Raw genomic sequence first — 46479 nt, 5'->3', positions numbered from 1 at the left:
TACCCGTGAACGTGCAAGGGAGGCTCACCGCCGCCTCCCTTGCAACCCAGGCTCCCGGCGGGAAAATCGTCGCTGCGCGATTCATTCGTCTTATGCCGTCTGCCTGTCGGGTCGGGGCCGAGCCTGCATCCCTGCAGGCCATCCCCTCTGCCCGCATCCCTGCGGGCAGACCCGGTCAGCCGTCAACGCCTCATCGATTTTCAGCCGGACATGGGTCATCGCTTCAACGCTCTGACTTCCAGTAAAATCTGTTTTGCTGTTCAGATATATTCAAATAAAAATACAGATGGTCAGGTGTGGCTGGTCCGGCTGAAAATTGCCGACGTGTTTCCGTAAGGCCGGGAGAACCCGCAGGGATGCGGGTTCAGGGCGCGCTTTGCAAGGACGCTTCATCGCGCCCGGCCCGAAAGCCTGAAGGAATAAGCGGAGGGAACCACGAAGTGGCAATTTTCCGTGCCGGGAGCCGGGATTGTAAAGGGCGTGGCGGAGAACGCCCTTTACACGTTCACAGGAATCGATGTCTCAGAGAAACGATGAACATAAGGTGAACGGAACCCTTTCTCTGAGAGCGCATATTCATAACGTCTACCACACTGGCGATAGTTTCTGAAACTAAGGCGTTCACTGATAAGTATTACCCATCAGCGGGCCAAATAATTAACACATCAAACATTTACCATCATTTCATTCACAGCTATTCTTAATTTGATTGCTTTAAAAACAAGTAATTGAATGCAGAACGAGGCAAAAATGGATTGGTATTTAAACGTATTAAAGAATTACTTTGGTTTTGGTGGTCGCGCGCGTCGTAAAGAATACTGGATGTTTGTGCTGGTCAACATCATCTTCACGTTCGTGCTGGGTATCCTGGACAGAATGCTTGGCTGGGAACGCGCCGGAGGGGAGGGCATCTTAACGACGATTTATGGGGTTCTGGTGTTTATCCCCTGGTGGGCGGTACAGTTCCGGCGTTTGCATGACACCGATCGTTCAGCCTGGTGGCTGCTGGTGCTGCTGATCCCGATCGTTGGCTGGTTGATTATCATCATTTTCAACTGCCAAAACGGGACACAGGGGAGCAACCGCTTCGGGCCCGATCCCAAACAGTTATCCTGACGTAGCATATGTAGATGCCTGATGGCGCTACGCTTATCAGGCCTGCAACATACTCCGTCCTCCAGGCCGGATAAGGTGCAATTGCACCGTATCCGGCGTAACAGTCCGGCTATTTTCCCGCAAACAGTTTCGGGATTTCCCGCAGACACCAGGATTTCGCCTCGCCCATACTGTCTCGCCGCCAGGCCATAATGATATCAATTTCACTTGTCGACTCTGGGCTTACTACCCGCAACCGACCAGCCGCAATATCCTCTTCCACCAGCGGGTACGGCATCGTCGCCACGCCCAGTCCGGCTAACAGCGCCTGACGTTTATCTTCTATCGAACTTACCGTCAGACGAGGTTGTTTATCCAGCAGTTGTACGGTCAACACCGGACGTTCACGCGCGGTATCCGCCACCGCGATACCACGGTATTTCACGCGGGTGACTTCTGATAACGGTTCCGGCTCCTGATGAATAGGATGATCCGGTGCCGCCACATACACATTCATCAGCGAGTACAGCTTGCGCGAGTTGATTTCTGAAGATGAGCGAAAATGCATATCCGGCGCAATCACAATATCCGCTCGCCCTTGCTCCAGACGCTCCCACGCCCCGGCCAGAACTTCGGTGATAACGGAAAGCTGGGTATTGGCCTTCCCGGCAAGCCTGTCGATCAGCGGGAAAAACGCCGCCGTCGGCACCAACGCTTCGGTCACGATAGTCAGATGCGTTTCCCACCCACGCGCCAGCGCTTCGGCATCGGTAGTCAGCTTATCCGCAGCTTCCAGCAGAACGCGTCCACGCTCCAGCAGCATACGCCCGACGTTGGTGAATTTTGTGCGGTGACCTGAACGGTCAAACAACACGACGTCCAGCTCTTCCTCCAGCTTCTGCATGGTATAGCTGAGGGCTGAAGGAACCCGCCCCAGTTCATCTGCCGCGGCGGCAAAGCTACCGCGTCTGTCTATTGCGTCCATGACGCGTAACGCTTCAAGCGTTAAAGCCCTTTCTTTGGCCATCTCGTTCTCATTCAGGAAATTTGAACATACCGGGCAGAATATCTGGCTAACAATGCAGCGTCTAGCCATTTAACATAAAAGGAAGTAAAGAGAGGTCAAGAACTATGATTACTACCCGTACAGCCAAACAATGCGGACAGGCAGACTACGGCTGGCTGCAGGCCCGTTATACCTTCTCCTTTGGACACTATTTTGATCCTAAACTGCTGGGTTATGCCTCGCTGCGTGTTCTGAACCAGGAAGTTCTGGCACCGGGGGCCTCTTTCCAGCCACGTACCTATCCGAAAGTGGATATCGTCAACCTGATCCTCGAAGGGGAAGCTGAGTACCGCGACAGCGAAGGCAACCATATCCAGGCCAAAGCAGGAGAAGTGCTATTGCTCGCGACACAACCCGGGATCAGCTATAGCGAACACAATATCAGTAAAGATAAGCCGTTAACCAGAATGCAGCTCTGGCTGGATGCCTGCCCGCAGCGCGAAAATGCCTGCGTGCAGAAAGCCACGCTGAGTGCCGGTAAGCATCAGCTGCTGGCCTCGCCGGACGGTGAGCAAGGCAGCCTGCATCTGCGCCAACAGGTTTGGGTGCATCATGTTGAGCTGCAACAAGGCGAATCGCTCAGTTTTCAGTTACATGGGCCTCGCGCTTATCTGCAGTCGATCCACGGCAGATTCCATGCGGTGACGGCTGGCGCCGAAAAAGAAGCCCTCACCTGCGGCGATGGCGCATTTATTCGTGACGAAACTAACATAACGTTAGTCGCCGATACCCCGCTGCGTGCTTTGCTGATAGATTTGCCCGTATAGTCATGGAAAACAATGGAGTACGGCTATTGAGCAAGAAAAAAACAAAAAAACGCCAGCCGCAGGCTGAACCGCAAAAACAGGATACGGCGACTTTCGGTTATGAAGAAATGCTGACAGAACTGGAAGCGATTGTGGCCGATGCCGAGCTACGGCTCGAAGATGAAGAAGCCGCCTGAAAGGCGGCTAAGCGTGATGCCGAGTGGCGGCTGCGCCTTACCCGGCCTACAGATTAATGCGCTTTACTGGCCATGATCTCAATGATCTGCTTGTCGGTTTCCTGCATTGAACGACACGCCAGCGCGCACAGATTAGTGATAGATTGCTCCACGTTATGCGCCACAATCCCTTCGTTACCCGTTACGGCAGTATCGTCCAGTGCCATCAGCACCGCTTTCCACGCCGCAGATGCGCTGGTTGAAACTTTCATCGCGCAGCTGTTTGAGGCGCCATCGCAAATCATTCCGCTCACGTCGCCAATCATGCTGCTGATCGCCATCGCGATGGTGTTGTAGCGCCCATCGACAATCCATGCCATACCCGCCGCAGCGCCCATCGCCGCCGTGGTTGCCGCGCATAGCGCGGACAAACGTGGAAGCTGATGATGGATGTAGATTGCGCTCAGGTGAGACAGCATCAGCGCACGCGCCAGTTTTTCCTCATCCGCGCCAAAGTGCTCAGCAACTACCATCACCGGAACGGTGGCGGTAATACCTTGATTACCGGAGCCGGAATTGCTCATCGCCGGTAGCGTCGCCCCCCCCATTCGCGCATCCGATGCCGCACTGGTACGGATCAGAATAGCAGTAGACAGATCGTTTGCCAGCAGGCCACGCGCGCACTGCTTCTCAAGCGTAGTCCCGATGTGCAGGCCCCAGTTGCCGCGCAGCCCTTCCTGAGACAGCGCCCCGTTCAGTTTTGCCGCATCGAGAATAAAGCGGATTGACGCAAACGGCACCGCATTCACAAACGCCAGAATCTCTTCCAGCGAGGTGTGAGACAGGACCGCCAGCGGTGATTCCTGCTCCTCTTCCTGAGTGCTCTCTTCTGTGGCGAACACCACGCCTTTGTTGGTTTCAATGCGCACAACGTTGGTATGGCCGCCAACAATGGTCACGCACGCCCATCCTTCAGCGCTGTACACTTTCGCGCGGGAAAAGAGAATATCTTCGCAAGGCTCCTGCAGCATCACCGTAACCTTCCCGGCGCTCAGCATCGCTTTGGCCTGCGCCACCGCCTCAGCCGAAGCGTCTTTCAGCACTTCCAGCCCGGCTTTGGCGTTACCGCCGATCGCGCCCAGCGCGGCGGCAATCGGTAACCCCACCATGCCAGTCCCCGGAACGGTCACTCCCAGGCCATTTTTCATCAGGTTTGGCGAGACCCACGCATCAATGCGTTCAACCGCGCCTTCCAGCTCAGAGGAGGCGACGGCCGCCGCCAGAGCCAGAGAGATAGGTTCCGTGCAGCCCAGCGCGGGCTTCACTTCTTCCTGCACTGCGCGAATAAAACTATCCCATAATGGATTCAATGTAGTCTCAAACATAACAACAACCTTTGCTCAGATAACTCAGGAAAATGCCAGGAACGGAGAAACGCACAGCAGCAGGCCCGTGATAATAATCAGATACAGAGAGGCGCCTTTGTATTTGTGCAGTGCTGGAACTTTGTAGACCAGCCACGCCGGGATCAGACAACCCACCATGCCGAAGATTGGGCTACAAATAGAGGTGAAGCTCAGTACCGGCGCATTGAGCACAATTGCGCTCCAGGCCAGTAAGATGGCGAAAACCATAATGCCGCGCTGCACCAGGGTTTCATTGATTTTCTCGGCTGGCATTTTACGGCGCAGCACGTTCATCACGATCCCCTGAGTGGCTTCACGAAAGCCTAAATAGACGCCGAAGAAGGCGGTCATTACGGCAAAGATGTTCAGGATAACGCTGACGATTTTCACCCAGCCAGCGCCATCGCCGCTGATAAACTGCGCGGCAATCGCCAGTGCGGAAATGTTCTGCTCATAGGCTTTAACCGCTTCGTCATGACCCATCGCCAGCGTGAAGGAAACGGCGTAGAAAAAGACCGTAACGAACAGAATACCAAACGCGATGTTCATAGCGCGCAGCGCTTTATGACGCGCCACCTCAATGGATTTTTCGCGAGAACGATATGAGATAACCATTGGGCTTAGAGTCTGAATAAACAGGATCGAGGTCAGCGTAAACGGCAGCGTGATAATCGCGTTTTTGATCAGCAGCGCCATCGGCGGCAGCGAACCTACGTTATATAAATGCCACATCCCTACCATCGACACGCCAAGCGCCGCTACCACCAGCAGCTTGGTCAGTACCATACCGGTAGAGATTTTAAACAGCAGTTTTTCGCCGCGCGACGAGATGGCCACCAGGATACAAATCAGCACCAGGCCATAGAACGGGCTGTCGGACAGTAAGCCTTCAGTCACGCCAAACGTGTGCAGATAGGAGGCGCTGTCGTTAGTGATGGCGGTGGAATAGACGAACATCCAGATGACCAGCATCACAAAATACAATGCCCCCAACAGGATGCCCCAGTTTTTACCCAGGTAGCCGCTGATCACGCTCGGGTAGTCTTTACATTCCGGAGATTCAGCCAGCGTATTGATAAACAGACGCTGGAACAGATACATGGCAGGGTAGCCAATAATGGAGGAGAGTAAGAATACCCACAGCCCCATCAGCCCTACCTGGACGGGAAGAAAAACAATCCCCGCGCCGATTGCCATACCGATACTCATAATGACCCAGCCGGTGTCCGTGCTGTCGAATTTAATGGCTTCGCGCCATTCGCTTTCGGTCATTCCCGCCCGACGCGCCGGAGCAGATGCGTCGAGTATTACGCTGCTATTCGTTGCCGTTTCCATAATTTCCCGCTCAATGTGTAGGTAGAGGTTTTTTATTTTTTTCGTACTGCTTAATGCGATGCGCAGTACATAAGATGCAGGTGAGCTATTGGAGTAATGAATAAATGATACGCGCAGGATCAGAGAAAAACTTCACAAACAAACCCCTGTAATTTCTAAAAGTTAAGAAATAATTTCTCTTTTAATGCCATTAAATGTATTAAATTTCTGTTTTTGAAGCAGATCACAACAAAAAATGCGCGATAAAGTGCTAATGCTGATCAGTTAACACCTCACCTTCTGCGTTTTTTGTTAAAACAGCAAAACAGATTTAACTGGAAGTCAGAGCGTTGAAGCGATGACCCCGGTCCGGCTGAAAATCGATGAGGCGTTGACGGCTGACCGGGACTGCCCGCAGGGATGCGGGCAGAGGGGACGGCCTGCAGGGATGCAGGCTCGGCCCCGACCCGACAGGCAGACGGAATAAGACGAATAGCTCGCGCAGCGACGATTTTCCCGCCGGGAGCCTGGGATGCAAGGGAGGCGGCGGTGAGCCTCCCTTGCACGTTCACGGGTAACTGCGTTTCAGAAAAATGACAGCGCTGAGGTGAACGGAACCCTGAGTAAGAATCACATGTTCTCCATACATGCTTAACTGAGCGAAATTACACTAAAGTGCACCTTTTCTATCATGCCAAATTGAAGGATTCATTGCCGGATGGCGGCGCTTACGCCTTATCCGGCCTACAAACACACCCTTTCATCTCAGGTACAAACCACTTTAATCGCCAGGCCACCGCGCGAAGTTTCACGGTACTTGTCATTCATATCTTTGCCCGTTTCGTACATGGTCTCGATCACCTTATCGAGCGAAACGCGTGGCTCAGACGTCCGACGTAGCGCCATACGCGCGGCGTTAACGGCTTTTACCGCGTTGATCGCGTTGCGTTCGATGCACGGTATTTGCACCTGTCCGGCTACCGGGTCGCAGGTCAGCCCCAGGTTATGCTCCATGGCGATTTCCGCCGCAATGCATACCTGCGCAGGGCTACCGCCAAGCAACTCTGTCAGCCCGGCTGCCGCCATGGAACAGGCTACGCCAATCTCTCCCTGACAGCCCACTTCGGCACCAGAAATAGAGGCATTCATCTTATACAGCGCGCCTATCGCCCCAGCCGCCAGCAAATATCGGGCAATCGAGTTCGCATTCACCGGGCGGCGGAATTTATCGTAATAGGCCAATACAGCGGGAATAATTCCGCAAGCGCCGTTGGTTGGCGCGGTAACAACCCGACACCCGGCGGCATTTTCTTCACTCACGGCCAGCGCGAACATGTTGATCCAGTCGATAACGTTCATCGGGTCGCTGGACAGGTTGTCGCTGGAAACCAGCAGTCGCCGCAGCGCCACGGCGCGACGCGGGACGTTAAGCGGGCCCGGCAGGACGCCTTCGGTGTTCATGCCGCGCTCAATCCCGGCGTGCATGACGTCCCAGATGGCGGCAAAACCAGCATCGATTTCCTCTTTGCTGCGCATCGCCAGTTCGTTTTGCATCATCAGGCCAGAAACAGACAACCCGTTGCGCTCGCACAGCTTCAGCAGTTCGCTGGCGGAATGAAAGTTGTAGGGCACGGGTGTTTCAATGTCATGCGCCTGACCAAATTGCTCCTCTTCAACGATAAAACCACCGCCGATGGAGTAATAGGTTTTACTTAGCAGTGTCTCGTTGCCGTGCCATGCGGTAATACGCATACCATTTTCATGGCGCGGCAGCGTTTCGCTATGAAAGAGAATATTTTCGTCTGGCGAGAAATCGACAATATGCGTGCCCTCAGCAACCGGCAAACGTCCGGTACGGGCCACTTCCTGAGTAAAACCAGCGATTGAATCTATATTAACGTTTTGCGGACTGTTACCGGCCAGTCCCATCATGATGGCGACGTCTGTCGCATGACCTTTGCCGGTCAGAGAGAGCGATCCATAAAGATCGACCACGATATGCGTGGTCCTGAAGAGTTCCCCGCTGCTGACCAACAGATCGATAAAGCTTTTACCTGCGTTCATTGGCCCCACGGTATGGGAGCTGGAAGGTCCAATGCCAATCTTGAAAATATCGAATGCGCTAATCATATCCACACCCTCGGATTGCCGTTCAGTGAAGACCAGGTTTCACACTCATTAAGGATCGGGGCGATCCTGCGATCGCCCCGCAAGGGATTACAGCGTATCGCCACGCACGGCGATGGCTTCAATCTCCAGCTTCACATCCTTTGGTAAGCGGGCGACCTGTACGCAGCTGCGCGTAGGGTAGATTGCCTTGTGCTCATCAAAAAACTGCTGGTACACCTGGTTAATGGTGGCGAAGTCGTTCAGATCGGAAACAAAAACGGTGGTTTTGACGATATCGCTCACCTTCAAACCGGCGGACTCGACGATCGCTTTCACGTTTTCCAGACTTTGACGCGCCTGATCGGCCACGTGCTCTGCCACTTCACCGGTCTGTGGACACACCGGAATCTGACCTGAGGTCAACACCATACTGCCCAGATCCACACCCTGTACGTAAGGTCCAATCGCCCCTGGCGCACATTCGGTTGCAATAACTTTTCTCATAACCCCTCCGGCGTTACAGCGCCTGGGTGAAAGTACGTGAAATAACGTCCTGCTGCTGTTCGCGGGTCAGCGCGTTGAAGCGCACCGCATAACCAGACACGCGGATCGTCAGGTTCGGATAGTTTTCCGGGTGCTCAATGGCATCCATCAACATTTCACGGTTCATAACGTTAACGTTCAGATGCTGCCCACCTTCCACATGCGCTTCATGGTGGAAGTAACCATCCAGCAGCCCGAGCAGGTTGGTTTTACGCACGCTATCCTCTTTGCCCAGCGCAGCCGGCACAATGGAGAAGGTGTACGAAATACCGTCTTTGGCATAGGTAAACGGCAGTTTGGCGACCGAGGTTAACGACGCCACCGCACCTTTGCGATCGCGGCCGTGCATCGGGTTTGCCCCTGGCGCAAACGGCGTACCTGCGCGACGTCCATCCGGCGTGTTACCGGTTTTCTGGCCGTACACCACGTTGGAGGTGATGGTCAGAATGGACTGCGTCGGCACCGCATTACGGTAGGTCGGCAACACCTTAATTTTCTTCATAAAGCGTTCGACCAGGTCGCAGGCAATACTGTCTACGCGCTCGTCGTTGTTGCCGTATTGCGGATAGTCGCCTTCGATTTCAAAATCAACCGCCAGACCGTTTTCATCACGAATCGGTTTCACGCGGGCGTATTTGATAGCCGACAGTGAATCCGCCGCTACGGACAGCCCCGCCATACCACAGGCCATCGTGCGATAAACATCACGATCGTGCAGCGCCATCAGCGAAGCTTCGTAGCTGTACTTGTCGTGCATGTAGTGGATGATGTTCAGCGCGCTGATGTACTGCACGGCCAGCCAGTCCATAAAGTGGTCCAGGCTCTCCATCACCGTGTCGTAATCCAGCACTTCATCCATTAGCGGCGCCGTTTTCGGCCCGACCTGGATTTTCAGCTTCTCATCCACACCGCCGTTGATTGCGTACAGCAACGTTTTGGCGAGGTTGGCGCGCGCGCCAAAGAACTGCATTTGCTTGCCGATAACCATCGGGCTTACGCAGCAGGCAATGGCATAGTCATCGCTGTTAAAGTCAGTACGCATCAGATCATCGTTTTCGTACTGTAAAGACGAGGTGATGATGGACACCTGAGCGGCATATTTTTTGAAGGCAATCGGTAGCTGCTCGGACCACAGTACCGTCAGGTTCGGCTCAGGCGCCGGCCCCATGGTGTGCAGCGTATGCAGGTAGCGGAACGAGTTTTTGGTCACCAGCGTACGGCCATCCAGCCCCATACCGCCGATAACTTCGGTTGCCCAGATAGGGTCGCCTGAGAACAGGGTGTCGAATTCCGGCGTACGCAGGAAGCGCACCATACGGATCTTCATAATGAAGTGATCGATCAGTTCCTGCGCCTGCTGTTCGTTTAAAATTCCCGCTTTGAAGTCGCGCTCAATGTAGATGTCGAGGAACGATGCGGTACGGCCCAGCGACATGGCGCCGCCGTTCTGCGATTTCACCGCAGCCAGATAAGCAAAGTACACCCACTGTACCGCTTCCTGCGCATTTCGCGCCGGACGGGAGATATCGCAGCCATACTTCGCCGCCATTTCCTGCATTTGCAGCAGAGCGCGACGGTGTTCAGATAGCTCTTCACGCAGACGAATCGTGGCTTCAAGATTCTGCCCCCACTCCAGATTCGACTGAAGATCGGCAAACTGCAGTTCACGCTCACGCACCAGATAGCGGATACCGTACAGCGCGACGCGACGGTAGTCACCGATGATACGGCCACGACCATAGCCGTCCGGCAGACCGGTCAGTACGCCGGATTTACGGCAACGCAGCATATCCGGGGAATAAGCATCGAATACCCCCTGGTTGTGGGTCTTACGCAGGTCAGTAAACAGGTATTCAAAATTAGCGTCCATCTCACGACCATAAGCCTCAAAAGAGCTTTTGATCATGTTGATGCCGCCAAACGGATGCAGGGCGCGCTTGAGCGGCGCATCCGTTTGCAGACCGACGATTTTTTCCAGTTCTTGTTCAATATAACCGGCGTCATGCGCGGTTATCGTAGTGGCAATATTGGTATCGAAATCAACCGGCGCATGGGTCGAGTTTTCAATACGGATGCCCGCCATAACTTTTTCCCACAACGCCGTGGTTGCTGGCGTTGCTTCGGCGAGGAAAGATTCATCCCCTTCATAAGGCGTGTAGTTGTGCTGAATAAAATCACGGACATTAATTTCTTCTTTCCAGTCCGTACCTTTAAAGCCTTTCCAGGCTTCGGCATACAGCATATCGCTGGTATCGATATTTACCTTCATGAAAAATAATCTCTCTGCTGAAAATTAATTATGCAAATGCTACTGGGATATTAATTTTGCCTAACGCAATGGCATCACGAGCAATCATTTTCTCTTCATTTGTCGGAATAACCGCACAAATAACACGAGCATCCTTATTAGAGATAATTCTTTCGCCATGGGAATTTGGCAGACTATTCATCTCGCTATCGATATTTACACCTAAAACGGCCAAATGCTCGATAACCAAACGGCGAATTAATACTGAGTTCTCACCGATTCCGCCGGTGAAAATAATGCCATCAAGACGATGCAGCGATGCGGCATGTCCGGCGATATGACGCGCAATCCGATGCACAAACGTTTTAATCGCCAGCTGCGCGCGCTCATGCCCTTCGTGCCAGGCTTTTTCTAACGTACGTAAGTCAGAGGACAGACCGGAAATACCCAGCAACCCGGACTCTTTATTCACTACGCGCTCAAGGTCGCCGAGCGTCTGGTTGGTTTCAGCGGCAATCCACGCCATCGCGCCGAAATCTACGTCGCCGCTGCGTGTGCCCATCATCAGCCCTTCCAGCGGCGTCATGCCCATCGAGGTATCAACGCTCTGCCCGTTACGTACCGCACAGATAGACGCGCCGTTGCCCAGATGCGCCACAACCAGACCAGAATCATCATTCTGCAGATCCAGAAGTTCATGCGCCCGTTGCGAAACATAGCGATGCGACGTGCCGTGGAAACCGTAACGACGAACGCCTAACTCCTCAAAATATTTCCACGGTAAACCGTACAGATAGGCTTCTGGGGCCATCGTCTGGTGGAAGCTGGTATCAAATACCGCGACCTGCTGCACGCCAGGGAAAAGGTGCTGAGCAGATTCAATCCCGCTCAGGTTCGCATAATTATGTAGCGGTGCTAATGGCGATACCCGGCGAATATTGTCGATAACTTCCTCAGTAATAATTGCTGATTCGGTAAAGATATTTCCGCCGTGGGCAATGCGGTGGCCAATTAAGGCCACGCTGTCCATTAAATTACGTTTTTCCAGTTCAACGGCAATCGCTTTTAATGCGTCTTCGTAGCTGTGGTGAGCCAGCTTAGCTGGCTCTCCTCCATTAATTGCTATGAACGCATTTTCAGAGTTAATACCGTCTGCAATTCCCGCCATTAAAACTTCACAGTTTGCTGCATCGAGCACTGAGAATTTAATGGAAGATGAACCACAGTTAATAACCAGTACTACCGGAAACTCATTCATTTCACTACTCCGCTCATCCTGAGCTTAAGGATTAAAACAGTTTGTAGACAATGTTCAGGATGGTCAGCAGACCAATCACGGTAACAAATACGTTATCCAGACGGCCACGGTATTTCGCCAGTGATGGCGCTTTACGGATGGCATACATCGGCAGCAGGCAGAGCAGAGAGGCAATAATCGGCGCGCCCATTGCTTCAATCAGGTCCAGGATGTTCGGGTTGGCGTATGCCACAACCCAGGTGGAACCCATGATGAAGATCATGCTGATGGTGTTGAGCTTGCCCATGGATACTTTGGTTTTATCGCCTTTGTAACCAAACTTCAGCACCAGACCGTTCAGACCTTCCAGCGTCCCCAGATAGTGGCCGAAGAAAGATTTGAAGATTGCAACCAGGGCGATGATTGAAGCACCGTATTCCAGAATGGTGGCGAAGGTAGACTTCGTACCGGACAGTGAAGCGAAGTGGTTCGCCAGGTAAGACAGCACTGGAATGTTTTGCGCTTTCGCATCCGCCATGTTTGCCGGAGAGAGCGTGAACAGGCAGCTAAAGGCGAAGAACATTACCACCGCAACCATCAGCATACTGGCGCGGGAGATGATTTTAGAACATTTCTGCTCGGTGAATTCGCGACCGTAATCTTTCTCATATTCTTCGCGTTTAGAGACGACGAAGGAAGAAACGATTGGCGAGAAGTTGAAAGAGAACACCATGATGGAAATACCCAGCCATACGGTAACCAGGATGCCGTCATGGCCAGTCAGGGCGATATTGCTGATATCAACCTGATCGATAACCGCAGAGTTCCAGTAAGGAATCAGTGACAGAGAGATAAGCACCAGGCTGGCAATGAACGGCCATACCAGGTAGCTCATCACTTTAACCATCAGATCTTTACCAAACCAGATGACGAATGCCATCAGCAGCAATAGAAACAGCGCCACGAAGCCACGGTTCAGCGCGGGCATCTGCAGCTGGTTTTCCCAGAAGGTCATAAAGGTGTTGGTAATGGTGACGCCATAAATCCACAGCAGCGGACAAATCGCAAAGAAGTAGAGGAACGTGATTACCACGCCGCCCGTTTTACCAAAGTGCTCTTCAACCGTTTCTGTGATGTTACCGGAAGGGTTAGAACCGGAAAGACACAGGCGTGCCAGCGCACGGTGGCAATAGAAAGCGATGGGGTATGCTAACACCAGCATGATCAGAATGGGGATCAGTCCGCCAAAACCTGCGCGGATAGGGAAGAACAGCACCCCTGCGCCGATGGCTGTACCAAATAAACCCAGTGTCCAGGTGGTGTCCGATTTGCGCCAGGACGACTGCTTTGTCTGGCTGGATACAATGCTATCAGTAGTACTCATATCCTATCCTCAACGAAGTATATTAAGCGTCAACTAAACCAGTAATTTGAGATACACGAGAAAGATCGATATTACCGCCAGAAATAATGCTGACTGTTTTTCTGTTCTGGATATAGCTATCTAATTTCCCGCTTAATAATGCTGCGCATGCCAGCGCACCGGCACCTTCAGTCACAACTTTATTTCGCTGAATTAATGCCACCATGCTGTTGCGAATTTCATCTTCGCTGACCAGGACAATGTCATCTACCAACTCACGAACGATTTCATACGTTAAAGTACCCGGGCGGGAGACGTCACAACCATCCGCCAGGGTGCCGGTCGTTCGGTGCGTGGTTATTTCTCCAGCGCGGAAAGAAGCCGCCATGCCGTGAACGTTTTCAGACTGTACGCCAATAATTTTAATGGTCGGGTTAATAGATTTAATTGCCACTGCAATACCTGCAATCAGTCCGCCGCCGCCAATTGGCACAATCACGTTATCGACATCGTACAGATCTTCGAGAATTTCCAGACCAATAGTGCCCTGACCGGCAATGACTTTCGGGTCATCATATGGCGGAATAAAGATACGGCCTTCCGTTTCCACAATCTCGCTAACCTTCGCGATGGTATCGTTGAAGTTGTCGCCGTGCAGCACAACTTCCGCGGAATAATCGCAGGTTGCCGCCACTTTAGACTTCGGTGCGCCTTTCGGCATCACCACTTTGCCGTCAATTCCGAGCATGGCGCAGGAGAGAGAAACCCCTTGCGCATGGTTCCCTGCAGAGCAAGCCACCACGCCTTTACATCTTTCAGCTTCGGTTAATGAACTGAGCTTGTTAAAAGCGCCACGGATTTTAAATGAACCGGTACGCTGCATGTTTTCAAACTTGAGGAAAATTTCCCCTTTGCAACGTTCACTAAAATAGTTAGAGCGAGGCATTCCCGTTTTATATATTTTCCCCGCCAGTCTTTTTTTCGCTTCGAGGATATCTTCAATTGCAACTGGGAGATCGTATGTAATGTGCATTAGAACCTCTTACCTGGGTATTAAAGTAAATAGATAGCCGTAACCATTGTCAGATATAGACAGATGGCGTTGAGTCCGTGTTAAAACAAATTCAATCTTTAATCAACTTCAACTAATTGCCTTCGTCTTCGACAATTATATGATGAATATTCCTTGGCTAATTCCACCAAAATAGATGCTGCTTTTTTAATTCGATAATTTTTCGACCACACGGCGGCATAACGCGCGACGGGTAACGTCTCTTGTACCGGGATAGTAATAAACTGGTTTGAGCCAAACGGTGTGGTCATGTCACAGGGAATTACTGTTAAGAAATCAGCATTGAGAACAAGATTATAAATGGTGACGACGGAGTCAGTATTAACGATGTTTTCACTGCTGATGCCATTATTTTGTAACGTAGTTAGAAGTTCGCGGTAGTATCCCATATTCGTTTGTGGCAACACCCACTGTTCGTTTTTCAACGCGCTCAGCGAGGTGATGCCGGTGCATGTTCGGGACTTGCTGGCGACCAGTATAAAGTCTGACTCAAAGAGCGGCTCAACATGGAGATCCTGTAGTTTCATCTCATCACTCAGCGTACCGATAGCGAAGTCGAGGCGCCCGTCACGAAGCGCGGGTAAGAACGAGGAGAGCTGCGCTTCGTACATGGAAACCTGCGCCTTCGGAAACACCTCTTTAAATTTTTTAATCATGCCGGACATAATGGTGAAGGCGATCAGTGAAGGAAAGCCAAACGACACATCAACCACTGCGTTACTCGTCATGCTGTTCATCTCATCAACCATGTTTTTCATTTCACGAGTAATGGATTCAGACCATGAGAGCATCACCTGACCTGCCTGAGTCAAGGTAACGCCGGTATTTTTACGCACCACTAACTCAATACCAAAATAAGCCTCAACATCATTAATGATTTTGCTGACCGCCGGTTGAGTTAAACCTAATTCTTTTGCAGCAGAACCGATAGAACCACTTCTAATGACTTCCTGAAAGACCACTAAGTGCTGTGTTTTAGGGAGAGAAATAGTATTCATATCGTCCTGCTCTAATAACTTTGTTGACGGCAGGAAGTTTACCAAATTAAGCAAACGAGGATATGTGCGACCACTCACAAATCCCCTTCCCTTACATTTTGTAAGATTATTATTAAATTGATAACTCCTTATTAATCATATAGATAGAAAATATCGATCTCACTTAACCCTGACTTTAATCAAAAAAAGATGGGGGGATAACGATTTTTTATGGCTATAACGACATCATTTTTGTTGTTATTTCTTCGAACCACGAAAGGCTATATTTCAATCAATTACAGAGTAATTATCGGTAAAAATGGCGCTTAAATTTAATAAGTAATTTATCAAATATAATTATATTTTATCGTTTATGGTGTTTAAATAACGCCATGCATCACATTTTTTTGCCTTGTTTGTTTGTAAAGAAACATTGCATTTATCAATATTTAAAACAATTAAAACAAATAATCACCATTAGCAACATTATATTAACACTGATTTTGCGCATTTTGTCAGCAACTAATTTTGTGATGGCGATCGATTGCGCGTGATTATTCTCGGTAAAAACGTATCGCGTAGCGTTTTGTGTTGCACATCACAAAACAAGAATTATCCCGAGAGACATTTCCTCTTATAAAAGAAGTCAGGAATATTAATAAGAACGAAATAAAGATTAGATGAATGGAAAATAAATGCCAGATTCGTGGTAAACCAGGCGCAGCGCCATCAGGCATGACAATCTACTCATACAGCAAAAACCCCGCCGAAGCGGGGTTTTATAAAGAGTGAAGCTGACCGATAAGCCGGGTTCTGTCGTGGACAGTCATTCATCTAGGCCAGCAATCGCTCACTGGCTCAAGCAGCCTACCCGGGTTCAGTACGGGCCGTACCTTGTGAACCCCTATTTGGCCTTGCTCCGGGTGGAGTTTACCGTGCCACGGACTGTTACCAGCCGCGCGGTGCGCTCTTACCGCACCCTTTCACCCTTACCTGATCCCACTTACGTGGGCCATCGGCGGTTTGCTCTCTGTTGCACTGGTCGTGGGTTTCCCCCCCAGGCGTTACCTGGCACCCTGCCCTATGGAGCCCGGACTTTCCTCCCCTCCGCCCGTCTCCCCCGAAGAGGACGACGACGAAGCGGCGACTGTCTGGTCAGCTTCGGCGCGCAGTATAGAGGGTTTGCGGGGCAATGTCACCCCGCACTGCGCATTCCTATCGCCAGCGTGGCGGCAATGTTCCTTGAAGCACGATAAATATTATCAAATGCCCCACGGAACGCCTCTTCCAGTGTGCTGATACTGGTCAATACGCTAAACACCGCGTCGATACCATATTGATGCACCACCGCCACATCATGCGTCAGGCTGCCGCCAATACCAATCACTGGCTTGTGGTACTTCTTCGCGACATTCGCCACACCTACCGGCACTTTGCCGTGAATACTCTGGCTGTCGATCCGCCCCTCGCCAGTCACTACCAGCGTGCAATCGTGAATATGTTCTTCCAGATTAAGCGCCTGAGTCACAATCTCTATCCCACTGCGCAGATCCGCGCCTAAAAAAGCCATTAACGCTGCGCCCATCCCACCAGCCGCACCGGCGCCGGGAACGTCCTTCACGTCGACCCGCAGCGATTTTTTAATGATGTCAGCATAGTGAGACAGATTACGGTCCAGTTCGAGAATACGTTCTTCCGTTGCCCCTTTCTGCGGGCCAAAGATACGTGAAGCGCCAGTGTCGCCGGTGAGTGGATTGGTCACATCACAGGCTACGCGAATTGAACAGGTTTTTAAGCGAGGATCCAGGCCCGAGATATCGATGGCGTTCAGACTCATCAGGCTACCACCGCCGTAGCCAATGTCAGTCCCGTTGGCATCACAGAGTTTCGCCCCCAGCGCCTGCGCCATACCTGCGCCGCCGTCGTTGGTCGCGCTACCGCCAATGCCGATAATGATGCTTTGTGCGCCGCTGTTCAGCGCCTGCAAAATCAACTCCCCGGTACCGCGCGACGTAGTGACTAACGGATTGCGCTTTTCAGGAGGAACCAGCGCCAGACCACTGGCTGCCGCCATTTCGATAAACGCGGTTTTACCGTCCCCGGACATGCCCCAGCAGGCATTCACTTTTTCGCCCAGCGGCCCCGTCACCCACGCGGAATGTTCACTCCCCTGCGTGGCGGCAATCATGGCTTCGACCGTTCCTTCGCCGCCGTCGGCAACCGGTACAGACACATATTGCGCATCGGGGAAAATTTCCCGAAATCCTTTTTCTATTGCCTGAGCCACCTCGGTGGCAGAAAGGCTTTCTTTATAAGAGTCTGGGGCAATTACGATTTTCATAGTTATGTAGCCTGAAAGTGCCGCGCAAGGCAAGAAATACAGGGCGCGCATCCGCGCCCTTCTTGTTAGCGAGTGACTTCCACTTTCGCCAGTTTTTCGTAGTAGCAGGCGAGCGCGCTATGATCGGCGGTGCCCAACCCATCTGCGCGTAGCGCCTGCATCATCTCCATGACAGCAGCCGTCAGCGGCAACTGAGCGCCAACGCCATGCGAGGTATCCAGCGCATTGGCCAGATCTTTAATATGCAGGTCAATGCGGAAACCCGGTTTGAAGTTGCGGTCCATCACCATCGGCGCTTTCGCATCCAGTACGGTGCTGCCCGCCAGCCCGCCACGAATGGCCTGATACACCAGATCCGGATTCACGCCCGCTTTAGTCGCCAGCGTCAGTGCTTCAGACATCGCCGCAATGTTCAGCGCCACAATCACCTGATTAGCCAGTTTGGTCACGTTGCCTGCGCCAATCTCGCCGGTATGCACCACGGAACCCGCCATCGCTTTCAGCAGATCGTAGTACTTGTCGAAAATCGCTTTATCGCCGCCGACCATCACTGACAACGTACCGTCAATCGCTTTTGGCTCGCCGCCGCTGACCGGCGCATCCAGCATATCCACACCTTTCGCTTTCAGCGCCTCGCTGATTTCACGGCTGGCTAGCGGTGCGATGGAACTCATATCGATCAGTACCGTCCCCGGTTTCGCCCCTTCAATGATGCCGCCTTCGCCCAGCGCCACCTCTTTCACGTGCGGAGAGTTCGGCAGCATGGTGATGATCACATCACATTGCTCGGCAATGTCTTTCGCCGTGGCGGCGGTTTCTGCGCCTGCGGCAATCACGTCCGCAATGGATTCCGGGTTACGGTCAGCAACCACCAGCGAGTAACCTGCCTTGAGGAGGTTTTTACTCATTGGTTTACCCATGATACCGAGGCCAATAAAACCAACTTTCATTGTCATGTCTTTATCTCTCTCTACTGTCGATGGTGGTTATTTCTTAAAAGAATCAGCCAGTTTCTGCGTGGCTGAACGGAACACGCCAAGGTCGCTGCCGACGGCAACAAACGTCGCGCCCCACTCCAGATAACGCCGCGCATCCGCCTCTACCGGGGCCAGAATGCCGCTGGGTTTGCCGTGGGCTTTCGCGCGGGCGAAAATGTGCTGGATAGCTTTCTGCACATCGGGATGGGACGCATTGCCGAGGTGGCCTAACGCCGCAGCCAGATCGCTGGGGCCGACGAAGATACCGTCAACGCCTTCGGTCGCCGCGATTGCATCAACGTTATCAACGCCCTGCTGACTTTCGATCTGCACGATGATGGTGATGTTCTTATTCGACTGCGCAAAATAGTCCGGCACGGTGCCAAACATATTGGCGCGGTGGGATACGGACACGCCGCGAATACCTTCCGGTGGATAGCGAGTTGACGCCACCGCGCTCACCGCCTCTTCTTCGGTCTCAACAAACGGGATCAGGAAGTTGTAAAACCCGATATCCAGCAGACGCTTAATAATCACCGGCTCGTTGGTCGGCACCCGTACCACCGGCGCGCTGGCGCTACCTTTAAGCGCCATCAATTGCGGGATAAACGTCGAGATATCGTTCGGCGCATGTTCGCCGTCCAGCACCAGCCAGTCGAAACCCGCCAGACCTAAAACTTCAGTGCTGATTGGACTGGCTAATGCAGACCAGCAGCCAATCTGAATCTGCTGCGCCGCGAGGGCCGCTTTAAACTTATTCGGGAAAATCGTGTTATTCATCGCCTATACCTTTGTTTATTTCTGCAATTCCATACGTTTAATGTCACCGACAATAAACAGGTAGCAAACCATTGCCATCAGCGCTGAGCACCCTACAAACATCAGCGCGGCATTAAATGAGTGCAACTCGCTCACCAGATACCCAATCACCAACGGAGTAACAATGGAGGCCACGTTGCCAAATACGTTAAATACGCCACCACACAGGCCGACAATCTCTTTCGGCGCGGTATCGGAAATCACCGGCCAGCCCAACGCCCCGAAGCCTTTGCCGAAGAACGCCAGCGCCATCAGCGCGACTACCAGAGCGGTGTTATCGGTGTAGTTACACAGAATAATGGTCGATGCGAGCAGCATGCCGAGCACAATCGGCAGCTTACGCGCCAGGGTGATGCTGGAGCCACGTTTAATCAGATAATCAGAGAACACCCCACCCAGCACGCCGCCAATGAATCCACATAGCGCCGGAATAGACGCCACCAGACCAACTTTGAGGATCGACATACCTTTTTCCTGTACCAGGTAAATCGGGAACCAGGTAAGGAAAAACCAGGTAATTGTGTTAATAAAATACTGTCCGAAGAACACGCCAAGCATCATACGGTTGGTCAGCAACTGCTTGATATAATGCAGCTTAGGACCACCTGACTTCACATCTCCCGGCTTCTTATGGTCCATATCTACGACCGCACCGTTTTCAGAGATAAACTTCAGCTCTTCTTGCGACATACGCGGGTGATCGGTTGGGTTATGAATAAACTTTACCCATAGCCCGGTGAGCACAAAACCAATCGCCCCCATCACGGTAAAGACGTGCTCCCAGCCCCAGGCGAAGGTCAGCCAGCCCAGCAGCGGCGAAAACAGCGCCAGGGAAAAATACTGTGCGGAGTTAAAAATCGCGGATGCCGTACCGCGCTCTTTGGTCGGGAACCAGGCCGCCACGATACGGGCGTTGGCCGGGAAGGAAGGCGCTTCCGAGAAGCCCAACATAAAGCGCATGATGAACATTGAAATACCTGCCCAGGCCAGCGGGAACATGTCCACAAAGCCCTGCAGGAAGGTAAACAGCGACCAGAAGAACAGGCTCCAGGTATAGACTTTCTTCGAGCCGAACTTATCGAGCAGCCAGCCGCCGGGGATTTGCATCAGCAGGTAAGCCCAACCGAAGGCGGAAAAAATATACCCCATTGAGATGGCGCTGAGGTGCAACTCTTTCGCCACTTCCGTGCCGGCAATTGACAGCGTCGCACGGTCCGCATAGTTAACGGCAGTTACAATAAAAATTATCAGTAATATTAAATAGCGGGTATGTGTACCTTTCTTTTTCTCGACAATTGTATCCAGAATCATTCTATTTACCTCGGGCACATAAAAATGTTTTTATTATTATTTGTTAGCTATCCCTGGTGATAAATTACCGATAATAAAAACACATAATAATTTATCAGACGTTATGAAACCGTGATTTAGTATAATCAGCAGCGCAACGTTAATCATTGTGCAAAGGCTCATTTATCGCGCGTTATTAAAATAATATCTTGGGCATATGCACACACCCATGGGCGCTGATGCACACATTTACTGATTAGTCCCCTTGGTGGTACGGTCCTGCTGAGTTTAAGTGATCATGATCACATTCTTAATTTTAAACTCCTGACATTCTTATTTCACGATACCGAATATTTATTACTGATAATTGGATTCAAAATATAAATATCCACACTATTATTACCACCTTGCTGGAGAATACTGGACAATGGCCGACATCGAAATCAGACAAGAATCGCCCTCGGCGTTTTATATTAAAGTTCACGCAACAGATAATGTGGCGATTATTGTCAATGACAATGGTCTGAAAGCCGGAACGCGTTTCCCGGATGGGCTGGAGCTGATTGAACATATTCCCCAGGGTCATAAAGTGGCGCTATGCGATATTCCTGTTCACGGCGAAATTGTGCGGTATGGCGAAGTGATAGGCTATGCCGTACGCGATATCCCGCGCGGTAGCTGGATTGATGAATCCATGGTTGAGCTGCCCAAGGCCCCGCCGCTGGAGACGCTGCCGCTGGCGACCAAAGTACCGGAGCCGCTACCGCCTCTTGAGGGTTATACCTTTGAAGGCTATCGCAATGCAGACGGCAGCGTTGGCACCAAGAATCTGCTCGGCATCTCCACCAGCGTACACTGCGTAGCGGGCGTGGTGGATTATGTGGTGAAAATCATTGAGCGCGATCTGCTCCCCAAATACCCGAATGTCGATGGCGTGGTGGGGCTTAATCACCTGTACGGCTGCGGGGTGGCGATTAACGCTCCGGCCGCCATTGTGCCGATTCGCACCATCCATAATATTGCGCTGAACCCCAACTTTGGCGGTGAAGTGATGGTTATTGGCCTCGGCTGCGAAAAACTGCAACCAGAGCGACTGCTGGAAGGGACTCATGATGTAAAAAGTATCCCGGTCGACAGCGCCAGCATCGTCAGCTTACAGGATGAAAAGCACGTCGGCTTTCAATCAATGGTTGCTGATATTTTGCAAGTGGCAGAACGCCATCTGGCAAAGCTCAACCAACGCCAACGTGAAACCTGCCCGGCATCAGAACTGGTGGTCGGTATGCAGTGCGGCGGTAGCGATGCCTTTTCCGGCGTCACGGCCAACCCGGCGGTCGGTTATGCCTCCGACCTGTTAGTACGCTGCGGCGCGACCGTGATGTTCTCGGAAGTGACCGAAGTGCGCGATGCTATCCATCTTCTTACCCCGCGCGCGATTAACGAAGAAGTAGGTAAGCGCCTGCTCGAAGAGATGGCCTGGTACGATAACTACCTGGATATGGGCAAGACTGACCGCAGCGCCAACCCTTCACCGGGCAACAAGAAAGGCGGTCTGGCAAACGTGGTGGAAAAAGCGCTGGGCTCAATCGCCAAATCAGGCAAGAGCGCCATCGTCGAAGTATTGTCGCCGGGCCAGCGCCCAACCAAACGAGGACTGATTTACGCCGCGACCCCCGCCAGCGATTTTGTCTGCGGTACACAGCAGGTTGCTTCCGGGATCACCGTGCAGGTATTCACCACCGGTCGCGGTACGCCGTACGGTCTGATGGCGGTGCCGGTGATAAAAATGGCGACGCGTACTGAGCTGGCCAATCGTTGGTTTGACCTGATGGACATCAACGCCGGTACCATCGCCACCGGAGAAGAAACCATTGAAGACGTGGGTCTGAAATTGTTCGAGTTTATTCTCGAGGTCGCCAGCGGGCGTAAGAAAACCTTCTCGGATCAGTGGGGACTGCATAATCAACTGGCGGTGTTTAACCCAGCGCCTGTGACCTGATTGCTGAAAGTGAAATTCGATTACAGGTCGGGGAGTTCGAAAACTTTCCGACCTTTTTGTCAAATACTCACCAAAACAACCTCAATCCCATGCTTACGTAAGCCTTCCAGACTCTCCTCTGGAATATTTTCATCAACAATAATCATATCGATCCGCTGGGTATCAATGATCTTATGCAGACTGGAGCGATTAAACTTCGTCGAGTCGGTAACAACGATTATGCGCTCCGCGACTTCACTCATCCGGCGATTGAGACGCGCTTCATCCTCATTGTGTGTACTAACACCACGCTCTAAGTCGATAGCATCAACGCCAAGAAACAGCATGTCGAAGTGATAATTTTGTAGCGATTGCTCAGCCTGATCGCCATAAAAGGATTGCGACTGACGACGCAAATGACCGCCGGTCATCAGCAGCTCAACCCCTTCGGCTTCCAGTAACGCATTAGCGACATTCATACCATTAGTCATTGCAATCACATTGGTATGCTGGCGCATCAGGCGGGCAATTTCATACGTCGTGGTGCCGGAATCAAGGATCACGCGGTGCCCCGGTTTAATCAACTCTGCGGCGGCTCTGGCAATACTGCGTTTTACCGCCGTATTGAGCGAACTTTTGTCTTCAACAGAAGGCTCAACACCAGGCGTAGTGCTATCGCAAATCAGCGCCCCACCATAGGCGCGTACCGCAATCCCCTGTTTTTCCAGAAAAGCGAGGTCGTTACGAATCGTGACCGTGGAGACGCCATAAAATAAGGAAAGATCGTTAACCTGAACGCTTCCCTGCTGCCGTAACCGCTGGATGATCTGCTCGCGCCTTTCGCTGGTGCCGATAACGCGCTTGTCTGCAGAAGACTCGGTGTTACTCATAAGAAATCCTTTAGTTGTCTCTTTCGTTTTATTTCGTTTTGTCTATTAACGCCTTTCTTTTACGCGAATGCAAGCCCCACAAGCAGGGAAGAGTCGAACGGATTCACGCTGAAATCTTTCATTGCGTTTCTTTTGTGAAACAGATCGGAAAACCATTATCTTTCGTTTTATTTTTAAATCACCATGATGCAGTATTAAATGAAACAAAACGAAAGATTGATGTCGCAGTTATCTGACCTGGAGAGGAAAGTGAAACATCTAACTAAAATAGTCGAGCAACATAAACGGGGGAAGGCAAACGGGATTTATGCCGTTTGTTCCGCGCATCCAATCGTACTGGAAGCCGCAATACGCTACGCCCATGCCAATCATACACCGCTATTGATCGAAGCAACTTCTAATCAGGTTGACCAGTTTGGCGGCTATACGGGTATGACACCAGCCGATTTTCGCAGTTTTGTCTGCGGTTTAGCCGACTCGCTTAATTTTTCTCAGGATATGCTGATTCTCGGTGGAGACCACCTTGGACCAAACCGTTGGCAACATCTGCCAGCAGAACAAGCAATGGCCAACGCTGACGATCTGATCAAGAGTTATGTCGCCGCTGGCTTTAAAAAGATCCACCTTGATTGCAGCATGTCTTGTGCTAACGACCCGGTTCCACTCACGGATGAAATCGTCGCTGAGCGCGCCGCGCGCCTGGCAAAAGTTGCCGAAGAAACCTGTATTGCGCATTTTGGTGAATCTGACCTGGTCTATGTAATTGGCACAGAAGTCCCGGTTCCTGGCGGCGCTCACGAAGCATTAACCGAACTGGCGGTAACAACGCCGGATGCGGCACGCGCAACGCTGCAGGCCCACTATCACGCCTTTGAAAAGCGCGGACTGGAAGGTATCTGGCCGCGTATCATCGCCCTGGTGGTGCAACCCGGCGTCGAATTCGACCACACCCACATCATTGATTACCAACCGCAGAAAGCCGTGTCACTCAGCAAAATGGTGGAAGACTACGACACGCTGATTTTTGAAGCGCATTCTACCGATTACCAAACGCCTCAGTCCTTGCGCCAGTTGGTTAAAGATCATTTCGCGATCCTGAAAGTCGGCCCGGCGCTGACCTTTGCCCTGCGCGAAGCGTTATTTTCATTAGCCGCTATTGAAGAGGAATTACTGCCCGCAAAAGCCAGCTCAGGCCTGCGACATGTCCTGGAAAGCGTGATGCTTGATCGACCAGAGTACTGGCAGAGCCACTATCACGGCGATGGAAACGCGCGCCGTTTGGCCCGCGGATATAGCTACTCAGATCGGGTTCGTTACTACTGGCCGGACAGCCAGATTGATGAGGCATTCGAACGTCTGGTACGTAACCTGGCCGACGAACCGATCCCGTTACCGCTGATTAGCCAGTATCTACCCTTGCAGTACGTAAAAGTGCGCGAGGGAGATCTCAGCGCGACTCCGCGAGAACTCATCATTAACCATATTCAGGACATACTGCAGCAATATCACTGCGCCAGCCTGGGTGATTCATCCCATAACGCATAACAAGAAAGAGAAAAATACCATGCCAAACATTGTATTAAGTCGCATTGACGAACGTTTAATTCACGGTCAGGTCGGTGTGCAATGGGTCGGATTTGCGGGGGCAAATCTGGTGCTGGTCGCCAATGATGAGGTGGCTGAAGATCCGGTGCAGCAAAACCTGATGGAAATGGTTCTGGCGGAAGGGATTGCCGTGCGCTTCTGGTCACTACAAAAAGTAATCGACAATATTCACCGTGCCGCCGATCGCCAGAAAATTTTGCTGGTCTGCAAATCGCCTGCGGATTTCTACCGTCTGGTCGAAGGCGGTGTTCCTGTTAATCGTATCAACGTTGGCAACATGCACTATGCCAACGGCAAGCAGCAAATCGCCAAAACGGTTTCTGTAGACGCTGCCGATATAGCGGCGTTCAACGGGTTGAAAGCCGCTGGGGTGGAATGCTTCGTTCAGGGCGTTCCCACAGAACCCGCCCAGGACCTCTATAAACTTCTCTGAGGGATTCACAATGGAAATCAGTCTGTTGCAGGCTTTTGCGTTGGGTATTCTCGCCTTTATTGCAGGCCTGGATATGTTCAACGGGTTAACGCACATGCACCGCCCGGTTGTTCTCGGGCCGCTGGTCGGCCTGATTCTGGGCGATCTGCATACCGGTATTTTAACCGGGGGTACGCTGGAACTGGTGTGGATGGGTCTGGCTCCGCTGGCGGGAGCACAGCCGCCAAACGTCATCATCGGCACCATCGTGGGGACGACTTTCGCCATCACCACTGGCGTAAAACCGGAAGTCGCTGTCGGTGTCGCTGTACCGTTCGCGGTAGCGGTACAAATGGGTATTACCTTCCTCTTCTCCGTGATGTCCGGGGTGATGGCGCGCTGCGATCGCATGGCGGCGAATGCCGATACAGACGGAATTGAGCGGGTCAACTATCTGGCGTTACTGGCGCTGGGGACGTTCTACTTCTTATGCGCTTTCCTGCCGATTTACTTTGGCGCGGAACATGCCAAAACAGCTATAGATGTTCTGCCGACCCGCCTAATTGACGGCCTCGGCGTGGCAGGCGGCATCATGCCAGCTATCGGTTTCGCCGTACTGCTGAAAATCATGATGAAAAACGTCTACATCCCTTACTTCATCCTGGGTTTTGTCGCCGCCGCCTGGCTCAAACTCCCTGTGCTGGCTATCGCCGCCGCAGCACTGGCCATGGCGCTGATCGATTTTCTGCGTAAATCACCTGAACCTACAGCTCCCGCAGCACAAAAAGAGGAATTCGAAGATGGCATCTAATCAAACGGCTCTGCCGAACGTTTCCGAAACCGAAGAAACGCTGCTGTCCGGCACGAATGAAAACGTCTACGAAGACCAGAATATCGGTGCCGAGCTGACGAAAAAAGATATCAACCGTGTTGCCTGGCGTTCCATGTTGTTACAGGCCTCTTTCAACTATGAACGTATGCAGGCATCAGGATGGTTATACGGTCTGTTACCTGCACTGAAAAAGATCCATACCAACAAGCGAGATCTGGCGCGTTCAATGAAAGGCCATATGGGCTTCTTCAACACGCACCCGTTCCTGGTCACGTTTGTTATCGGGATTATCCTGGCAATGGAACGCTCCAAGCAGGATGTGAACAGTATTCAAAGTACCAAGATTGCCGTCGGTGCGCCGCTTGGCGGTATCGGTGATGCCATGTTCTGGTTAACGTTATTGCCTATTTGCGGCGGTATCGGGGCAAGCCTGGCGCTACAAGGCTCTATTCTTGGCGCTGTTGTCTTTATTGTGATGTTTAACGTGGTTCATCTTGGTCTGCGCTTTGGGCTGGCACACTATGCTTATCGAATGGGCGTTGCAGCTATCCCACTGATTAAAGCTAACACCAAAAAGGTTGGACATGCGGCATCTATCGTTGGGATGACGGTGATCGGCGCGCTGGTAGCGACCTATGTTCGCCTGAGCACCACGCTGGAAATTACTGCTGGCGATGCGGTTGTGAAACTACAGACAGACGTTATAGACAAGCTGATGCCTGCATTTTTGCCGCTGGTCTACACATTGACCATGTTCTGGCTGGTTCGTCGTGGCTGGAGTCCTCTGCGTCTTATCGCCATTACCGTGGTGCTCGGCATCGTGGGTAAGTTCTGTCACTTCCTGTAAATGTAAGGGGTTGTAGATGTTAGGTATTATTTTGACGGGTCATGGCGGGTTTGCCAGCGGAATGGAAAAAGCGATGAAACAGATTTTAGGTGAACAGACTCAGTTCATCGCCATCGACTTTCCGGAAACCTCAACCACAGCCTTACTCACCTCGCAACTTGAACAGGCAGTGAGTGAACTGGATGCTCAGCAAGACATCGTGTTTCTGACTGACTTGTTGGGCGGAACACCATTTCGCGTCGCTTCCACACTGGCCATGCAAAGACAAGGTACTGAAGTGATCACCGGCACCAATCTGCAACTGCTGCTGGAAATGGTACTGGAACGCGACGGCCTGAGCAGCGAAGCGTTTCGTTTGCAGGCGCTGGAATGCGGACATCGGGGGTTGACCAGCCTGGTGGACGAGCTGGGACGCTGTCGCGAGGAAAAACCCGTCGAGGAAGGGATATGATACAGGTGCTACGCGCCAAGCGTCTGCTCACGGAACAAGGCTGGCTGGACGATCATCAGGTGCGTATTGAGGATGGCACCATTAGAGCCATTGAGCCTATCGTCTCAGGCGTGATGGTGCGCGATGCTGAGCTGTTGTGCCCTGCATATATCGATACCCATGTGCATGGAGGCGCAGGTGTCGATGTCATGGATGATGCGCCGGATACGCTCGACAAGCTGGCAATGCACAAAGCGCGCGAAGGGGTAGCCAGTTGGCTACCCACCACCGTCACCGCCCCATTACCAGATATTCACCGCGCATTGAAACGTATTGCCCACCGCTACTATTCCGGCGGGCCTGGCGCGCAGGTACTGGGGAGTTATCTTGAAGGGCCGTACTTTACGCCACAGAACAAAGGGGCGCATCCGCCTGAGCTCTTCAGGGAACTGGAGCTCAGGGAGCTGGATGAACTGATTGCGATTTCCCAACAAACATTGCGCGTCGTTGCGCTGGCGCCAGAAAAAACCGGCGCATTGCAGGCTATCAAACATCTGAAGCAGCGCAACGTACGGGTGATGCTGGGCCACAGCGCAGCCACCTGGGAGCAAACCCGCGCCGCCTTTGATGTCGGGGCTGATGGACTGGTTCACTGCTATAACGGTATGACCGGTTTACACCACCGGGAGCCCGGAATGGTTGGCGCAGGGTTAACCGACTCTCGCGCCTGGCTGGAGCTTATCGCTGACGGACACCATGTCCACCCGGCGGCCATGAAGCTGTGCTGCTGTTGCGCAAAAGACAGACTGGTGCTGATCACCGATGCGATGCAGGCTGCTGGTATGCCGGACGGGCGCTATACGCTCTGCGGTGAGGAAGTGGAAATGTGCAGCGGTATTGTGCGTACCGCTTCCGGTGGCCTGGCGGGCAGCACGCTCTCGGTTGATGCAGCCGTACGTAATATGGTCGAGTTCACCGGGATTACCTCTGAAGAGGCGATCCACATGGCTTCGCTCCATCCCGCTCGCCTGTTGGGAATCGATCGCCAACGCGGATCGTTAGCGGTGGGCAAAAATGCCGACATTATCGCCCTCAATAGCGGCCTGCATTTGCAGCAGATCTGGATTCAGGGTCAGGCTCTCCCCCTTTAGACCTTTCATTTTGTCTCGTATTGGCCTGCGGTCTTTGATCGCCGGGCCTTTCTTTTCCTTTCGCTTATAAAATTTTGATCCGCACAATCTGCAAGCGACTCTTTAAAGATCAACAAGATAATTACAATCTTCGTTCTCACGATCACAAATTTCGTTTTATTTCATTTTGCATCATTGAACTTTCACTTTCTTTCATATAGATTTTAATCAATCGATCATATGAACAAGTGAAACGAAACGAAAGATAGCGACATTTTGCCAGCGTCTTATGTGGAATTTACGAGACTAAGGACTTAAGTTATGCCAGAAACCTACACCCCTGCTCACGCGTCGACGGGCACCTGGACAGAAGAAGAGATCCGTCAGCAACCCGCTAGTTGGATCCGCTCTCTCGCTAATATCGATAATATTCGATCCGCCATTGATAGCTTTCTCGCGCCATTGTTGCGCAAAAACGATCTGCGGATCGTACTGACCGGGGCGGGTACTTCCGCATTTATCGGCGACATTATTGCTCCGTGGCTGGCAAGCCAAACCGGAAAAAACATCAGCGCCGTGCCGACCACCGATCTGGTCACCAATCCGATGGATTATCTGAATCCCGCACATCCGTTGCTGCTGGTTTCTTTCGCTCGCTCAGGTAACAGCCCCGAAAGCGTTGCGGCAGTGGAACTGGCTAATCAGTTTGTACCTGAGTGCTATCACCTGCCAATTACCTGTAACGAAGCAGGTAGCCTGTATCAAAACGCCGTCGCAAGCGACAATGCCTTTGCACTGTTAATGCCTGCTGAAACGCACGATCGTGGCTTCGCCATGACCAGCAGTATTACCACCATGATGGCCAGTTGCCTGGCGGTATTCGCCCCGCAAAAAATCAACAGCCAGACCTTCCGCGACGTGGCCGATCGTTGCCAGACGATCCTGACTTCACTGGGTGATTTCAGCGACGGCGTATTCGGCAACGCGCCATGGAAACGGATCGTCTACCTCGGTAGCGGTGGGTTACAGGGAGCCGCGCGTGAATCGGCGCTGAAAGTCCTGGAACTGACAGCGGGTAAACTGGCGGCATTCTATGATTCGCCGACCGGTTTTCGTCATGGGCCAAAATCGCTGGTTGATAACGAAACGCTGGTAGTGGTCTTTGTTTCCAGCCACCCCTATACACGCCAATACGATCTTGATCTGTTAGCTGAGTTACGCCGCGATCGGCAGGCGCTGCGGGTAGTCGCGATTGCCGCACAAACCGATGACGTGATTGAAGCCGGTCCGCATATCCTGCTGCCGCCTGCCCGCACCTTCATTGATATGGAACTGGCGTTCTGCTTCCTGATGTATGCGCAGGTCTTCGCCCTGACACAGTCAATCAGTATCGGTAATACGCCAGATACGCCTTCTGCCAGCGGTACCGTGAACCGCGTCGTACAGGGCGTTGTTATTCATCCCTGGAACGCCTAAAAGGATCGTTTTATGAGCATTATTTCTACAAAATACCTCCTGCAGGATGCGCAAAAAAAAGGCTATGCCGTACCGGCCTTTAACATCCATAACGCCGAAACGATCCAGGCGATCCTGGAAGTGTGCTATGAAATGCAATCGCCGGTGATCCTTGCCGGAACGCCGGGTACGTTTAAACATATCGCGCTGGAAGAGATTTATGCGCTGTGCAGCGCTTATTCCACCAGCTACGGCATGCCGCTGGCGCTGCACCTCGACCACCATGAATCGCTGGACGATATCCGCCGTAAGGTGAATGCCGGGGTGCGCAGCGCCATGATTGATGGCAGCCACTTCCCGTTTGAAGAAAACGTCAAGCTGGTGAAATCCGTTGTGGACTTTTGCCATGCCAAAGATTGCAGCGTGGAAGCTGAGCTGGGCCGCCTCGGCGGCGTTGAAGATGATATGAGCGTGGATGCCGAAAGCGCCTTCCTGACCGACCCGCAGGAAGCGAAACGGTTTGTCGAACGTACCGGCGTCGACAGCCTGGCTGTTGCCATCGGCACGGCACACGGTTTGTACACTAAAACGCCCAAAATCGATTTCCAGCGTTTAGGGGAAATTCGTGAAGTGGTGGATATTCCGCTGGTGCTGCATGGCGCAAGCGATGTTCCTGACGACTACGTCCGCCGCACAATCGAGCTGGGAATATGCAAAGTTAACGTGGCCACCGAACTAAAAATCGCCTTTGCCGACGCGGTCAAAGCATGGTTTGCAGAAAATCCGCAGGGCAACGATCCCCGCTATTACATGCGGGTCGGTATGGATGCGATGAAAGAAGTGGTGCGGAGTAAAATTAATGTCTGTGGTTCAGCAAACAAATTGATGGCTACCTGCGAATTATCGTGACCGTCATTATATTCTGCGCGAGTGCTATCTGCGTGTTGTCAGGTAGCGCTCATTGTTCGAATAATTAGTGTACACGCCATCATGACATGTCAAAAACGGCTGTTCATCGTGTGATTCGCGGCATACGCCAGGGTAGAAGGACATCCTGAATACTTAAGAGATCTTGCTGCTGATAGCAGCTAAAGCGAAGCACAATGCGGTAGAAAACTACCAGGCCGCCACCGTCACTACAACTATTCCTGATTCATTTTTATGGCTGCATCGTAATGTGAGTAGTCTGATTGATGGCTCACAATATCCTGATAAATAAAAATTTACAGCACCCTCCACATCCCCCCTTTTGTCGCGCCAACGCGTTGCAGTTTGCCTTTTAGCTGCAACGCTTTCAGATAGCGCTCTACGGTGCGGGCTGAAATTTCACACTCATCAGCGATACTTTTGGCGGATCTGCCCGGCTGATTCGACAAGATTTGTAGAATACGTTTTTCTATATCCAGTAAATCAGACGACATTTCTTCCGACATTTCTTCCGACATTTCTTCCGACAGGGGTGATGGTTTCCTCAATCCCTCCTGCAAAGCAGAGATGATGTTTTCCAGGATAAATTCTATAAATGGCGTGCAGCTACTTTGCCGATCGCACTGCCCTAACACCTGGTAATAGCGATCCTGTTGGTAGTGGATCAGTGTCTCTACGGGTAACCACGCCAATTCCGATCGCCACTCACGCAGGATTAATGTCTGCCACAGCCGTCCCATCCGTCCATTACCGTCGGCAAAAGGATGAATAAATTCAAATTCATAATGAAAAACAGCGCCAGCAATCAGCGGGTGAAGCTCTGTCGTTTTTAACCAGCCCAGTAAATCATTCATCAAACGTAAAACTTGTGAGGCTGGCGGAGCCATGTGAATAAGCTGCTTTTCCCTGTAAACACCAACATTGCCGGTACGTAACTGGCCCGGGTTATCGACCAGACCGAGCATGAGGACCCGATGTGCTTGTAAAAGGTCGGATAATTGTTCACTTTTCCATTCCGACATCTTTTCATAGGCCAGAATCGCATTTCTCACTTCCTGTATGTCTTTAGCAGGAGCCAGAATACGTTTTCCTTCCATCAGTGCGGTGACTTGCTCCGTAGTCAACGAATTATGCTCAATCGCTAAAGAGGCCTGAATGGTGCGAATACGATTTTCTTTGCGCAAAAGAGGAGATGCCCTACCAGCCATCGCGGCCCAATGCCCCATCAACTCACCAATTTCAATGACTTGATTAAGGATCAATGGAGTGACGACGAAAGGTGGTTGGTAGGTGCTCACTCTTACTCCCCCTGCTGGTCCAGCGCGTACTTATACAGCGCATTCTTTTTCACGCCGTGAATTTCCGCTGCCAGCGCCGCCGCTTTCTTCAGCGGCAGCTCTTTTTGTAACAACGCCAGCGTACGCAGCGCATCAGCCGGGAGGTCATCTTCCTGCGCTTTATGTCCTTCGACAATCAGCACCATTTCGCCCTTACGACGGTTTTCATCTTCCTTGACCCACGCCAGTAGTTCGCCGACCGGCGCGCCGTGTATGGTTTCCCAGGTTTTGGTCAGTTCGCGCGCCAGCACCACATAACGGGATTCTCCCCAGACGGCGACCATATCTTCCAGACTATCCAGTAAACGGTGGGTGGATTCATAAAAAATAAGCGTACGCGGTTCTGCCTCAATGGCTTTCATCGCATCGCGGCGGCCTTTCGATTTGGCAGGCAGAAAACCCTCATAGCAAAAACGGTCGGAAGGCAGGCCGGCAGCGCTCAGGGCAGCAATCGCCGCGCAAGGGCCTGGCAGAGGAACAACGCGGATCCCCGCTTCGCGACAGGTGCGCACCAGATGGTAACCCGGATCGTTAATCAGCGGCGTTCCGGCATCGGAAACCAGGGCGATGTTTTGGCCTTCTTTGAGCTTTGCCACCAGCGTCTCGGCTTTTTGTTGCTCATTGTGATCGTGTAAGGCAAACAAACGGGCGTTAATCGCGAAGTGTTGTAACAATAATCCTGTATGACGGGTGTCTTCAGCGGCAATTAAATCAACGGCTTGTAAAACTTCGAGCGCTCGTTGGGTAATATCAGCCAAATTTCCGATAGGAGTAGGTACAATAAAGAGTTGGCCTTGAGAATTATCCGCCGATTCGTGTTGTTTCATTGTGTCGTCCGTATTGCCGATTTAATATTGAGCATTGCGTAAAAAAATATCACTGGATACAGTATGGTACCCTCAACATTTTCTCGTTTGAAAGCCGCGCGCGCGCTACCAGTCATTCTGGCAGCATTGATTTTCGCAGGCTGTGGCACCCAAGCGCCAGACCAGAGTGCAGCCCATATGCAGGGCACTGCGCAGGCTGATTCCGGCTTTTATCTGCAACAGATGCAGCAAAGTTCAGATGATAGCAAGACCAACTGGCAATTACTCGCCATTCGTGCACTGCTGAAAGAAGGTAAGAGCCAGCAGGCTATCGAATTGTTCAACCAGTTACCGCAGAAGCTAAACGATGCCCAGCGTCGTGAGCAGTCACTGCTGGTCGTCGAGATCAAGCTCGCGCAGAAAGATGTCGCGGGAGCACAGGCCCTGCTGGATAAACTCACGCCCGCCGATTTCGACCCAAACCAGCAGGCGCGTTACTGGCAGGCGCAAATCGACGCCAATCAGGGTCGCCCGTCGCTGTCGCTGCTGCGCGCCCTGATCGCCCAGGAACCACTGCTTGCCGCGAACGCTAAACAGAAAAACATCGATGCAACCTGGCAGGCACTGTCGTCCATGACCCAGGAGCAAGCGCAGACGCTGGTCATCAATGCGGATGAAAACGTACTGCAAGGCTGGCTGGACCTCCAGCGCGTCTGGTTCGATAACCGTAACGACCCGGACATGATGAAAGCTGGTATTGCCGACTGGCAAAAACGTTACCCGCAAAACCCGGGAGCAAAACTGCTGCCAACGCAGTTGGTTAACGTGCAGAGCTTTAAGCCAGCGTCCACCAGCAAGATTGCCCTGCTGCTGCCGCTGAACGGTCAGGCCGCTGTATTTGGTCGTACTATTCAGCAAGGCTTTGAAGCCGCGAAAAACATGGGCACTCAGCCGGTAGCCGCTCCTGTTACCGCCGCGCCTGCTGTGGATGCCTCTGCTGTGACGACCACGGATCAGCCGCAAACGACTGACGGTGTTGCCAGCCCTTCTCAGGCGTCAGTAAGCGATCTGACCAACGAGACGCCTGCGCAGCCAGAAACTACAGCCCCACAGCCAACCGCACCAGCACAACCAACTATCGCCAGCGCGCCGGCAAATCCGTCCGCTGAGCTGAAAATCTACGACACCTCATCGCAGCCGCTAAACCAGATCCTGGCCCAGGTTCAGCAGGATGGCGCCAGCATCGTGGTAGGCCCGCTGTTGAAGAATAATGTTGAAGAGCTGATGAAAAGCAATACGCCATTAAACGTCCTGGCGCTTAACCAGCCTGAGTCCGTACAGAATCTGGCGAATGTTTGTTACTTTGCCCTGTCGCCAGAAGATGAAGCGCGCGATGCCGCACGCCACATCCGCGATCAAGGCAAACAGACGCCGCTGCTGTTGATCCCACGCAGTTCGTTAGGCGATCGCGTGGCTAATGCTTTTGCGCAGGAATGGCAAAAACTGGGCGGCGGCGTAGTGCTGCAGCAGAAGTTCGGCTCTACGGCTGAGCTGAAAATGGGTGTCAACGGCGGCGCGGGTATTTCCCTGACGGGCAGCCCGGTAGCCTCTTCTGTACCTGCGCAGCCTGGCGTGACGATTGGCGGTCTGACGATCCCGGCAGCGCCCACCGATGCGCAAATCACCGGGGGCAGTGGCCGTGTTGACGCCGTGTATATTCTGGCGACGCCGGAAGAAATCGCCTTTATTAAACCGATGATCGCCATGCGTAACGGCAGCCAGAGCGGAGCAACGCTGTATGCCAGCTCCCGTAGCGCGCAGGGAACCGCTGGCCCGGACTTCCGTCTGGAAATGGAAGGCTTGCAGTACAGCGAAATCCCAATGCTGGCAGGCGCTAACATGCCTCTCATGCAGCAGGCGCTTGGCGCGGTGCGTAACGACTACTCGCTGGCGCGTATGTACGCGATGGGTGTCGATGCCTGGTCGCTTGCCAACCACTTCTCGCAAATGCGTCAGGTGCAGGGCTTCGAAATTAACGGCAACACTGGCGCATTAACCGCAAATCAGGATTGTGTGATTAACAGGAAGTTATCATGGCTCAAATACCAGCAAGGACAGGTCGTCCCCGCCAGTTAACGAGCAAACAGACCGGTGGCGCGTGGGAAGCTGTTGCGCGTGACTGGCTGCACAGCAAGGGACTGCATTTCATCGCCGCCAACGTGCGTGAACGTGGCGGCGAAATCGACCTGATAATGCGTGAAGGCAACACCACCGTATTTGTTGAAGTTCGCTACCGGCGTTCAGCCCAATTTGGCGGCGCGGCGGCGAGTGTGACCCGGAGCAAACAACACAAATTATTACAGACCGCCCGCTTGTGGCTTGCGCGCCACAATGGGAGTTTTGATACTGTGGATTGCCGGTTCGATGTGTTAGCCTTCACCGGAAATGATGTTGAGTGGTTTAAAGACGCGTTCAACGACCGCTCATAGTTGAAGATTCAGAGCCTGGTTCTTAAGGATTAGCGTGTTAGATAGAATTAAAGTCTGCTTTACAGAAAGCATTCAAACTCAGATAGCTGCGGCTGAAGCGCTCCCGGATGCGATCTCCCGTGCAGCCATGACGCTGGTTCAGTCCCTGCTCAATGGCAACAAAATTCTCTGTTGTGGTAATGGGACGTCCGCTGCCAACGCACAGCATTTTGCTGCCAGTATGATCAATCGTTTTGAAACGGAACGGCCAAGTTTACCTGCTATTGCACTAAATACTGATAATGTGGTCTTAACTGCGATTGCCAACGATCGCCTGCACGACGAAGTTTATGCAAAACAAGTCCGTGCGCTGGGACATGCAGGTGATGTTCTGCTGGCAATCTCTACGCGTGGTAATAGCCGCGATATCGTGAAAGCCGTTGAAGCTGCCGTGACACGCGACATGACAATCGTCGCGCTGACCGGGTATGACGGAGGGGAGCTGGCCGGGTTGCTGGGGCCGCAGGATGTTGAAATCCGCATTCCTTCACACCACAGCGCCCGCGTTCAGGAAATGCATATGCTGACGGTCAACTGCCTTTGCGATCTCATCGATAACACGCTTTTTCCTCACCAGGATGATTAAGGAGTACACATGAAGGCATTTTCGCCGCTTGCTGTGATTATCGCTGCACTGCTGTTGCAAGGCTGTGTAGCTGCCGCCGTTGTCGGAACCGCAGCCGTCGGGACTAAAGCCGCGACGGATCCGCGTAGTGTCGGCACTCAGGTAGACGACGGAACCCTGGAATTACGCGTCAATACGGCGTTGTCGAAAGATGCCCAGATCAAGAAAGAAGCGCGTATCAACGTTAGCGCGTATCAGGGCAAGGTTCTGCTGGTCGGTCAGTCACCAAATAGCGAGCTGTCTGCGCGAGCCAAACAGATTGCAATGGGCGTAGAAGGTACCACTGAGGTCTTTAATGAGATCCGTCAGGGCCAGCCAATCGGTCTGGGCGATGCGTCCAACGATACCTGGATCACCACCAAAGTACGTTCCCAGTTGCTGACCAGCGATCAGGTGAAATCCTCAAACGTGAAAGTCACCACCGAGAACGGGGAAGTGTTCCTGCTGGGCCTGGTTACTGAACGTGAAGCGAAGGCGGCGGCGGATATCGCCAGCCGGGTAAGCGGCGTGAAACGCGTAACGACGGCCTTTACGTTTATTAAGTAATACCGATGCCGGATAGCGACGCATAAGCGTCTTATCCGGCCTACAGGACGTCATCGTTTGTAGGTCGGATAAACGTCAGCGCCACCCGGCATTTTATTTTGCCCTTTCGCGTAGCTCGGAGGAGGTCAGGATCGTAACGCCCTCATCTCCTGGCGCCAGCGCTTCTGCCAGCATTGCCCGTGCAACATCACGCGCTTCAATCGACTTCCAGTTACCTGGCAGCAACCTGAACAACGGCGCTAAAAACCTCTCATTCGTCCGCTGTTTATCCCGTTCCCCCAGTAGCATCGAAGGTCGGACAATCGTCAGGCGCGGCCATTTCTGCGCGATTAACGCCTGCTCCATTTCCCCTTTCACCCGGTTATAAAAAAACGGTGAATTCGCATTCGCGCCCATCGAACTCACCACCAGCATATGCTGGGCGCCTAACCGGCGTCCCGTCAGGGCGGTGTCCACCACCAGCGTATAGTCAGCGTGGATAAACGCCTCTTTCGAGCCGGCTTCACGCCGGGTGGTTCCCAGACAACAAAAAACGATATCGACCGGATCGGTGACTTGCGCCAGAGCATCGGTTAGCTGCGGATCATGGGGATTATAAACGCCAACCGTATCAGCCAGCGGTCGACGCGTCGGCGCCGTAATGGCGTTGACCCGGGGTTCATTAAGCAGCATACGCAGCAAATTTCCGCCTACCAGCCCCGTTGCGCCTGTTATTAACACCTGACTCATCCTCGCTCCTTTACAGATTTGTCCGTCTTGCACTCTCAGCCTTAGCGACCAGACTTAATAGTTCGTGAGGTAATTATCCGCCAACATGGAAATTCTGCCTCATTCGCAACCAACTCAACGGAGGAAACATGAGCAAGAAGATTGCCGTTTTAATCACTGATGAGTTTGAAGATTCTGAATTTACATCACCAGCAGCAGAATTTCGCCAGGCCGGGCATGAAGTCATCACCATTGAAAAACAGGCAGGCAAAACGGTGAAGGGGAAAAAAGGAGAAGCCAGCGTCACCATCGACAAAGCGATCGAGGATGTGCGCCCTGCCGATTTTGACGCCCTGCTACTGCCAGGCGGTCACTCGCCGGACTACCTGCGCGGGGACGATCGTTTCGTGACCTTTACCCGGGATTTCGTTAACAGCGGCAAACCGGTGTTTGCTATTTGCCACGGTCCACAGTTGCTGATCAGCGCGGATGTCATTCGTGGCCGTAAACTTACCGCCGTGAAACCTATCATCATTGACGTAAAAAACGCGGGCGCCGAATTTTACGATCAGGAAATGGTGAATGATAACGATCAGCTGATAACCAGCCGAACACCGGATGACCTGCCAGCGTTTAACCGTGAGGCATTACGTATTCTCGGGGCGTGAGTCTCGTAGCCAGAGCATTTTTTTGCCAAAGCCCAGCGTGTTGTCCGTAAATTTGACTTCATCCAGCCGAATTTCCCACACGGGTGCGGACAGCATTCTGGCCACCGGGAAGCGGCGATTATACGCTTTACGCGCAATGTCGCTCTCCTCCCCCTCAAGACGGCGGATTTCCCCTTTAAACTGTACGCCGCGAATCAGGGCTACCGTTTTGGGCTGGCCGTTTACCGTACCTGCAACAGGCGCACGTGGCCCGGACATCTGAGCATGACGCGTTTTCTCTTCGGTCAGCACATAGAACACCACCTTTTGCGCATCAAACAGGTAAAACGCATTGGCGCACCACAATTCACCATCATGGTGAACACACCAGGTTACGACGTGCTGTTTTGCCAGCCAGCGGGTCACCGCAGTCAGTGTTTCCATTTCTGTTCTCTTTTATACTGTAGGCCTGAAAATTATCACGTCGATGGTGACAATGACACCCTGGTATCTGTATCTGATCCGTACCGCGGACAACGCTTTATACACCGGAATAACCACCGATGTGGAGCGTCGATATAAGCAACATCAGAGCGGGAAAGGCGCGAAGGCGCTACGTGGAAAGGGAGAACTCACCCTGGCATTTGCGGCGCAGGTCGGCGACCGTTCGCTGGCTCTGCGCATCGAGTATCGCGTCAAACAGCTTACAAAGCGTCAGAAAGAGCGCCTTGTAGAGGGCGGAGGGCTTGAGGCTCTGCTGAGCAGCCTGCAAACCCCGGATGTTAAAAACGATTGAAGTGGTCGTGGTATTCCACCAGGCCCGTCACGCCCTCCAGCGCATCGTCCGCCAGGCGATGAACCTGGAACGCGCTTTCGGTGCCCGGCCAGCGGCAACGCAGGTCATGATGCGCAGCCAGCTCAAAGCCAAAACGGCTGTACAGTGCCGGATCGCCCAGCGTAACCACCGCGGCGTAGCCAAACTCGTTCAGGGAGTCGAGTCCTTCATAGACCAGTTGACGCGCCAGGCCCTGACCACGGTAGTTTTCATCCACTGCGAGCGGCGCCATGCCAACCCATTGCAGATCTTCACCCTGAACATCGACAGGACTGAACGCGACGTAACCCACTACCTGACCTTCGTCATCTGTCGCAACCAAACCCAGCGTTAAGAAACCATCCTCACGCAGGTCGTGCACTAATTTCGCTTCCGCATCGCTCTCAAATGAACGACGCAGCAACGCATCAATACCGGGGGCATCGATGGGAATCTCAACTCGAATCAGCATGGCTCACCTACCGAAGTCTGTTTGGTGTCTGGCGTCGTTTTCATTCCCGCCTCAACAAAATCCGCCAACTGCATCAGCATGACGCGCAACGCTTTAGGCATCTGATCCAGTTCGATGGCGTCCATCAGATTTTTTACATACAGCCCTAATTCTGTGTCACCTTCAATCACCAGGCGACGCTGGAAGAAAAGCGTATCCGGATCCTGCTTACGTGCAGCAATCATCAGTAAATCGCTGGCGTCAGCGCTAAAACTCACATCCGCATCGGCACTCTGGCTGACGATAAGTTTATCGTTCTCAACAGAGGTATACCATTGGAGGCCAATATCACGCACATGAATACTCAGCCAGCGGCCTTCGAGGAACTCCAGCTCTCCATCAGCCAGCGCCTGGCTAAACTGCCAGCTCAGAACCTGCTCCAGGACCTGGCGCTTCAGCGCAAAGGGCGTCAGTTTAACCGGTACACTCATCAGAGAAGGACCAAAATGTACTAAGCGTGAACGCAGTTTATCCAACACGAGCTTTACTCCCTGTTTCAATAGTCCTGCTATTTTGCCATATCCAATAAACGACATAGCGGCATAAATCAACAATTCGATGCGAAATTGTTACCTCTTTATTGCTGTCACCAATACGACTTTAACTGCCTCAAATCAAAAATTGTCTCAGCAAGGTTAACTAAAATCCCTCTTCGTTAACATTTCTGCGCCCTTCACGGCGCTACGTTCAGGATAAATTATGGAGCTGCTCTGCCCTGCCGGAAATCTCCCGGCGCTTAAGGCGGCCATCGAGAACGGCGCTGATGCTGTCTACATCGGGCTGAAAGATGATACCAACGCCCGTCATTTCGCCGGCCTTAATTTTACCGAGAAAAAATTGCAGGAAGCGGTGAGTTTTGTCCATCAACACCGCCGTAAGCTGCACATCGCGATTAACACCTTTGCGCATCCGGATGGTTATGCGCGCTGGCAGCGGGCCGTAGATATGGCGGCGCAACTGGGTGCGGATGCGCTAATCCTCGCCGACCTCGCCATGCTTGAGTATGCCGCAGAGCGCTACCCGCATATTGAGCGCCATGTCTCTGTTCAGGCATCTGCTACCAACGAAGAGGCGATTAATTTTTATCATCGCAACTTTGATGTCGCGCGCGTGGTGCTGCCGCGCGTGTTGTCTATCCATCAGGTGAAACAGCTCGCTCGCGTCACGCCCGTTCCACTCGAAGTGTTCGCCTTTGGCAGTCTGTGCATTATGGCGGAAGGGCGGTGTTATCTTTCATCCTACCTGACGGGTGAATCGCCTAACACGGTTGGCGCTTGCTCTCCCGCGCGTTTTGTTCGCTGGCAGCAGACCCAACAAGGTCTGGAATCGCGTCTGAATGAAGTGCTGATTGACCGCTATCAGGACGGAGAAAATGCCGGTTATCCGACACTGTGTAAAGGCCGCTATTTGGTTGACGGCGAGCGCTATCATGCGCTGGAAGAACCCACCAGCCTGAACACGCTGGAGCTGCTGCCGGAGCTGCTGGCGGCCAATATTGCCTCGGTAAAAATCGAGGGACGCCAGCGTAGCCCGGCCTACGTCAGCCAGGTGGCGAAAGTGTGGCGTCAGGCGATCGATCGTTGTATAGCCGACCCACAGAACTATGCGCCACAGGCGGCATGGATGGAAACGCTCGGTTCCATGTCCGAAGGCACGCAGACCACGCTTGGCGCGTATCACCGTAAATGGCAGTGAGAGAAGCAATGAAATATTCCTTAGGGCCGGTGCTGTGGTACTGGCCAAAAGAAACGCTGGAAGATTTTTATCAGCAGGCCGCCGCCAGCCAGGCCGACATTATCTATCTTGGCGAAGCGGTATGCAGCAAACGTCGCGCCACTAAAGTCGGCGACTGGATTGATATGGCGAAGTCGCTCGCCGGCAGCGGTAAACAGGTGGTGCTGTCAACGCTGGCGCTGGTGCAGGCATCCTCTGAGCTAGGCGAATTAAAGCGCTATGTCGAAAACGGCGACTTCCTGCTGGAAGCCAGCGATCTGGGCGTGGTAAACATGTGCGCGGAGCGTAAGCTGCCGTTTGTCGCCGGACATGCGCTCAACTGCTACAACGCCGTGACGCTGCGTTTGCTGCTCAAACAAGGGATGGTGCGTTGGTGTATGCCGGTAGAATTATCTCGCGACTGGCTGATCAATCTGCTCAACCAGTGTGAAGAGTTAGCTATCCGCGATAAGTTTGAAGTGGAAGTGCTGAGCTACGGCCATCTGCCGCTGGCGTACTCTGCCCGCTGCTTTACGGCGCGTTCCGAAGATCGGCCAAAAGACGAGTGTGAAACCTGCTGCATCAAATACCCGAACGGGCGAGATGTGCTGTCGCAGGAGAATCAGCAGGTCTTTGTTCTCAACGGGATCCAGACCATGAGCGGCTATGTTTATAACCTCGGCAACGAGCTGACATCCATGCAGGGTCTGGTGGATATTGTACGTCTGTCCCCTTCTGGCACGGAAACATTTGCCATGCTGGATGCCTTCCGCGCCAATGAAAACGGCACTGCCCCATTACCGCTTGCCGCCCATAGCGACTGCAACGGTTACTGGAAACGTCTGGCTGGGCTGGAGCTGCAATCCTGATAAAACCTCGCCGGATGGCGGCATAAATGCCTTATCCGGCCTACAAATCGCGATCCCGTAGGCCCGATAAACGCAGCGCCATCGGCCATTGTTTTTGCCGTCGGTCTCATAAAGCTCACTTTGTTAACAACGTTAATCAAATTTTAATGCAGTATTAAATGATTAACCGGTAACAAAGTGAGCCGTTATGACTGATAAAACTATTCCGTTCTCGGTGCTGGATCTGGCACCGATCCCTGAAGGATCTTCGGCAAAAGAAGCCTTTACGCACTCGCTTGATCTCGCACGGCTGGCTGAAAAGCGCGGCTATCACCGCTACTGGCTGGCAGAACATCACAACATGACCGGCATCGCCAGCGCCGCAACCTCTGTGCTGATTGGTTATCTGGCTGCCAATACCACCACGCTGCATCTGGGTTCTGGCGGCGTGATGCTGCCCAACCATTCGCCGCTGGTGATCGCCGAGCAGTTCGGTACCCTGAACACGCTGTATCCGGGACGCATCGATCTCGGGCTTGGCCGCGCGCCGGGGAGCGATCAGCCAACGATGCGCGCGCTGCGCCGCCATATGAGTGGCGATATCGATAACTTCCCACGCGACGTAGCAGAACTGGTGGAGTGGTTCGACGCCCGCGACCCGACCCCCCATGTACGCCCGGTGCCTGGCTACGGCGAGCAGATCCCGGTCTGGTTATTAGGTTCCAGCTTGTATAGCGCACAGTTGGCGGCGCAGCTTGGCCTGCCGTTTGCCTTCGCCTCGCACTTTGCTCCGGATATGCTGCATCAGGCGCTGCATCTGTATCGTAGCCAGTTCACGCCTTCGGCGCGGCTGGCAAAGCCGTATGCGATGGTGTGCATCAACATTATTGCCGCCGACAGCAATCGCGATGCCGAATTTCTTTTCACCTCAATGCAGCAGGCGTTTATCAAACTGCGTCGTGGCGAAACCGGCCAGCTACCGCCGCCGGTAGAGAATATGCATCAACTGTGGTCCGCTTCTGAACAGTATGGCGTGCAGCAGGCGCTACGCATGTCACTGGTCGGTGATAAGGCGAAAGTGCGGCACGGGCTGGAGGCTATTTTGCGTGAAACCCAGGCTGATGAAATTATGGTTAACGGCCAGATTTTTGATCACCAGGCGCGGCTCCACTCATTTGATTTGGCGATGGATGTGAAGCAGGAATTGTTGGGATAGTGCTATTTGTGCCGGATGGCGGCTGCGGCTTATCCGGCCTACGCAATCTCTGTAGGCCCGGTAAGCGTAGCGCCACCGGGCAATTGTTCTACTGGTACACCGGCAGCAGGTTAACGCTCGACAGAACATGGATAACCGCGTTGCCGACGCCGAAGACCAGAATCAGGGCAATCATTGGTTTACCGCCCCAGACGCGGAATTTCGGACTGCCGAAACGTTCGCGAGATTTACGTGCCAACAGCGCTGGCACAATGGCAGCCCAGATAGTTGCAGCTAAACCTGCATAGCCAATGGCGTACAGAAAACCGTTCGGCCACAGCAGGCCACCGACAATTGGCGGCACAAACGTCAGCAATGCGGTTTTAAAACGCCCCATTGCGGAGTCATCAAAACCAAATAAATCAGCCAGGTAGTCAAACAAGCCCAGCGTCACGCCGAGGAAGGAACTGGCGACCGCAAAGTTGGAGAACACCACCAGCAGCAGATCCAGACTACGGCTGTTCAGCACACCGCTCAACGCCTGCACCAGCACATCAATGTTCCCACCCTGCTGCGCAATACCAATAAATTCCGGACGCGGAATATTACCCATTGTTCCCAGCAACCATACGGTATACAGCACCAGCGCCAGCAACGTGCCGTAAACCAGGCACTTAACGATGGTCTTCGGATCCTTGCCGTAATACTTCATCAGGCTTGGGACGTTGCCGTGATAACCAAATGAAGCCAGACAGAATGGCAGCGTCATCAGCAGGTACGGCGTATATGAAGCGTTGCTCTGCGCCACGTTAAACAGCGTTGCGGGCTGCACGTGTCCCAGCAGGCTGCCGAAGGTCAGGAAAAAGGTAATGACCTTTGCCCCCAGCACAATCGCCGTCATGCGGCTAACCGCTTTGGTGCTTAACCACACCACAAACGCGACCAGCAGCGCAAAGCCAAGACCTGCCGCGCGCGCCGGAACGTTCAGCGACATCTCGGCAAAGGTGTGATGCAGAATCGAGCCGCTTGCCGAAATATAGGCGTAGGTCAGAATGTAGAGCACAAAGGCGATGGAGATGCCGTTAACAACGTTCCAGCCTTTGCCCAACAGATCTTTGGTAATGGTGTCGAAGCTGGAACCAATCCGGTAATTGAGGTTGGCTTCAAGGATCATCAGCCCGGAGTGCAGCATGCAGAACCATGTGAAGATCAGCGCCGCCATTGACCAGAAGAACCACGCCCCGGACATGACCACCGGCAGAGAGAACATCCCCGCGCCAATAATGGTGCCGCCGATGATCACCACGCCGCCAAGCAGCGAAGGTGACGTTTGGGTGGTGGTTAGTGTTGCCATTTAGCCATCTCTCCAGTCATTTATATTATGACTACTTATCAATGTGCTGCACTGTACCAGTACACGAGTACAATTGAAATAAAAAAAGCCCCGATTGTTGAGATCGGGGCTGTATACTTTATTTTACGCTTTTAGCTGTTTTGGCTTATGCGTCACCACCGAAACGACGACGACCGGCTGAGTCATCACGACGCGGAGCAGAAGAATCGTCACGGCGCGGGCCACGACCACCTTCACGACGTTCGCCGCTGAAACGACGACCATCACCACGACCGCCTTCACGACGCTCACCGCCAAAACCACGACCTTCACCACGACCGCCTTCACGACGCTCGCCGCTGAAACGGCCACCGCCACGACGCTCACCACCGGTATGCGGTACTGCATCGCCAACCAGCTGCATGTTCATCGGCTTGTTCAGGATGCGGGTACGGGTAAAGTGCTGCAGCACGTCGCCCGGCATACCTTTCGGCAGTTCGATGGTCGAGTGGGAAGCAAACAGCTTGATGTTACCGATGTAACGGCTGCTGATATCACCTTCGTTAGCAATCGCGCCAACGATATGGCGGACTTCAACACCGTCATCACGACCCACTTCAATGCGGTACAGTTGCATATCGCCAACGTCACGACGTTCACGACGCGGACGGTCTTCACGGTCGCCACGCGGGCCACGATCGTTGCGGTCACGCGGGCCACGATCGTCACGGTCGCGGAATTCACGCTTAGGACGCATCGGTGCATCTGGTGGTACGATCAGGCTACGTTCGCCCTGAGCCATTTTCAGCAGTGCGGCTGCCAGGGTTTCCATGTCCAGCTCTTCGCCTTCAGCGGTAGGCTGAATCTGCGCCAGCAGAGCACGGTACTGATCCAGATCGCTGCTTTCCAGCTGCTGCTGTACTTTCGCGGCGAATTTTTCCAGACGGCGTTTGCCCAGCAGCTCTGCGTTCGGCAGTTCTACTTCTGGAATAGTCAGTTTCATGGTGCGTTCGATGTTACGCAGCAGACGACGCTCGCGGTTCTCAACGAACAGCAGCGCACGGCCAGCACGACCCGCACGACCGGTACGGCCGATACGGTGAACGTAAGATTCGGAGTCCATCGGGATATCGTAGTTAACGACCAGGCTGATACGCTCAACGTCCAGGCCACGGGCCGCAACGTCGGTTGCAATCAGAATATCCAGACGGCCATCTTTCAGACGCTCCAGAGTCTGCTCACGCAGAGACTGGTTCATGTCGCCGTTCAGCGCAGCGCTGCTATAACCGCTACGTTCCAGCGCTTCTGCCACTTCCAGAGTCGCATTTTTGGTACGGACGAAGATAATCGCCGCATCAAAATCTTCTGCTTCCAGGAAACGCACCAGCGCTTCATTTTTACGCATGCCCCACACAGTCCAGTAGCTCTGGCTGATGTCAGGACGGGTAGTGACGCTGGACTGAATGCGTACTTCCTGCGGCTCTTTCATAAAGCGGCGGGTAATACGACGAATCGCTTCCGGCATGGTGGCAGAGAACAGAGCGGTCTGATGACCTTCCGGGATCTGCGCCATAATGGTTTCA

Annotated in this window: 45 protein-coding genes and 1 other RNA gene (1 of these 46 only partly in view); 22 read left to right on the top strand and 24 right to left on the bottom strand. The window is 52.9% G+C overall.

The genetic code is table 11. From position 1 onward, the window contains the following. Window positions 1–245 (top strand): hypothetical protein (locus OGV69_RS03440; RefSeq protein WP_227409215.1); only part of this gene is annotated, 245 nt, incomplete at its 5' end. Window positions 246–750: 505 nt separating this feature from the next. Next, window positions 751–1116 carry a DUF805 domain-containing protein gene (locus tag OGV69_RS03435; RefSeq protein ID WP_038642883.1) on the top strand — a complete coding sequence of 122 codons (366 nt, stop codon included), beginning with the start codon at window positions 751–753 and terminating at the stop codon, window positions 1114–1116. A gap of 109 nt (window positions 1117–1225) precedes the next feature. Here OGV69_RS03435 and yhaJ read toward each other — a convergent pair whose 3' ends face one another. After that, window positions 1226–2122: a DNA-binding transcriptional regulator YhaJ gene (gene yhaJ, locus OGV69_RS03430; RefSeq protein WP_016154624.1), complete on the bottom strand. Its 897-nt coding sequence runs from the start codon at window positions 2120–2122 to the stop codon at window positions 1226–1228. A 104-nt stretch (window positions 2123–2226) separates the two neighbouring features. Here yhaJ and OGV69_RS03425 point away from each other — a divergent pair, with 104 nt between their 5' ends. Both OGV69_RS03425 and OGV69_RS03420 read left to right on the top strand, forming a co-directional pair. Further along, window positions 2227–2928 carry a pirin family protein gene (locus OGV69_RS03425; RefSeq protein ID WP_005131482.1) on the top strand — a complete coding sequence of 234 codons (702 nt, stop codon included), beginning with the start codon at window positions 2227–2229 and terminating at the stop codon, window positions 2926–2928. 26 nt (window positions 2929–2954) lie between these two features. Continuing rightward, entirely contained in the window at window positions 2955–3104 is a 150-nt protein-coding gene (locus tag OGV69_RS03420) for a protein YhaL (protein WP_165353574.1), read from the top strand. A 53-nt stretch (window positions 3105–3157) separates the two neighbouring features. Here the strand turns inward: OGV69_RS03420 and OGV69_RS03415 are convergent, their stop codons facing one another. From OGV69_RS03415 to garP, 14 genes are all read right to left on the bottom strand, one after another. Further along, window positions 3158–4468 (bottom strand): L-cysteine desulfidase family protein, encoded by a 1311-nt coding sequence (locus tag OGV69_RS03415; RefSeq protein WP_038634094.1) that lies wholly within the window; start codon window positions 4466–4468, stop codon window positions 3158–3160. 24 nt (window positions 4469–4492) lie between these two features. After that, window positions 4493–5824, bottom strand: coding sequence for an SLC5/6 family protein (locus tag OGV69_RS03410; protein ID WP_038634097.1), 1332 nt, complete (start codon window positions 5822–5824; stop codon window positions 4493–4495). Between the two features lie 744 nt (window positions 5825–6568). Next, window positions 6569–7933, bottom strand: a complete 1365-nt coding sequence (tdcG, locus tag OGV69_RS03405; RefSeq protein WP_038634099.1) for an L-serine ammonia-lyase — start codon at window positions 7931–7933, stop codon at window positions 6569–6571. Window positions 7934–8020: 87 nt separating this feature from the next. Then, the gene (locus tag OGV69_RS03400; RefSeq protein ID WP_038634102.1) at window positions 8021–8416 is read right to left on the bottom strand and encodes an enamine/imine deaminase; all 396 of its coding nucleotides are present in this window, start codon (window positions 8414–8416) and stop codon (window positions 8021–8023) included. A 13-nt stretch (window positions 8417–8429) separates the two neighbouring features. Continuing rightward, on the bottom strand, window positions 8430–10724 hold the full coding sequence (gene tdcE / locus OGV69_RS03395) for a 2-ketobutyrate formate-lyase/pyruvate formate-lyase (protein ID WP_069324376.1): 2295 nt from the start codon (window positions 10722–10724) through the stop codon (window positions 8430–8432). A 28-nt stretch (window positions 10725–10752) separates the two neighbouring features. Next, window positions 10753–11961: a propionate kinase gene (gene tdcD, locus OGV69_RS03390; protein WP_038634108.1), complete on the bottom strand. Its 1209-nt coding sequence runs from the start codon at window positions 11959–11961 to the stop codon at window positions 10753–10755. 31 nt (window positions 11962–11992) lie between these two features. Next, on the bottom strand, window positions 11993–13324 hold the full coding sequence (gene tdcC / locus OGV69_RS03385) for a threonine/serine transporter TdcC (RefSeq protein ID WP_006687934.1): 1332 nt from the start codon (window positions 13322–13324) through the stop codon (window positions 11993–11995). A gap of 22 nt (window positions 13325–13346) precedes the next feature. Beyond that, window positions 13347–14336, bottom strand: a complete 990-nt coding sequence (gene tdcB, locus OGV69_RS03380; protein WP_042311192.1) for a bifunctional threonine ammonia-lyase/L-serine ammonia-lyase TdcB — start codon at window positions 14334–14336, stop codon at window positions 13347–13349. Between the two features lie 98 nt (window positions 14337–14434). Next, complete coding sequence (gene tdcA, locus OGV69_RS03375) at window positions 14435–15373, bottom strand: transcriptional regulator TdcA (protein ID WP_038634113.1); 939 nt, start codon at window positions 15371–15373, stop codon at window positions 14435–14437. Between the two features lie 765 nt (window positions 15374–16138). Beyond that, an RNA gene (gene rnpB / locus OGV69_RS03370) (RNase P RNA component class A) lies at window positions 16139–16515 on the bottom strand. Window positions 16516–16547: 32 nt separating this feature from the next. Continuing rightward, window positions 16548–17693, bottom strand: a complete 1146-nt coding sequence (garK, locus tag OGV69_RS03365; protein WP_069324377.1) for a glycerate 2-kinase — start codon at window positions 17691–17693, stop codon at window positions 16548–16550. A gap of 65 nt (window positions 17694–17758) precedes the next feature. Then, the gene (gene garR / locus OGV69_RS03360; RefSeq protein WP_038634119.1) at window positions 17759–18649 is read right to left on the bottom strand and encodes a 2-hydroxy-3-oxopropionate reductase; all 891 of its coding nucleotides are present in this window, start codon (window positions 18647–18649) and stop codon (window positions 17759–17761) included. Between the two features lie 30 nt (window positions 18650–18679). After that, the gene (gene garL, locus OGV69_RS03355; RefSeq protein WP_069324378.1) at window positions 18680–19450 is read right to left on the bottom strand and encodes a 2-dehydro-3-deoxyglucarate aldolase; all 771 of its coding nucleotides are present in this window, start codon (window positions 19448–19450) and stop codon (window positions 18680–18682) included. A gap of 15 nt (window positions 19451–19465) precedes the next feature. Then, window positions 19466–20800: a galactarate/glucarate/glycerate transporter GarP gene (garP, locus tag OGV69_RS03350; RefSeq protein ID WP_038634125.1), complete on the bottom strand. Its 1335-nt coding sequence runs from the start codon at window positions 20798–20800 to the stop codon at window positions 19466–19468. 406 nt (window positions 20801–21206) lie between these two features. On the opposite strand from garP, the gene garD reads away from it, so the two are divergent. Then, a complete protein-coding gene (gene garD / locus OGV69_RS03345) occupies window positions 21207–22778 on the top strand; it encodes a galactarate dehydratase (RefSeq protein ID WP_038634129.1) in 1572 nt (523 codons plus the stop codon). A 59-nt stretch (window positions 22779–22837) separates the two neighbouring features. Here the strand turns inward: garD and OGV69_RS03340 are convergent, their stop codons facing one another. Further along, window positions 22838–23647, bottom strand: coding sequence for a DeoR family transcriptional regulator (locus tag OGV69_RS03340; protein ID WP_038634132.1), 810 nt, complete (start codon window positions 23645–23647; stop codon window positions 22838–22840). 219 nt (window positions 23648–23866) lie between these two features. Here OGV69_RS03340 and kbaZ point away from each other — a divergent pair, with 219 nt between their 5' ends. From kbaZ to kbaY, 8 genes are all read left to right on the top strand, one after another. Beyond that, entirely contained in the window at window positions 23867–25192 is a 1326-nt protein-coding gene (kbaZ, locus tag OGV69_RS03335) for a tagatose-bisphosphate aldolase subunit KbaZ (RefSeq protein WP_074458512.1), read from the top strand. A 19-nt stretch (window positions 25193–25211) separates the two neighbouring features. Beyond that, a complete protein-coding gene (gene agaV, locus OGV69_RS03330; protein WP_038634137.1) occupies window positions 25212–25685 on the top strand; it encodes a PTS N-acetylgalactosamine transporter subunit IIB in 474 nt (157 codons plus the stop codon). Window positions 25686–25695: 10 nt separating this feature from the next. Then, window positions 25696–26475 (top strand): PTS N-acetylgalactosamine transporter subunit IIC, encoded by a 780-nt coding sequence (agaW, locus tag OGV69_RS03325; protein WP_038634140.1) that lies wholly within the window; start codon window positions 25696–25698, stop codon window positions 26473–26475. After that, complete coding sequence (agaE, locus tag OGV69_RS03320) at window positions 26465–27343, top strand: PTS N-acetylgalactosamine transporter subunit IID (RefSeq protein WP_038634142.1); 879 nt, start codon at window positions 26465–26467, stop codon at window positions 27341–27343. The genes agaW and agaE overlap by 11 nt, the downstream gene beginning before the upstream one ends. Window positions 27344–27359: 16 nt before the next feature. Further along, a complete protein-coding gene (gene agaF, locus OGV69_RS03315; protein ID WP_038634146.1) occupies window positions 27360–27794 on the top strand; it encodes a PTS galactosamine/N-acetylgalactosamine transporter subunit IIA in 435 nt (144 codons plus the stop codon). After that, complete coding sequence (gene nagA / locus OGV69_RS03310; protein ID WP_069324379.1) at window positions 27791–28924, top strand: N-acetylglucosamine-6-phosphate deacetylase; 1134 nt, start codon at window positions 27791–27793, stop codon at window positions 28922–28924. Before agaF ends, nagA begins: the two co-directional genes overlap by 4 nt. 300 nt (window positions 28925–29224) lie before the next feature. Continuing rightward, on the top strand, window positions 29225–30379 hold the full coding sequence (locus OGV69_RS03305; protein WP_069324380.1) for an AgaS family sugar isomerase: 1155 nt from the start codon (window positions 29225–29227) through the stop codon (window positions 30377–30379). A gap of 12 nt (window positions 30380–30391) precedes the next feature. After that, window positions 30392–31267: a tagatose-bisphosphate aldolase subunit KbaY gene (gene kbaY, locus OGV69_RS03300; protein WP_069324381.1), complete on the top strand. Its 876-nt coding sequence runs from the start codon at window positions 30392–30394 to the stop codon at window positions 31265–31267. A 314-nt stretch (window positions 31268–31581) separates the two neighbouring features. On the opposite strand, the gene OGV69_RS03295 is transcribed toward kbaY, so the two are convergent. Then, complete coding sequence (locus OGV69_RS03295) at window positions 31582–32583, bottom strand: Fic family protein (protein WP_069324382.1); 1002 nt, start codon at window positions 32581–32583, stop codon at window positions 31582–31584. Window positions 32584–32585: 2 nt separating this feature from the next. Next, window positions 32586–33449 carry a 16S rRNA (cytidine(1402)-2'-O)-methyltransferase gene (gene rsmI, locus OGV69_RS03290; RefSeq protein ID WP_038634156.1) on the bottom strand — a complete coding sequence of 288 codons (864 nt, stop codon included), beginning with the start codon at window positions 33447–33449 and terminating at the stop codon, window positions 32586–32588. A gap of 63 nt (window positions 33450–33512) precedes the next feature. On the opposite strand from rsmI, the gene OGV69_RS03285 reads away from it, so the two are divergent. From OGV69_RS03285 to dolP, 4 genes are read left to right on the top strand one after another with little or no spacing between them, the layout of a single operon-like run. Next, the gene (locus OGV69_RS03285) at window positions 33513–35564 is read left to right on the top strand and encodes a penicillin-binding protein activator (RefSeq protein WP_069324383.1); all 2052 of its coding nucleotides are present in this window, start codon (window positions 33513–33515) and stop codon (window positions 35562–35564) included. After that, window positions 35522–35917 (top strand): YraN family protein, encoded by a 396-nt coding sequence (locus OGV69_RS03280; RefSeq protein ID WP_069324384.1) that lies wholly within the window; start codon window positions 35522–35524, stop codon window positions 35915–35917. Before OGV69_RS03285 ends, OGV69_RS03280 begins: the two co-directional genes overlap by 43 nt. A gap of 34 nt (window positions 35918–35951) precedes the next feature. Continuing rightward, on the top strand, window positions 35952–36542 hold the full coding sequence (diaA, locus tag OGV69_RS03275) for a DnaA initiator-associating protein DiaA (protein WP_003024948.1): 591 nt from the start codon (window positions 35952–35954) through the stop codon (window positions 36540–36542). 9 nt (window positions 36543–36551) lie between these two features. Further along, entirely contained in the window at window positions 36552–37127 is a 576-nt protein-coding gene (dolP, locus tag OGV69_RS03270) for a division/outer membrane stress-associated lipid-binding lipoprotein (protein WP_003024954.1), read from the top strand. A 93-nt stretch (window positions 37128–37220) separates the two neighbouring features. Here dolP and OGV69_RS03265 read toward each other — a convergent pair whose 3' ends face one another. After that, window positions 37221–37856: an NAD(P)H-binding protein gene (locus OGV69_RS03265; protein ID WP_069324385.1), complete on the bottom strand. Its 636-nt coding sequence runs from the start codon at window positions 37854–37856 to the stop codon at window positions 37221–37223. A gap of 128 nt (window positions 37857–37984) precedes the next feature. Between OGV69_RS03265 and OGV69_RS03260 the strand changes: the two genes are divergently transcribed. Beyond that, entirely contained in the window at window positions 37985–38503 is a 519-nt protein-coding gene (locus OGV69_RS03260; protein ID WP_038634164.1) for a type 1 glutamine amidotransferase domain-containing protein, read from the top strand. On the opposite strand, the gene OGV69_RS03255 is transcribed toward OGV69_RS03260, so the two are convergent. Next, window positions 38483–38926 (bottom strand): YhbP family protein, encoded by a 444-nt coding sequence (locus tag OGV69_RS03255; RefSeq protein ID WP_038634166.1) that lies wholly within the window; start codon window positions 38924–38926, stop codon window positions 38483–38485. The two genes, OGV69_RS03260 and OGV69_RS03255, sit on opposite strands and share 21 nt — an antisense overlap. Before the next feature lie 52 nt (window positions 38927–38978). Between OGV69_RS03255 and OGV69_RS03250 the strand changes: the two genes are divergently transcribed. Beyond that, window positions 38979–39278: a GIY-YIG nuclease family protein gene (locus OGV69_RS03250; RefSeq protein WP_038634168.1), complete on the top strand. Its 300-nt coding sequence runs from the start codon at window positions 38979–38981 to the stop codon at window positions 39276–39278. Here OGV69_RS03250 and OGV69_RS03245 read toward each other — a convergent pair. Together OGV69_RS03245 and ubiT are read right to left on the bottom strand one after the other, a co-directional pair. Beyond that, on the bottom strand, window positions 39265–39768 hold the full coding sequence (locus tag OGV69_RS03245; RefSeq protein ID WP_003024966.1) for a GNAT family N-acetyltransferase: 504 nt from the start codon (window positions 39766–39768) through the stop codon (window positions 39265–39267). The genes OGV69_RS03250 and OGV69_RS03245 overlap by 14 nt on opposite strands. Continuing rightward, complete coding sequence (gene ubiT / locus OGV69_RS03240; protein ID WP_038634172.1) at window positions 39762–40286, bottom strand: ubiquinone anaerobic biosynthesis accessory factor UbiT; 525 nt, start codon at window positions 40284–40286, stop codon at window positions 39762–39764. Before ubiT ends, OGV69_RS03245 begins: the two co-directional genes overlap by 7 nt. A 220-nt stretch (window positions 40287–40506) precedes the next feature. Here ubiT and ubiU point away from each other — a divergent pair, with 220 nt between their 5' ends. The 3 genes from ubiU to OGV69_RS03225 all read left to right on the top strand — a co-directional run bounded on the left by ubiU (window position 40507) and on the right by OGV69_RS03225 (window position 43584). Continuing rightward, window positions 40507–41502, top strand: a complete 996-nt coding sequence (gene ubiU, locus OGV69_RS03235; protein WP_006687898.1) for a ubiquinone anaerobic biosynthesis protein UbiU — start codon at window positions 40507–40509, stop codon at window positions 41500–41502. 8 nt (window positions 41503–41510) lie between these two features. Then, the gene (locus OGV69_RS03230; RefSeq protein ID WP_417918036.1) at window positions 41511–42389 is read left to right on the top strand and encodes a U32 family peptidase; all 879 of its coding nucleotides are present in this window, start codon (window positions 41511–41513) and stop codon (window positions 42387–42389) included. Between the two features lie 187 nt (window positions 42390–42576). Beyond that, on the top strand, window positions 42577–43584 hold the full coding sequence (locus OGV69_RS03225) for a luciferase-like monooxygenase (RefSeq protein ID WP_038634175.1): 1008 nt from the start codon (window positions 42577–42579) through the stop codon (window positions 43582–43584). An 88-nt stretch (window positions 43585–43672) separates the two neighbouring features. On the opposite strand, the gene mtr is transcribed toward OGV69_RS03225, so the two are convergent. Next, a complete protein-coding gene (gene mtr, locus OGV69_RS03220; protein WP_038634179.1) occupies window positions 43673–44917 on the bottom strand; it encodes a tryptophan permease in 1245 nt (414 codons plus the stop codon). Between the two features lie 145 nt (window positions 44918–45062). After that, window positions 45063–46479 carry the 3' portion of an ATP-dependent RNA helicase DeaD gene (deaD, locus tag OGV69_RS03215; RefSeq protein ID WP_069324386.1) on the bottom strand. It continues 509 nt past the right edge of the window, so 1417 of the gene's 1926 nt are visible here — the last part of the coding sequence; its start codon lies off the right edge, out of view — the gene reads right to left on this strand; the stop codon is at window positions 45063–45065.

Source organism: Citrobacter sp. Cc139, assembly GCF_030334645.1.
Classification (GTDB): Bacteria; Pseudomonadota; Gammaproteobacteria; order Enterobacterales; family Enterobacteriaceae; genus Citrobacter; species Citrobacter werkmanii.
The sequence above is the reverse complement of the archived record's forward strand: the minus strand, read 5'-3'. Positions and strand labels throughout refer to the sequence as shown.

What these genes read in the sequence shown, in the direction of transcription:
- OGV69_RS03410 (WP_038634097.1), bottom strand. Translation starts at nt 5,824, where the DNA reads ATGGAAACGGCAACGAATAGCAGCGTAATACTCGACGCATCTGCTCCG.
- tdcD (WP_038634108.1), bottom strand. Translation starts at nt 11,961, where the DNA reads ATGAATGAGTTTCCGGTAGTACTGGTTATTAACTGTGGTTCATCTTCC.
- OGV69_RS03340 (WP_038634132.1), bottom strand. Translation starts at nt 23,647, where the DNA reads ATGAGTAACACCGAGTCTTCTGCAGACAAGCGCGTTATCGGCACCAGC.
- rsmI (WP_038634156.1), bottom strand. Translation starts at nt 33,449, where the DNA reads ATGAAACAACACGAATCGGCGGATAATTCTCAAGGCCAACTCTTTATT.
- tdcG (WP_038634099.1), bottom strand. Translation starts at nt 7,933, where the DNA reads ATGATTAGCGCATTCGATATTTTCAAGATTGGCATTGGACCTTCCAGC.
- OGV69_RS03265 (WP_069324385.1), bottom strand. Translation starts at nt 37,856, where the DNA reads ATGAGTCAGGTGTTAATAACAGGCGCAACGGGGCTGGTAGGCGGAAAT.
- mtr (WP_038634179.1), bottom strand. Translation starts at nt 44,917, where the DNA reads ATGGCAACACTAACCACCACCCAAACGTCACCTTCGCTGCTTGGCGGC.
- tdcC (WP_006687934.1), bottom strand. Translation starts at nt 13,324, where the DNA reads ATGAGTACTACTGATAGCATTGTATCCAGCCAGACAAAGCAGTCGTCC.
- OGV69_RS03230 (WP_417918036.1), top strand. Translation starts at nt 41,511, where the DNA reads ATGAAATATTCCTTAGGGCCGGTGCTGTGGTACTGGCCAAAAGAAACG.
- OGV69_RS03225 (WP_038634175.1), top strand. Translation starts at nt 42,577, where the DNA reads ATGACTGATAAAACTATTCCGTTCTCGGTGCTGGATCTGGCACCGATC.
- kbaY (WP_069324381.1), top strand. Translation starts at nt 30,392, where the DNA reads ATGAGCATTATTTCTACAAAATACCTCCTGCAGGATGCGCAAAAAAAA.
- tdcE (WP_069324376.1), bottom strand. Translation starts at nt 10,724, where the DNA reads ATGAAGGTAAATATCGATACCAGCGATATGCTGTATGCCGAAGCCTGG.
- tdcA (WP_038634113.1), bottom strand. Translation starts at nt 15,373, where the DNA reads ATGAATACTATTTCTCTCCCTAAAACACAGCACTTAGTGGTCTTTCAG.
- garL (WP_069324378.1), bottom strand. Translation starts at nt 19,450, where the DNA reads ATGAATAACACGATTTTCCCGAATAAGTTTAAAGCGGCCCTCGCGGCG.
- garR (WP_038634119.1), bottom strand. Translation starts at nt 18,649, where the DNA reads ATGACAATGAAAGTTGGTTTTATTGGCCTCGGTATCATGGGTAAACCA.
- OGV69_RS03425 (WP_005131482.1), top strand. Translation starts at nt 2,227, where the DNA reads ATGATTACTACCCGTACAGCCAAACAATGCGGACAGGCAGACTACGGC.
- agaV (WP_038634137.1), top strand. Translation starts at nt 25,212, where the DNA reads ATGCCAAACATTGTATTAAGTCGCATTGACGAACGTTTAATTCACGGT.
- OGV69_RS03305 (WP_069324380.1), top strand. Translation starts at nt 29,225, where the DNA reads ATGCCAGAAACCTACACCCCTGCTCACGCGTCGACGGGCACCTGGACA.
- garP (WP_038634125.1), bottom strand. Translation starts at nt 20,800, where the DNA reads ATGATTCTGGATACAATTGTCGAGAAAAAGAAAGGTACACATACCCGC.
- OGV69_RS03255 (WP_038634166.1), bottom strand. Translation starts at nt 38,926, where the DNA reads ATGGAAACACTGACTGCGGTGACCCGCTGGCTGGCAAAACAGCACGTC.
- agaW (WP_038634140.1), top strand. Translation starts at nt 25,696, where the DNA reads ATGGAAATCAGTCTGTTGCAGGCTTTTGCGTTGGGTATTCTCGCCTTT.
- agaF (WP_038634146.1), top strand. Translation starts at nt 27,360, where the DNA reads ATGTTAGGTATTATTTTGACGGGTCATGGCGGGTTTGCCAGCGGAATG.
- nagA (WP_069324379.1), top strand. Translation starts at nt 27,791, where the DNA reads ATGATACAGGTGCTACGCGCCAAGCGTCTGCTCACGGAACAAGGCTGG.
- garK (WP_069324377.1), bottom strand. Translation starts at nt 17,693, where the DNA reads ATGAAAATCGTAATTGCCCCAGACTCTTATAAAGAAAGCCTTTCTGCC.
- OGV69_RS03245 (WP_003024966.1), bottom strand. Translation starts at nt 39,768, where the DNA reads ATGCTGATTCGAGTTGAGATTCCCATCGATGCCCCCGGTATTGATGCG.
- OGV69_RS03260 (WP_038634164.1), top strand. Translation starts at nt 37,985, where the DNA reads ATGAGCAAGAAGATTGCCGTTTTAATCACTGATGAGTTTGAAGATTCT.
- garD (WP_038634129.1), top strand. Translation starts at nt 21,207, where the DNA reads ATGGCCGACATCGAAATCAGACAAGAATCGCCCTCGGCGTTTTATATT.
- ubiU (WP_006687898.1), top strand. Translation starts at nt 40,507, where the DNA reads ATGGAGCTGCTCTGCCCTGCCGGAAATCTCCCGGCGCTTAAGGCGGCC.
- OGV69_RS03280 (WP_069324384.1), top strand. Translation starts at nt 35,522, where the DNA reads ATGGCTCAAATACCAGCAAGGACAGGTCGTCCCCGCCAGTTAACGAGC.
- kbaZ (WP_074458512.1), top strand. Translation starts at nt 23,867, where the DNA reads ATGTCGCAGTTATCTGACCTGGAGAGGAAAGTGAAACATCTAACTAAA.
- OGV69_RS03400 (WP_038634102.1), bottom strand. Translation starts at nt 8,416, where the DNA reads ATGAGAAAAGTTATTGCAACCGAATGTGCGCCAGGGGCGATTGGACCT.
- OGV69_RS03285 (WP_069324383.1), top strand. Translation starts at nt 33,513, where the DNA reads ATGGTACCCTCAACATTTTCTCGTTTGAAAGCCGCGCGCGCGCTACCA.
- OGV69_RS03435 (WP_038642883.1), top strand. Translation starts at nt 751, where the DNA reads ATGGATTGGTATTTAAACGTATTAAAGAATTACTTTGGTTTTGGTGGT.
- tdcB (WP_042311192.1), bottom strand. Translation starts at nt 14,336, where the DNA reads ATGCACATTACATACGATCTCCCAGTTGCAATTGAAGATATCCTCGAA.
- agaE (WP_038634142.1), top strand. Translation starts at nt 26,465, where the DNA reads ATGGCATCTAATCAAACGGCTCTGCCGAACGTTTCCGAAACCGAAGAA.
- OGV69_RS03250 (WP_038634168.1), top strand. Translation starts at nt 38,979, where the DNA reads ATGACACCCTGGTATCTGTATCTGATCCGTACCGCGGACAACGCTTTA.
- dolP (WP_003024954.1), top strand. Translation starts at nt 36,552, where the DNA reads ATGAAGGCATTTTCGCCGCTTGCTGTGATTATCGCTGCACTGCTGTTG.
- yhaJ (WP_016154624.1), bottom strand. Translation starts at nt 2,122, where the DNA reads ATGGCCAAAGAAAGGGCTTTAACGCTTGAAGCGTTACGCGTCATGGAC.
- OGV69_RS03415 (WP_038634094.1), bottom strand. Translation starts at nt 4,468, where the DNA reads ATGTTTGAGACTACATTGAATCCATTATGGGATAGTTTTATTCGCGCA.